This window comes from Streptomyces sp. NPDC104309 (assembly GCF_055584025.1).
This window is the reverse complement of sequence record NZ_JBVJMV010000014.1, coordinates 1-56288: the sequence shown is the minus strand read 5'-3', so window position 1 is coordinate 56288 and position 56288 is coordinate 1. Positions and strand designations below refer to the sequence as shown.

The 56288-nt window shown below is 70.2% G+C and carries 46 protein-coding genes, 1 tRNA gene and 8 pseudogenes (1 of these 55 running past the window's edge); 31 read left to right on the top strand and 24 right to left on the bottom strand.

What is annotated here, in order from left to right:
- Positions 1-781, bottom strand: the 5' portion of a protein-coding gene (locus ACZ68L_RS21530) for a phosphatase PAP2 family protein (protein WP_469579243.1). 101 nt of this gene lie to the left of the window's left edge; the window shows 781 of its 882 coding nt (coding positions 1-781); the start codon lies at positions 779-781; its stop codon lies beyond the left edge, outside the window.
- A gap of 162 nt (positions 782-943) precedes the next feature.
- On the opposite strand from ACZ68L_RS21530, the gene ACZ68L_RS21525 reads away from it, so the two are divergent.
- The 4 genes from ACZ68L_RS21525 (at position 944) to ACZ68L_RS21510 (ending at position 4675) form a co-directional block, all read left to right on the top strand.
- Positions 944-1570, top strand: coding sequence for a TetR/AcrR family transcriptional regulator (locus ACZ68L_RS21525; RefSeq protein WP_469579241.1), 627 nt, complete (start codon positions 944-946; stop codon positions 1568-1570).
- Between the two features lie 362 nt (positions 1571-1932).
- Positions 1933-2946 (top strand): SPFH domain-containing protein, encoded by a 1014-nt coding sequence (locus ACZ68L_RS21520; RefSeq protein WP_469579239.1) that lies wholly within the window; start codon positions 1933-1935, stop codon positions 2944-2946.
- Positions 2943-3842 (top strand): hypothetical protein, encoded by a 900-nt coding sequence (locus ACZ68L_RS21515; protein ID WP_469579238.1) that lies wholly within the window; start codon positions 2943-2945, stop codon positions 3840-3842. Before ACZ68L_RS21520 ends, ACZ68L_RS21515 begins: the two co-directional genes overlap by 4 nt.
- A gap of 332 nt (positions 3843-4174) precedes the next feature.
- Entirely contained in the window at positions 4175-4675 is a 501-nt protein-coding gene (locus ACZ68L_RS21510) for a nucleotide triphosphate diphosphatase NUDT15 (protein ID WP_469579236.1), read from the top strand.
- Between the two features lie 88 nt (positions 4676-4763).
- Here the strand turns inward: ACZ68L_RS21510 and ACZ68L_RS21505 are convergent, their stop codons facing one another.
- A complete protein-coding gene (locus tag ACZ68L_RS21505) occupies positions 4764-5870 on the bottom strand; it encodes a PP2C family protein-serine/threonine phosphatase (RefSeq protein ID WP_469579234.1) in 1107 nt (368 codons plus the stop codon).
- 338 nt (positions 5871-6208) lie between these two features.
- Positions 6209-6358, bottom strand: a complete 150-nt coding sequence (locus tag ACZ68L_RS21500; protein WP_469579232.1) for a hypothetical protein — start codon at positions 6356-6358, stop codon at positions 6209-6211.
- A 599-nt stretch (positions 6359-6957) separates the two neighbouring features.
- On the opposite strand from ACZ68L_RS21500, the gene ACZ68L_RS21495 reads away from it, so the two are divergent.
- Positions 6958-7608 (top strand): formylglycine-generating enzyme family protein, encoded by a 651-nt coding sequence (locus ACZ68L_RS21495; RefSeq protein ID WP_469579230.1) that lies wholly within the window; start codon positions 6958-6960, stop codon positions 7606-7608.
- Between the two features lie 58 nt (positions 7609-7666).
- On the opposite strand, the gene ACZ68L_RS21490 is transcribed toward ACZ68L_RS21495, so the two are convergent.
- The 3 genes from ACZ68L_RS21490 to ACZ68L_RS21480 form a co-directional block, all read right to left on the bottom strand.
- Positions 7667-8893, bottom strand: coding sequence for a cytochrome P450 family protein (locus tag ACZ68L_RS21490; protein WP_469579228.1), 1227 nt, complete (start codon positions 8891-8893; stop codon positions 7667-7669).
- A 392-nt stretch (positions 8894-9285) separates the two neighbouring features.
- On the bottom strand, positions 9286-9765 hold the full coding sequence (locus tag ACZ68L_RS21485; protein WP_469579226.1) for a hypothetical protein: 480 nt from the start codon (positions 9763-9765) through the stop codon (positions 9286-9288).
- A gap of 182 nt (positions 9766-9947) precedes the next feature.
- Positions 9948-11006 carry an IS3 family transposase gene (locus ACZ68L_RS21480; RefSeq protein ID WP_469579224.1) on the bottom strand — a complete coding sequence of 353 codons (1059 nt, stop codon included), beginning with the start codon at positions 11004-11006 and terminating at the stop codon, positions 9948-9950.
- Positions 11007-11340: 334 nt separating this feature from the next.
- Here ACZ68L_RS21480 and ACZ68L_RS21475 point away from each other — a divergent pair, with 334 nt between their 5' ends.
- The 3 genes and pseudogenes from ACZ68L_RS21475 to ACZ68L_RS21465 form a co-directional block, all read left to right on the top strand.
- A complete protein-coding gene (locus ACZ68L_RS21475) occupies positions 11341-11952 on the top strand; it encodes a hypothetical protein (protein ID WP_469579223.1) in 612 nt (203 codons plus the stop codon).
- A 118-nt stretch (positions 11953-12070) separates the two neighbouring features.
- Positions 12071-12826, top strand: coding sequence for a transposase family protein (locus ACZ68L_RS21470; RefSeq protein WP_469579221.1), 756 nt, complete (start codon positions 12071-12073; stop codon positions 12824-12826).
- 15 nt (positions 12827-12841) lie between these two features.
- A pseudogene (locus ACZ68L_RS21465) lies at positions 12842-13177 on the top strand (site-specific integrase); the annotation flags it as partial.
- Positions 13178-13213: 36 nt separating this feature from the next.
- Here ACZ68L_RS21465 and ACZ68L_RS21460 read toward each other — a convergent pair.
- Positions 13214-13510, bottom strand: a pseudogene (locus ACZ68L_RS21460) (transposase); the annotation flags it as partial.
- Between the two features lie 93 nt (positions 13511-13603).
- Positions 13604-13789 (bottom strand): hypothetical protein, encoded by a 186-nt coding sequence (locus ACZ68L_RS21455; protein ID WP_469579220.1) that lies wholly within the window; start codon positions 13787-13789, stop codon positions 13604-13606.
- Between the two features lie 283 nt (positions 13790-14072).
- Between ACZ68L_RS21455 and ACZ68L_RS21450 the strand changes: the two are divergent.
- Positions 14073-14280 (top strand): annotated as a pseudogene (locus tag ACZ68L_RS21450) (IS256 family transposase); the annotation flags it as partial.
- Positions 14281-14645: 365 nt separating this feature from the next.
- Here ACZ68L_RS21450 and ACZ68L_RS21445 read toward each other — a convergent pair.
- Positions 14646-15644 (bottom strand): AraC family transcriptional regulator, encoded by a 999-nt coding sequence (locus ACZ68L_RS21445; protein WP_469579219.1) that lies wholly within the window; start codon positions 15642-15644, stop codon positions 14646-14648.
- A gap of 128 nt (positions 15645-15772) precedes the next feature.
- Between ACZ68L_RS21445 and ACZ68L_RS21440 the strand changes: the two genes are divergently transcribed.
- The 10 genes and pseudogenes from ACZ68L_RS21440 to ACZ68L_RS21395 form a co-directional block, all read left to right on the top strand.
- Positions 15773-17053, top strand: coding sequence for an FAD-dependent monooxygenase (locus ACZ68L_RS21440; protein ID WP_469579216.1), 1281 nt, complete (start codon positions 15773-15775; stop codon positions 17051-17053).
- Positions 17054-17121: 68 nt separating this feature from the next.
- On the top strand, positions 17122-18621 hold the full coding sequence (locus ACZ68L_RS21435; protein WP_469579215.1) for a 4-hydroxyphenylacetate 3-hydroxylase family protein: 1500 nt from the start codon (positions 17122-17124) through the stop codon (positions 18619-18621).
- Positions 18608-20050, top strand: a complete 1443-nt coding sequence (locus ACZ68L_RS21430; RefSeq protein WP_469579214.1) for an MFS transporter — start codon at positions 18608-18610, stop codon at positions 20048-20050. Before ACZ68L_RS21435 ends, ACZ68L_RS21430 begins: the two co-directional genes overlap by 14 nt.
- Before the next feature lie 97 nt (positions 20051-20147).
- Positions 20148-21065 carry an SDR family oxidoreductase gene (locus tag ACZ68L_RS21425; RefSeq protein WP_469579212.1) on the top strand — a complete coding sequence of 306 codons (918 nt, stop codon included), beginning with the start codon at positions 20148-20150 and terminating at the stop codon, positions 21063-21065.
- 81 nt (positions 21066-21146) lie between these two features.
- Complete coding sequence (locus ACZ68L_RS21420; protein ID WP_469579210.1) at positions 21147-22868, top strand: polyketide synthase; 1722 nt, start codon at positions 21147-21149, stop codon at positions 22866-22868.
- Positions 22869-22994: 126 nt separating this feature from the next.
- On the top strand, positions 22995-24122 hold the full coding sequence (locus ACZ68L_RS21415) for a monodechloroaminopyrrolnitrin synthase PrnB family protein (protein WP_469579208.1): 1128 nt from the start codon (positions 22995-22997) through the stop codon (positions 24120-24122).
- Positions 24119-25396 (top strand): flavin-dependent oxidoreductase, encoded by a 1278-nt coding sequence (locus ACZ68L_RS21410; RefSeq protein ID WP_469579207.1) that lies wholly within the window; start codon positions 24119-24121, stop codon positions 25394-25396. Before ACZ68L_RS21415 ends, ACZ68L_RS21410 begins: the two co-directional genes overlap by 4 nt.
- Positions 25393-26052, top strand: coding sequence for a DsbA family oxidoreductase (locus ACZ68L_RS21405; RefSeq protein WP_469579205.1), 660 nt, complete (start codon positions 25393-25395; stop codon positions 26050-26052). Before ACZ68L_RS21410 ends, ACZ68L_RS21405 begins: the two co-directional genes overlap by 4 nt.
- Positions 26049-26756, top strand: a complete 708-nt coding sequence (locus tag ACZ68L_RS21400; RefSeq protein ID WP_469579204.1) for an FAD-binding oxidoreductase — start codon at positions 26049-26051, stop codon at positions 26754-26756. Before ACZ68L_RS21405 ends, ACZ68L_RS21400 begins: the two co-directional genes overlap by 4 nt.
- Before the next feature lie 133 nt (positions 26757-26889).
- Positions 26890-27267, top strand: a pseudogene (locus ACZ68L_RS21395) (indole-3-glycerol phosphate synthase TrpC); the annotation flags it as partial.
- A gap of 704 nt (positions 27268-27971) precedes the next feature.
- On the opposite strand, the gene ACZ68L_RS21390 reads toward ACZ68L_RS21395, so the two are convergent.
- Positions 27972-28334, bottom strand: a complete 363-nt coding sequence (locus ACZ68L_RS21390; RefSeq protein WP_469579202.1) for a hypothetical protein — start codon at positions 28332-28334, stop codon at positions 27972-27974.
- On the opposite strand from ACZ68L_RS21390, the pseudogene ACZ68L_RS21385 reads away from it, so the two are divergent.
- Positions 28252-28455 (top strand): annotated as a pseudogene (locus tag ACZ68L_RS21385) (site-specific integrase); the annotation flags it as partial. The gene ACZ68L_RS21390 and the pseudogene ACZ68L_RS21385 sit on opposite strands and share 83 nt — an antisense overlap.
- A gap of 99 nt (positions 28456-28554) precedes the next feature.
- Here ACZ68L_RS21385 and ACZ68L_RS21380 read toward each other — a convergent pair.
- Both ACZ68L_RS21380 and ACZ68L_RS21375 read right to left on the bottom strand, forming a co-directional pair.
- Positions 28555-28628 (bottom strand) — tRNA-Pro (locus tag ACZ68L_RS21380).
- A 50-nt stretch (positions 28629-28678) separates the two neighbouring features.
- The gene (locus ACZ68L_RS21375; protein WP_469579201.1) at positions 28679-31312 is read right to left on the bottom strand and encodes an ATP-binding protein; all 2634 of its coding nucleotides are present in this window, start codon (positions 31310-31312) and stop codon (positions 28679-28681) included.
- A gap of 108 nt (positions 31313-31420) precedes the next feature.
- On the opposite strand from ACZ68L_RS21375, the gene ACZ68L_RS21370 reads away from it, so the two are divergent.
- Together ACZ68L_RS21370 and cobF are read left to right on the top strand one after the other, a co-directional pair.
- Positions 31421-31942 carry a DUF309 domain-containing protein gene (locus ACZ68L_RS21370; protein WP_469579200.1) on the top strand — a complete coding sequence of 174 codons (522 nt, stop codon included), beginning with the start codon at positions 31421-31423 and terminating at the stop codon, positions 31940-31942.
- Between the two features lie 76 nt (positions 31943-32018).
- The gene (gene cobF / locus ACZ68L_RS21365) at positions 32019-32771 is read left to right on the top strand and encodes a precorrin-6A synthase (deacetylating) (protein ID WP_469579199.1); all 753 of its coding nucleotides are present in this window, start codon (positions 32019-32021) and stop codon (positions 32769-32771) included.
- Position 32772: 1 nt separating this feature from the next.
- On the opposite strand, the gene ACZ68L_RS21360 is transcribed toward cobF, so the two are convergent.
- Positions 32773-33534 (bottom strand): cobalt-precorrin-6A reductase, encoded by a 762-nt coding sequence (locus tag ACZ68L_RS21360; RefSeq protein WP_469579198.1) that lies wholly within the window; start codon positions 33532-33534, stop codon positions 32773-32775.
- A gap of 80 nt (positions 33535-33614) precedes the next feature.
- Between ACZ68L_RS21360 and ACZ68L_RS21355 the strand changes: the two genes are divergently transcribed.
- Positions 33615-34103: a hypothetical protein gene (locus ACZ68L_RS21355; RefSeq protein ID WP_469579196.1), complete on the top strand. Its 489-nt coding sequence runs from the start codon at positions 33615-33617 to the stop codon at positions 34101-34103.
- A gap of 7 nt (positions 34104-34110) precedes the next feature.
- On the opposite strand, the gene ACZ68L_RS21350 is transcribed toward ACZ68L_RS21355, so the two are convergent.
- Genes ACZ68L_RS21350 through ACZ68L_RS21340 form a run of 3 tightly spaced genes read right to left on the bottom strand, consistent with a single transcriptional unit; the run spans position 34111 to position 38238 of the window.
- On the bottom strand, positions 34111-35343 hold the full coding sequence (locus ACZ68L_RS21350) for an NAD(P)/FAD-dependent oxidoreductase (RefSeq protein ID WP_469579195.1): 1233 nt from the start codon (positions 35341-35343) through the stop codon (positions 34111-34113).
- Entirely contained in the window at positions 35340-36785 is a 1446-nt protein-coding gene (locus ACZ68L_RS21345) for an FAD-dependent oxidoreductase (protein WP_469579193.1), read from the bottom strand. Before ACZ68L_RS21345 ends, ACZ68L_RS21350 begins: the two co-directional genes overlap by 4 nt.
- Positions 36786-36804: 19 nt before the next feature.
- Positions 36805-38238, bottom strand: coding sequence for an FGGY family carbohydrate kinase (locus ACZ68L_RS21340; protein ID WP_469579191.1), 1434 nt, complete (start codon positions 38236-38238; stop codon positions 36805-36807).
- A gap of 443 nt (positions 38239-38681) precedes the next feature.
- Here ACZ68L_RS21340 and ACZ68L_RS21335 point away from each other — a divergent pair, with 443 nt between their 5' ends.
- Positions 38682-39689: a hypothetical protein gene (locus ACZ68L_RS21335; RefSeq protein ID WP_469579189.1), complete on the top strand. Its 1008-nt coding sequence runs from the start codon at positions 38682-38684 to the stop codon at positions 39687-39689.
- Positions 39690-39776: 87 nt separating this feature from the next.
- Entirely contained in the window at positions 39777-41306 is a 1530-nt protein-coding gene (locus ACZ68L_RS21330) for an amino acid permease (protein WP_469579187.1), read from the top strand.
- A gap of 108 nt (positions 41307-41414) precedes the next feature.
- Here ACZ68L_RS21330 and ACZ68L_RS21325 read toward each other — a convergent pair whose 3' ends face one another.
- From ACZ68L_RS21325 to ACZ68L_RS21310, 4 genes are read right to left on the bottom strand one after another with little or no spacing between them, the layout of a single operon-like run.
- Positions 41415-42188 carry a sulfite exporter TauE/SafE family protein gene (locus ACZ68L_RS21325; protein ID WP_469579185.1) on the bottom strand — a complete coding sequence of 258 codons (774 nt, stop codon included), beginning with the start codon at positions 42186-42188 and terminating at the stop codon, positions 41415-41417.
- Between the two features lie 24 nt (positions 42189-42212).
- Positions 42213-43493 (bottom strand): MFS transporter, encoded by a 1281-nt coding sequence (locus tag ACZ68L_RS21320; RefSeq protein ID WP_469579183.1) that lies wholly within the window; start codon positions 43491-43493, stop codon positions 42213-42215.
- A 3-nt stretch (positions 43494-43496) separates the two neighbouring features.
- Entirely contained in the window at positions 43497-44102 is a 606-nt protein-coding gene (locus tag ACZ68L_RS21315; protein WP_469579182.1) for a DUF5825 family protein, read from the bottom strand.
- Positions 44099-46039, bottom strand: coding sequence for a RiPP maturation radical SAM C-methyltransferase (locus tag ACZ68L_RS21310; RefSeq protein WP_469579180.1), 1941 nt, complete (start codon positions 46037-46039; stop codon positions 44099-44101). Before ACZ68L_RS21310 ends, ACZ68L_RS21315 begins: the two co-directional genes overlap by 4 nt.
- Positions 46040-46369: 330 nt before the next feature.
- Between ACZ68L_RS21310 and ACZ68L_RS21305 the strand changes: the two are divergent.
- From ACZ68L_RS21305 to ACZ68L_RS21295, 3 genes and pseudogenes are all read left to right on the top strand, one after another.
- A pseudogene (locus ACZ68L_RS21305) lies at positions 46370-47323 on the top strand (substrate-binding domain-containing protein); the annotation flags it as partial.
- A gap of 189 nt (positions 47324-47512) precedes the next feature.
- Positions 47513-47731, top strand: a pseudogene (locus ACZ68L_RS21300) (hydroxyacid dehydrogenase); the annotation flags it as partial.
- On the top strand, positions 47728-49629 hold the full coding sequence (locus tag ACZ68L_RS21295) for a DUF2264 domain-containing protein (protein WP_469579178.1): 1902 nt from the start codon (positions 47728-47730) through the stop codon (positions 49627-49629). The pseudogene ACZ68L_RS21300 and the gene ACZ68L_RS21295, both read left to right, overlap by 4 nt.
- Before the next feature lie 43 nt (positions 49630-49672).
- Here ACZ68L_RS21295 and ACZ68L_RS21290 read toward each other — a convergent pair whose 3' ends face one another.
- The 4 genes from ACZ68L_RS21290 to ACZ68L_RS21275 all read right to left on the bottom strand — a co-directional run bounded on the left by ACZ68L_RS21290 (position 49673) and on the right by ACZ68L_RS21275 (position 53508).
- Complete coding sequence (locus ACZ68L_RS21290; protein WP_469579176.1) at positions 49673-50305, bottom strand: LutC/YkgG family protein; 633 nt, start codon at positions 50303-50305, stop codon at positions 49673-49675.
- Positions 50302-51852, bottom strand: a complete 1551-nt coding sequence (locus ACZ68L_RS21285; RefSeq protein WP_469579174.1) for a LutB/LldF family L-lactate oxidation iron-sulfur protein — start codon at positions 51850-51852, stop codon at positions 50302-50304. Before ACZ68L_RS21285 ends, ACZ68L_RS21290 begins: the two co-directional genes overlap by 4 nt.
- The gene (locus ACZ68L_RS21280) at positions 51849-52616 is read right to left on the bottom strand and encodes a (Fe-S)-binding protein (RefSeq protein WP_469579172.1); all 768 of its coding nucleotides are present in this window, start codon (positions 52614-52616) and stop codon (positions 51849-51851) included. Before ACZ68L_RS21280 ends, ACZ68L_RS21285 begins: the two co-directional genes overlap by 4 nt.
- A 157-nt stretch (positions 52617-52773) precedes the next feature.
- Positions 52774-53508, bottom strand: coding sequence for a FadR/GntR family transcriptional regulator (locus tag ACZ68L_RS21275; RefSeq protein WP_469579170.1), 735 nt, complete (start codon positions 53506-53508; stop codon positions 52774-52776).
- A gap of 103 nt (positions 53509-53611) precedes the next feature.
- Here ACZ68L_RS21275 and ACZ68L_RS21270 point away from each other — a divergent pair.
- From ACZ68L_RS21270 to ACZ68L_RS21260, 3 genes and pseudogenes are all read left to right on the top strand, one after another.
- A pseudogene (locus tag ACZ68L_RS21270) lies at positions 53612-54539 on the top strand (DUF6192 family protein); the annotation flags it as partial.
- A gap of 2 nt (positions 54540-54541) precedes the next feature.
- The gene (locus ACZ68L_RS21265) at positions 54542-54961 is read left to right on the top strand and encodes a RacP protein (protein WP_469579168.1); all 420 of its coding nucleotides are present in this window, start codon (positions 54542-54544) and stop codon (positions 54959-54961) included.
- Between the two features lie 271 nt (positions 54962-55232).
- The gene (locus ACZ68L_RS21260; RefSeq protein WP_469579166.1) at positions 55233-55979 is read left to right on the top strand and encodes a GNAT family N-acetyltransferase; all 747 of its coding nucleotides are present in this window, start codon (positions 55233-55235) and stop codon (positions 55977-55979) included.
- Positions 55980-56288 lie beyond the last annotated feature (309 nt).

Sequence of the window (56288 nt, the reverse complement as noted above, 5' to 3'; positions counted from 1 at the left end):
TCGACGCGGGCGCACTCGCGGTGGCAGGCCATGGGGCGTGTGCCCGTACCGGCTCCGTGCGCCGCAGGGGCAAGGCGGCGAAAGCCACCGCGAGGAGCGCGGAGACCACGATCGAGTCGAGCCAGTAGTGGTTGGCCGTGCCGACTATCACCAGCAGTGTGACGAGCGGATGCAGCACCCACAGCCAGCGCCACCGGCTGCGGGTGGCGACGATCAGCCCCACGGCGACCATCACCGCCCAGCCGAAGTGCAGCGAGGGCATCGCGGCGAACTGATTGGCCATCGAGTCGGTCGCCGGCGTCGCTCCGTACACCGTCGGCCCGTACACCTGGCCGGTGTCGACGAGACCCGCGGCGGCCAGCAGCCGCGGCGGGGCGAGCGGGAACAGCAGGTGGAGGGCGAGCGCGGCGCCGGTGAGCGCGGCGAGGATGCGGCGCGACCAGACGTAGTGGCGTGGGCGACGCCAGTACAGCCACACGAGGAAGAGCAGCGTGGCCGGAAAGTGCACGGTCGCGTAATAGGTGTTCGCGAGGTGGATCAGCGTCTCGTTGTGGAGCAGCAGACTCTGCATCGCGCCTTCGCCGGGCAGGTGCAGGGACCGTTCGAAGTCCCAGACGTTTCCCGCGTTGCGATAGGCCTCCTCGACATGACCGTTCGCGGCCTGCCGGCCGAGCTTGTAGATCACGAAGAGTCCCACGACGAGAAGAAGCTCGCGGAGGAGGGGCGGTCGGGCAGTACTGTCCGGCTCCCGATCTGCGGGCTCGCTACCGGCGTACCTCATCCGGTGCCCCTTTGCTGACGAAGCGGTGTTACGGAGGCAGGGCCCAGCCCACGCCATATCGATACGCCAGTGTACCGATACGCGAACGTATCGGTACACGTGCGTTTCGGTACACTGGCGTATCGATGGACCTCGTCGCAGAATCGCTGAGAGGGAAAACACATGTCGTCGCAGCAAGCCGCGCAGGAACCGGCACACACGCCCCGCCGCTCGAAGATCACGCCGGAGCGGGCGCAGGAGTTCTACGCTGCCGTGCTCGACATGCTGAGAGAGTCCGGCTACGAGGCCCTCACGATGGAGGGGGTCGCCTCGCGGACGCGCTGCGGCAAGTCCACGCTCTACCGGCAGTGGGGCTCCAAGCCCGAACTGGTCGTGGCGGCACTCCACGGCACCCGGCGGGTGCTGCTTTCACACATCGACACCGGCACACTGGCAGGGGATCTGCGCGAGGCGGCACGGGCCGTCGGTGCGGGCTCGGGCCGCGACACCCCGCTGATGCACGCGCTCAGCCACGCCGCACTGCAGAACCCCGAGCTGCTGTGCGCGATGCGCGAGGCACTGATCGTGCCGGAGATCGCGGCGATCGAAGCGATGGTCCGGCGCAGCGCGGAGCGGGGCGAGATCCCGGCGGACACCCCCGCCGCGGAGTTCATCTCCGTGCAGTTGCTGGGTGTGATGCGCGCCCGTCCGCTGCTGGAGGGGAAGTACGCGGATGAGGCCTATCTCACCCGTTTCGTGGAGAGCGCCGTTCTTCCCGCGCTCGGACTGGGCGCGTCCGCGCCCCAGTGACCCCAGAGACGTGGGTCGCCGTCCGAGCGGATGACGACGACCCGCTCGCGCCGCACCGTGGGGACGGGGGCGGCGCACCATCCGGGCGGCCGGTGACTCCTCCGGGAGCCACCGGCCGCCCGTTTTCCATTCCCTCTCGCCCGTCCTGGCCGACCCTCCCACCCGTCCCGACCGACTCTCTCGCCCGTCCTGGCCGATCACGACGGGCGCGACGGGAATCGGCACGGGGATCGTCGAGACCTCCCCGCTTTCCGCTTCCCCCTCCGGCAGGGCCGAGGTGGAACGGCGATCATTCTCGTCCTCTTGACGATATGAACAACACCCCATTATCGTCTCCATGACGAGAATAGAGGGGATCCGACATGGCCGACATCACCCGGCGCTTCGGCTGGCGTCACCTGCGCTCCGCACCCACTGCGCACATCCGCCACCACAACCGCGGCCGGCTCGCCCACGACGGGCCGGGGCTGAGTTTCTGGTACCGCTCCCTGACTGCGGCACTCTCCGAAGTACCGGTCAACGACCGGGAGTTGGCCATGGCCTTCCACGCACGCACGTCCGACTTCCAGGACGTCACCGTGCAGGCCACCGTGACGTACCGGATCAGCGACCCGGCCGAGGCCGCCGCCCGCCTGGACTTCTCCGTCGACCCGGACACCGGGGTGTGGCGCGGCGCACCGCTGGAGCAGATCGCCACCCTGCTCACCGAGACCGCTCAACAACACACGCTGGACGTGCTGGCCAGGACCGCGTTGGCCGAGGCACTGGTCGACGGTGTCGCATCGGTGCGCGACCGGGTCGCGGCCGGGCTCGCCGCGGAACCCCGGCTGCCCGTCACCGGCATCGATGTGGTCGCGGTGCGGGTGGTCGCCATCCGTCCCGAGGCCGAGGTGGAGCGAGCCCTGCGCACCCCTGCCCGCGAGCAGATCCAGCAGGAGGCCGACCGGGCCACCTATGAGCGCCGCGCCGTCGCCGTGGAACGGGAACGGACCATCGCCGAGAACGAACTGGCCAGCCAGATCGAACTCGCCCGCCGCGAGGAGCAGTTGGTCGAGCAGCGCGGCACCAACTCCCGGCGCGAGGCCGAGGAGAACGCGGCGGCCGACAAGGTGCGCGCCGAGGCGGAGGCGGCACGCAAGGTACGCCTGGCACGGGCCGAGGCCGAGGCCGCACGCGAGGTCGGCGCCGCACGCGCGGAGTCCCAGGCGGCCTGGCTGCGGGTGCACGGCGAGGTGGACGCCGCGACCCTGCACGCCATGGCAGCGACGAGACTGGCGGAGAACCTGCCCCGCATCGACAGCCTCACCCTCTCCCCCGATGTCCTCACCGGCCTGCTCAGCAAGCTCGGCAGGACCGGTCCCGAGCCCCGGCCATGAGCCTCGCCCCGCGCGCGGTCCTGGTCCACCGCACCACGGAGTACGAGGAGTTGCTGGCCCGGCACGGCACGCACGGCCAGGCCGCGTTCTTCCTCTCCAGCCGCGGCCGATCCATCGACGAGGTGGCCCGGCGGCACCGACACACCCACCAGGCGCTCGCCGATGTGGCGGCAGCCGTACCGCTCCAGTGGCGGCAGTCGCGGGTGGAGCGCGCCGATCTCGACCGCTTCCTGTTCGCGCCCGAGGACGTGGTGGTCGTCGTCGGGCAGGACGGACTGGTCGCCAACGTCGCCAAGTACCTGTCCGGGCAGCCCGTCGTGGGCATCGACACCGACCCCGGACGCAATCCGGGGGTACTGGTACGCCACCGTCCCTCGGACGCGGCCGGCCTGCTCCGGGCGGCCGCGTCCCCCGACGGCGCGGCGGACGAACTCACCATGGTCGAGGCGGTCGCCGACGACACCCAGCGCCTGCTCGCCCTGAACGAGATCTATCTCGGTCCGCCCGGCCACCAGACCGCCCGTTACCGGATCGGCCCCGACGCGCCCGACGCCGCCACCGAACCGCAGGCCTCGTCCGGTGTCCTGGTCGGCACGGGCACCGGCGCCACGGGCTGGCTCCGCTCACTGTGGCAGGAACGCCACAGCGCCCTGCCGCTCCCGGCGCCCACCGATCCCCGGCTGCTGTGGTTCGTCCGCGAGGCCTGGCCGTCGCCCGCGACCGGTACCTCGCTGGTCGCGGGCGAACTGGGGCGCGGACAGGGGCTGAGGCTCACCGTCGAGTCCGACCGGGTGGTGGCCTTCGGCGACGGAATGGAGACAGACGCGCTGAACCTGACCTGGGGGCAGACGGTCCGACTGGGCATCTCGGAGAATTCGCTGCGGCTGACAGTCTGACGACCCGAACCACACACCTGACGGAGGCGGTTGCCGTGCCGGTGCCCCCCGAAGAGCTGTCGGGCGTCGGTCCGGCCCCGGTGACGATCCCGCGACCTCCGGCAGCCGGTGGCGCTCCGGCCGGGGCGCCGCACTCGGCGCGGGCACCCGCTCCGAGCGGGCCCGGGAGCCGGCCCGGCCGGGCCGGTACGCGAGCGGGCAGGACGGGCTCACCGGGCGGAGCCGTTGCCGGCCGTCGCGAACGAACGGTGGTCCGTAGGCTTCCTTCCACGTACACCGGAGTGCCGGGGCCCCGCGCCCGCAACACCCCACGCCGACCCCCGAGGAGCACCATGGACACCGCCCCCGACGAAGCCCTCCCCCGCAACTCCCGTCCGCCGCTGGCGCAGGCGGCGCTCGGCGTGGGCGTCATCGTGCAGGACGCCCAGGGGCGCGTGCTGCTCGGCAGACACCACAGCGGCACCTGGGAACTCCCCGGCGGCAAGGTCGACCCGACCCATGAGTCCATCGCCGCTGCCGCCGTCCGTGAGCTCCGCGAGGAGACGGGCCTGGAGGTCGATGTGTCCGGCGTGAGAGTGTTCGCCATGCTTCATGACGTGGTGGCGGGGATCAACCGTGTGTCGATGGCGGCCGTGGTGACCCTGGAGTCGGGGCACCCTCGGGTGACCGAGCCCCATCTGATCAGCACCTGGCAGTGGACCGCACTCGACGCGCTGCCGGGGCCGTTGTTCGGTCCCTCGGCGCAGGTGCTCGCGGCCTGGCGCCCGGATCTCTCGATCGAACACCCTCCGGCGCACCGGCTGACCGTCTCCGCCGCCGATGACGCCTCGTGACCACGGCCGACGTCTTGCGTTCGGATCACTCCGGGCTCACGTGCCCCGGCGCCGCTCACCGACCGGGCCTGATCGAAACGAAGAGACCTCAGCCGAGCCGGTGACCGCGGCGCCGGGCGACGACGAGGATGGCCATGTCGTCCTGGTGGCCGTCGGAGGTCCAGCGGGCGACATCCGCGGTCACCGCGTGGACCAGGTCGTCGGGATCCCTGAAGCAGGTGCCGGTGAGGATGGTGGACGCACACGGGTCGTAGAAGGTGCCCGTGCGATTGCGCGCCTCCGTGACACCGTCGGTGATCAGGAGCAGCAGCGCGCCGGACGGCAGCGGGAAGACATCGGTGAGGGTGTCACCGTCCGGCGTGGCCACCACGCCCAGCCCCATGCCGAGAGGCAACTGCGGACGCGTGGCGTCGAGCCGTGCGACCGCACCGTCGTGGATCAGGTACGGGCCCGGATGGCCGCGGTTGACCAGGCGCAGCAGCTCGCCGTCGCCGGGCACTTCGGCCAGCACGGCCGTGGTGAAGTCCTCCCCGGACGTCTCGCTTCCGCTGCGGCTCGACTCCCTGCTCAGCGCGTCGTCCAAGCGCTGGGCCAGTTCGGCCAGCGTGGGGGCGTTCTCGGCCTCCTGACGGAACGCCCCGATCGTCACCGAGACGGCTGCGACCGCCTGGACTCCCTTGCCCTTCACATCCCCGATGATCATGCGCACCCCGTAGGGGGTCTCCTGCACGGCGAAGAGGTCGCCACCGATCCTCGCCTCTGCCTGTGCGGCGGTGTACCCGGCGGCGACGGCCAGCGGCCCCGCCCGCGACGGCGGGTCCGGCAGCACCGCCAGTTGCACGGCCTCGGCGATGACCCGAGCCCGCGCGAGATCCCGCCCCTGACGCTGCAACAGCAGGTTGACCGCGAGGGCCAGAATCCCGATGAGGCCGACCACGGCCAGATCGACGAAACTCGCCGCGGCGGAACGCCCCCGGACGAGGTCCAGCGCCAGCGACACCCCGCAGGCGAGGCTCGCGACGAGAACCCCCGCCCGGAACGACAGCATCGCTCCGGCGATCAGCGGCGCCGCGGCCAGCAGCGGAAGCCCCATGTACGGCTGGGGCGCGAGGACGTTCAGCAGCACACCCGCCACCAGCGCCGGTGCGACGAGCAGCCAGCCCGCCCACGCCGCTGTGCGCCGACTCTCCTGCACCTGCACTCCCTGTCGCACCCCTCCAGGATCCCAGAATTGAACGTATTAACCATAATGTCCGCATATGCCGCACCGACGGATCGGGTCCCGCTCGGCCCCGGGGCCCGTGGCGCCACGGGGCTGACAGCGCCGAATCGGCAGGGCCGAACGGACCGGGGCGACGTCGTCGGTGAGCGTGGGCCCGTTGGGGTGGGCGACGGGTCTCTGCTCCCGTAGCGCGGGACATCCACGGACGGGGCGCGGGGCGCACTCGACCGCCTGCGGGCGGTGGCCGCCCCTGTCCGGTCCCCGCGGGCCACCGGCGCGCGGCAGACACCCCGGTCCGCGGCGGCCACCCGTCAGGCGAACGCGCGGGAGCCCATGGGACCGTTCTCGGGCCGGGCGTCGAACTGCGCACCACGGAGTTCGACGCCGGGACCGCGTCGGCGCAGACCGGGCAGGACTCCGGCTACCCCGAAACCTCCGAGTGCGCCGACTACTTCCTGCACGCCCGCGCTACGAACGAGGACGCTCTACCGGCCTTCGCCCCACGGGACGGCCGCGACCACGCGCTCTGACATTCCCGCCTCGGCGCCCCGGTGAGCAGGGCGGGCGGACCGGTCTCGGCGGTGGCTCCCACGGCCTCGACCGCGCGCCGCTCACCAGCCGCACTCGGTGCGGCACCCCGGCCGAGAGCGGTTCGGTCGGCCTGGGAGCCGGGCACGGCGGCCGTCCCCCGGTCCACCCCGGCAGCACTGCGTTGTGATCGGTATCGTCACTTGTTCGACAGTCCGGAAGCCCGGACCGGTATCCCGTACCGCTGCCGGGTCAGCAGTACGTCGGTCGGAGGCGCGGGAGCGTATGAGGAGCAGCGATGAGCCCTGAAGCCTTGGGCCGACCGGCACATGGAGGGTGGGAGAAGGAGCGGGGACTGGGTGCGTGCAGCTGCGAGGCGGAGGAGGGAGGCAACGCGGAGAGGCCCCTCCCGTGCCTTTCGGGCTATGGGGAAGTTGTCGAAACGACAACACCGCAGATGTGCGTGCCCAGCCCCGCGACGCCACTCCCCATGTGCCGGTCGGTCGTACTTCGACAGGTGGTCGCCGAGGACATGAGGGCCATCCCTGCCGGGGAGATCGTCCTGCGGGACGAGGGCACCAGGGCGAACTGGGAGGTCGCGGTCGGAGCCTTCCGGCTGGCGCCGTATCCCGTGACCACCGAGTTGTACCTGGCTGTCCGGGGCGAGGTGCCCGCGAGCTCCGCGGGCCTGCGGGCGCCGGTGACGGAGGTTTCCTGGAAGGAGGCCGTGGGATTCTGCAATCTGCTCTCGCGAGCGACGGGTCTCGAACCCTGCTACGCGATCGGTGACGATCCCGACGGGCAGGACGTGGTCTGTGACTGGGAGGCCGACGGCTACCGCCTCCCGTCCGAGGCGGAGTGGGAGTACGCGTGCAGGGCCGGGACGTCCGACGTCCGCTACGGAGAGCTGGACGAGATCGCCTGGCACCGCGGCAACTCCGGCGGCACGGTGCACGATGTCGCGACGAGGACACCGAACGCGTGGGGGCTCCACGACATGATCGGCAACGTGTGGGAGTGGTGCTGGGACGTCTACGATCCCAGTGTCTACGGCCCGTACCGTGTCTTCCGTGGTGGCGGCGCGTACGACCGCCCCCGAGGGTGCCGGGCGTCCTGCCGCCGCAAGAGTCACCCGACCTTTCGCATCGACGACCTGGGGTTCCGGCTCGCACGATCGAGCTGAGCCGGGGATGCGCAGCGCGCCCGGTGGGCTGTCCCCTGCTCAGGGGCAGCCGCCCGCCTCAGGCCGGGGCACCTGCAGTGAACGTGACCGGCAGGTGTTCCGGGCCGCGCAGGCCGCCCGGCCGCCACCGCAGTTCGCCGGGCGGCACCGCCAGGGCGAGGCGCGGAAGGCGGCGCAGGACGGTGCCGACGGCGATCTGGCCTTCGAGCCGGGCCAGCGGGGCACCCAGGCAGTAGTGGATGCCGTGCCCGAACGCGAGGTGCGCGTTGTCCCCGCGGGCGATGTCGAGGCGGTCGGGGTCCGGGAATTGCTGGGGGTCGCGGTCGGCGATGGCGGAGGCGATCAGCACGGTCGCACCGCGCGGGATGTCCACCCCGGCGAGGGTGACGTCCTCGCGCGCGAACCGGGCGATGCCGGGGTTGACCGGTCCGTCGTAGCGCAGGAACTCCTCGATCGCGCCGGGCAGCAGCGCCGGGTCGTCCCGCAGCATCCTCAACTGTTCGGGGTGGGCGAGCAGCGCTGCGATGCCACTGCCGATGAGATTGACCGTGGTGATGTAACCGGCCACCAACAGCAGGAAGGCCATGGCGATCAGTTCGTCCTCGTCCAGCCGCTGCTCCTCGTCCCGGGCGACGACCAGTGCGCTGAGCAGATCATCCCCGGGCCGGGCGCGTTTGGCCTCCAGAAGCCCGGTCAGGTACGAGCGCATCCGGCGCCACGCCCCGTCCACCCGGGCCGGGTCCGGTGGTTCGGTCCCTCTCAGAACCATGTCGTCGGTCCACTGCTGGAAGTCGTGCCGGTCGGTCACGGGCACCCCGAGCAGTTCGCTGATCACGGTGACCGGGAGCGGCAGGGCGTAGCTCTCGATGAGGTCGGCGCGACCGGCCGGCGCGATCTCGTCGAGCAGTCGGTCGGCGATCTCCTGGACGCGGGGCCGCAGCTCCGCCACCCTGTGCGCGGTGAACGCCCGGGAGACCAGTCGGCGCAGACGTGTGTGGTCGGGCGGATCGGAGCGGAGCATGTTGCGCAGTACGGACTCGCGGTCGGTGGTGGGCAGCCGTTCGGCGAACCGGGGATCCGACGCATCACGCACGTCGCTGCTCAGTTGTGGGTGGGACAGGGCCGCGAGGCCGTCTTCGTACCGAGTGACCAGCCAGGCTTCCAGGCCCCCGGCGATGACGGCGCGCCGCACCGGGCCCTCCTGGCGCAGTTGCCGGTAGAACGGAAAGGGGTCCGCCACGAAGGCCGGATCGGCATAGGGCAGGAGGACCGGCTGCTGACTCATCATGCCTCCCGTGGGCATCGCGCCTGTTCGCGCATATTTATATGGCTTTGATCCGATTCATTGCAGCCTAATGGGCCCGGGGCGCCATCGAGGGAACATACGGCCCGAGCCCGACACGGCAGACCGGCCGGGCCACCGCTCCCCGGACGCTCTCGGGCCGGGGCCCGGCGCGTTTGGCCCCACCCCGTGCCGGCCCTTCGCAGGGCGGTCGTGATGGTCAAAGGTCCGGACGGGCTTCGCCTCGTCCCACTCGACCCCGGTCTGCGGCGGGATCGTCGCGCCGAAGCCGATGGCCGGGTCGGGTCCCCAAACCGGCGTGGTGGCAGGCCTGTTGTTTCCATTCCTGGGACATGCGCTTCTGAGTGACGCCGGCCAGCCTGCCTGAGGCAGTCCTAGGTCGGCCAGTCGACCAGCCCGTTCTCTACTTCAAGCACGTGTGGCGTCAGGGATTCGTGGAACCTTATGCAGCCGATTCGGATCGCGGCATTGTCCGCGCTCAAGTGAGTGCTGCGCACCCGGACGGCCAGCCAGCTGAGCAGTTCGCCGACGATGTCGAAGTCGTCGGGGTGAATCTCCTGCCGCGAGGTCACCGACCAGCCCGTCCGGGGCAGGTCCGCACGACTGGCCGGCGCCGAGCAGAGCACGCCGCCCACCAGCGAGGCAGCGCCACTCGCCGCCAGCAGTGGACGAGGCTCGTCCACGACCACCGGATCCCCCGAGTCGCCGATGACCACGAAGGGGAACTCGGTCACGGTGGACAGTCGCTCGGGCTGTTGACCGATTCCCAGATGCCAGCGCAACTCGGCGAGTTCCTGGTCGGAGATCTCGTCCCGCAGATCGACCGTCACCACCAACTCATACACGTCGCTCACGCGACGCACTGTACCGAGGCAGGGGGCACGATCTGGAGCCGGGGACGGCTGGGTCGCCACCGCAGACGGCCCTCAACTGCCCCGCCGCTCGGAGCGTGCTTCGGCCGCGTCGAGACATGCCGCCACCCAGTCAAGAACTGATCTACGGCTAGAAATGAACCGCCCCGGGTTCGGTAGAGATCTCAGATTGAGGTTGTGACCTGGGGTTTCGTGGATTCCATGTAGTGGCTGGTCTCGTACTCGACGGGCGGGACGTGGCCTATCTCACCGTGGAGTCGGCGGTGGCAGTACCAGTCGATCCACTCGGCGGTGGCGAGCTCGCCCTGGGAGAGCGTCTTCCAGGGCCGGCCGGGTTTGATCAGTTCCGTTTTGAACAGGCCGATCGTCGATTCCATCAGGGCGTTGTCGTAGGCGTCGCCGACCGAACCGATCGATGCCGCGATCCCTGCTCGGTCCAGATGCTCGGCCGGCGCGAACGATGTGTATGGCGATCCCGCATCCGAGTGATGTATCAACTCGCCCTGCATGTACGGGAATCCGTCCCGGTCGCGCTGCCACAGCGCCATCTCCAGGGCGTCCAGGACGAGCCTGGTCTCCTTGGTGGCAGCGGCGGACCAGCCGACGATGCGACGGGAGAAGGTGTCCACGACGAAGGCGACGTGGACGACCCCGCTCCAGGTGGCGACGTGCGTGAAGTCGGCGACCCAGCAGCGGTTGGGTGCGCCGGCGACGAAGTCGCGGTCGAGGAGGTCCGGGGCCCGCTCGGCGGCCGGATCCAGGAGCGTGGTGATCACCTTTTTGCCGCGGACGGCGCCGGTGATGCCGATCTCGCGCATGAGGCGCTCGACGGTGCAGCGGGCCACCGCATGCCCCTGCCGGTTCAGCTCGCGCCAGATCTTCCGGGCTCCGCAGACACGGTAGTTGGACGTGTAGACCTCCTGGGTCCGCTCCTTGAGTTCCTCATCGCGCATGGAACGGGCGGAGGGGGTAGCGAGGCGCTTCTTGTGGGCGTAGTAGGTGGAAGGGGCGATCTTGCAGTCGTGCTCGGTGAGCGTCCTGCAGATCGGCTCGACGCCGCCGAAGCGGTCCCGGTGCTCGTCGATGAACGCTACGAGCGTGTGTGGCCGGTCGAGCTCGGCCGCGAAGAAACTTGCCGCGGCCTTCAGGATCTCGTTGGCCCGCTTGAGTTCGGCGTTCTCCTTCCTCAACGCCTTGCGCTGGGCGGACTCCTCCGTCGTCATCCCCACGCCGCGCGGCCGGAGAAGGCGATGCTTGACCGACGCCGAAAATCGTCGCGGCCTACGATGTCACTGTCCTTGGCGGCACGATCCCACGACAGGGGCCCAGCAGGGAGCAGCCCACGCAGCGGAAGCCGCTTCCAGCAAGTCCGCCTCGTTGACGACCCGTTGCTCGTCGTCCGGATCCTGACTGTTCCACCTGCTTGAGGAGCACGGACACACCTCCGCCGACGGACGGGAGAGCTGCCGGTGGCCAAGTGGCCCGGTACGAAGCGATCACGCCGACGAGGGACGGGGTAGACCCGTATCGACTGATTCCAATCACGTCAGGGAGCCGATGAGCACGAAGCCCGCACATCCACGCGATCTGCTCAGATACCTCACGATCACGTCCATCTCCGTGATCACTGTGGGCCTTTGCGCTTTCGTCACGATCATGGTGTTCGCCCTACCGAACCACTCCAAGGTGACATCCGCCTTGAAGAGTCGTGGGATTCAGACCCACGCGACCGTCACGAGATGCCAACAGGCCCTCCACGACGAAAACGGTGGTGAGTTGTCTGTCACCTGCTGGGTACGCTTCACCTCATCCGGCGGGCATTCCATTGAATCGCCGCTGGCATTCAAGACACATCAGGTCAGGGACGGCTACACCATGACAGTCGTGTATGACCCGAAGGATACCGGCACAGTCGCCCTTCCCTCGGACCTCGGCTACTGGAACACCCTCGTCAGAAACACCTCCGATGTGCTTTTGCTGGTCATTTCAGCGACAATGGTTCTTCTTGGAATCGCAGGTCTCGCTCTGCGGAGGCTTTTCGGGTCCTTCACGAAGCGGTACACGGAAAATTTCGATGAAATTGACCAGGTCACCACTCGGCGCCTCGGTCCGGTCGTCGCCCAGGCCATGGCTCAGGCCTGGACTCGGGGCAAGTCTTCCGGAAAGTGATCACTGAGCCTTTTCAACCTGCTGGTGTGGGGCGGCGGTTAGCGGGCTGTACGGATTGAAGAAGCTCCTGGTAGACGGGTTCACGACCAAGATCACCCGTGCCGACCAGAAGCTTCGTGTGCTTGTCTACCCATCGGCGATCGATCTGTCCAGCGCGCACCTGCGTGACCTCGCCCAGCATCTGGCTGCTCGCCGTCGCGAGATCGGTACCCGATGGCGGCGCATCACGCCGGGCCGTCAGGCCCTGCTGGTCCTGGCCCACCTGCGCTGCGGCAACACCTACGCACAACTCGCCGCCGGGTTCGGCATCGGGGTCGCGACGGTCTACCGCTACATTCGCGAGGCGATAGAGGTCCTGGCCGCGCTCGCGCCGAGCTTGGCCGAGGTCATGCGGACCGCGAGTCGACTGGCCTTCGTGATCCTCGACGGAACGCTCCTGCCGATCGACCGGATTGCCGCCGACGCCCCGTACGACGCCGGCAAGCACAAACGTCACGGCCTGATCGTCCAGGTCCTGACCGATCCGTTCGGACGGCTGCTGTGGGTCTCGCCCGCACTTCCGGGTTCCACGCACGACCTGACCGCCGCCCGTACTCACGGCATCGTCGACGCACTCACCCATGCGCGGCTCAAGTGCTGGGCTGACAAGGCATACCAAGGAGCCGGCGGACCCGTCCGGGTCCCGTTCCGGGGCCGCCGCCTGAAGCAATGGAAGCGCCGGCACAACAGCAGCCACGCCAAGATCCGCTGCCTCGGCGAGCAGGCCATGGCGACTCTCAAGGGCTGGCGCCTCCTGCGGAAGCTCCGCTGCAGCACCAACCGGATCACCGACATCGTGAAGGCCGTCCTCGTCCTTCATCACGCATCAACGTGAGGTTGGAAAAGGCTCAATGGCGTCGTCGACCGCACCGTGCAGAACTGGATCGCCGACGAGCACAGCCGCTCAACCGTGAGGAACACCATCGCCGTCCTGGTCCGTGTCATGGAGCAGGCAGTCCGAGACGGCATCATCAAGGTCAACCCGGCACGCGTCACCGGCTGGCAGAAGCTCTACAACCAGGCCGAGGACGAACTCCTCGACCCACGCGCGCTGGCCCTGCCCGACTGGGAGGCCCTGGTCGCACTGGCCGACGCGCTCGTGGCCGCCTCCCACGACCAGTACCGCGGCTGGGAAGACGTGGTCCTCTTCGCCGCGTGCGCCGCCGCACGGATCGGCGAGGTCTCAGAGGGCGTTTGATTTGAGATGATCGCCCCTTATGGCCTAGTAGGTTCCTCGCCAGGTTGGTGTGGTCTCGTCCGTTATGCGCTTGGCGAGGTTGTCGATCGAGGCGATGTGGATCATGGCTTCGGAGCTGGCGGCGAGGGTCTCGTAGTCGCGGGCGAGTCGGCGGTGCATCATGATCCAACCGATACTCCGCTCTACCACCCAGCGTCTTTTGACGACATGGAAGCCGCGAACTTCGGGTTTTCTGTTGACGACTTCGACGTCGATTCCGAGGTTCGCTCCATGCTCGACGACGGCGTTCTTGAAGCCGGTGTCAACCAAGGCCCTAACGACACGCTGAGTTACTTGTCACTTCGCGGCAGCTTCGGGAGAACAGGGCCGTCCCAGATGACGGTACGTCACCGTGGCAGAACCCGTTGATCGTCGTCACGGAATGTGTGCCAGAACCCTCTTCTGGAGTCTACTGATTATGAGGACTGTCAGCAGGCCGCAGGCCAGGCCGGCGAGGGCCCATGGGATGCTCGGGCTGCCGTCGTTGAGGTTGTAGCCCACGATACAGAAGGCAAGAGTTTCGATCAGGACGATGAGCGGCCAGTAGCGTCTTCCTGGCATCTGGTCTCTCCTTTCCGGCTTTGTTGGATCTCGGAGTTTTCCGGAGTTTCTAGCTGAAGCGCAGTTTGCAGTGTTTGTTGGTGCAATAGGCGCGCCACTTGGTGGAGTAGCGCCGGTGGCCGGACAGCCCCGAGCCTTGGACATTCCGGAAGTATGCGACAGTTACAGCGAAGCGTTCCTGGTAGCCGCAAACCGGGATAACCTTCATCGCGCAGACCTGGGCCATGCCACTGGCGGGTCTGTACGGTGAGTGGCGTAACTCCCGGGCTGGAAGCGACAGTTGATGACTGACGTGACGAGTGATATCGAGGCCGGGAAGGCCACCTTGGACGCGACGAACGCTGTGGATGACGGGCTGGTTGCCGAGCTGGTGGCCCGGGATCAGGCCGGCGGGGTGAAGCTGACCGGAGAGGGCGGTCTGCTGCAGCAGCTGACCAAGCGGGTGCTGGAGTCCGCGCTGGAGGGCGAGCTCACCGATCATCTGGGGCACGAGCCCGGGGAGCGGGCGAAGGGCGGCCGGGAGCAAGCGTCATCCGAGCGTCAAGAATCTCCGAACGAGACCCTGACATCGCCGCCGCCGTAGTCGTTTCCACCATGAAGTCGCAGGTCAAGCCACCTCCAGGAGGCGATCTGTCCGCTCGACCCGTTCCACGGAGGGCAACAGATCAAGCAACCCACCCGAGCTATAAACCCGCAGGTCAGGCGCCCTTGTCAGCGGGCTCAAGGATCGCGACGCACTCCACATGGTGCGTCATCGAAAAGGTGTCGGCCTGAGCAGGTCTCGGAAAAGGCCAGGTCAGGGTCTGTTTCTCGGCTCGTTGTCTCGCCTGCGGGCGTCCGGAGCGTCGAGCGAGCGTCACGGCCGGGGGTGGGCGGGGCTCGGGCGTGGGCGTGTGACGCCCGGTTCGCTTTCATCCGAGGCCGAGGTCTTGAGCGCCAGACGGTAGGCACCCGGCGTGGTGTCGAACTCACGGCGGAAGGCCAGGTGGAAGCCGACATTGCTCTGATATCCGATCCGGGCCGCGATGTCGCCCAGGGCCACCGAGCCGTCCGAGAGCAGCACCCGGGCCTCTTGGAGCCGGCGTGCCGTCAGGTGGCGGGCGGGTGAATCGCCGACGAGCGCCTTGAAGGTCTCGGAGAACACGGAGCGTGACATGCCTGCCTCGCGGGCCAGCGCCTCGACCGTCCAGGGACGGTCGTAGTCCCGGTAGATGGCCACCAGGGACGCGCTGATGCCGGGGTGGCGCAGGGCCTGGAGGGCGGGGGAGAGTTCCGTGAGCCGTTCCAGGGCGGTACGCAGGGCCAGGACGAAGACCATTTCGAAGGCGCGCAGGACGACCAGTCCGGAGCCGGGGGACGTGCGCGCGATCTCCGACGCGAGGGAGCGCAGGGTGCCGTGGAGCACCGGTTCCTCGGTGAGCATGTCCCGGCACAGGACGATCATCCGGGGCAGGGCTCGGTACAGCGCAGGCTCGGCGGTTCTGTCGTAGCGCAGGCTCGCGCACAGCATTTCGGTGTCGGACGGTTCGCTGCCGATCGTCACCACGTCCGAGGACCCGGGTGTACGTTTCGGCAGTACGGATTTCAACGACTGAGCCTCGGCCGCGTCCGGCCGGCTGGTGAAGCTGTGCGCGGTGCCGTAGGGGAAGACCGCGAGATCGCCCGCGCGCAGGCGGGTGGGCGGCGAGCCGTCCCGGAAGTCGATGAAGCATTCGTTGCTCAGCATGTAGTGCAGCACCGCGCAGGAGTCGTCCTCCCCCTGGACGCCCCATTCGCCGCCTGCCTGCCACCGACTGTAGAAGATGTCGCTGAGCCGCAGAGGCCGCAGCAACTCACCCAGCACATCATCAGTCACGGACGATCCTTAAACCAGGACGGTTGGTGGCTAATTGATCGTAGCCCCCAACCTGTCGGACAGTTGTACTGAGCCGTCCGGGGGGACAGCCGGGGAAAGCACAGAGGACCAAACGGGGGGACTCTTCCATGAACATCGTGATCGCCGGAGGTGGTATCGGCGGGCTGACGACAGCGCTGTGTCTCCATGCCGCCGGCTTCACGGCTGTACGCGTGGTGGAGGCGGCACCCGCCATCCGCCCCATGGGAGCCGGTGTGAACCTGCTGCCGAACGCCGTCCGCGAGCTCCATGCCCTCGGGCTGTACGACAGTCTGGCGGCGGCCTCCGTACCGATCGAGCGGCTCGGATATCTCACCCATCTCGGCGAAGAGATCTGGGCCGAGTCCCGTGGGGTGCCGGCCGGCTGCGACTGGCCCCAGCTCGCCGTGCACCGCGGCACCCTCCAGATGATCCTGGCACAAGCCGTACGTGACCGGCTGGGTGCGGACGCCATCACCGTGGACGCCCGGCTCTGCTCGTTCGACGGGCTCGAAGGCCCTGAGCTGCGGATCGGGCTCTCGCACCGGGAGGAAACTCTCCCGACGGAGCTCCGCGCCGATGTGCTGATCGGCTGCGACGGCATCCATTCCGCCGTGCGCGGCCTGCTCTACCCGAAGGAAGGACCGCCGCCGACCAGCGGTTCGGTGGTGTGGCGGGGAGTGTCCCGCTGCCGTCCGTTCCTGGGCGGGCGCTCCATGGTCGTGATGGGTGACGGCGACTGGAAGGCCGTCGTCTACCCGCTCGCCGACCGGCCCGATGACGACGGCAGGGTGCCGGTGAACTGGGCCGTGTCCCGGGAGCCGGTCGCATCGGGCGACGCCCGAATCACCGAAACCATGGCCGGCCCCGTGCCCGACTGGCGTTGCGGAGATCTCTCGCTGGCCGAGGTGCTGACCGGTCAGGAGCGGGTGCGGGAGTTCCCCATGATCGACCGCGATCCCCTCCCCCGGTGGTCCTTCGGGCGGGTCACGCTGCTGGGCGACGCCGCCCACGCGATGGCCCCGATGGGTTCGAACGCCACCACGCAGTGCGTCGTCGACGCCCGCACCCTGGCCCACGCGCTCGCCGCTGATCCGGACCCCGTCCGCGCCCTGGAGGCGTACGACCGGCGGCGGCGGCCCGCGATGAACAGGCTCCAGGTGCTGAACCGGGCAAAGGGACCCGAGGTCGTCATCGACATGGCGCACAGGCATGCCCTCGCCGGGGCCGGCCGGCCCCGGCGGCCCCTGCCGTCGGCGGACCTGGCCCAGGTGGCCGCCTCGTACGCCCGCGCCGCCGGATCGGACCGGCCGAGCGTCAACCGGCCCTCCCCGTACGCCGTCCGCGGCGACCGCGGCATACGCACATCGCGCGGAGCTGTCGCCGGCTGATCCGGGCGTTCCCCGGATCCACCTTCTGCGCACCCTCACGCATCGCACCCTTCTGATTCAGGAGAGATATGAACCGCAGCGGCCAGGACTACCTCGACGCACTGCGCGACGGGCGGGCCGTCTGGATAGACGGTCAGCAGGTGGACGACATCACCGAGCACCCCGCCTTCCGTAACACCGCACGCTCCATCGCGCACCTGTACGACATGGCGCACAGGGGTGAGCACCGGGACGCGCTCACCGTGCGGCCGGAGGGCGCCGAGCAGCCGGTGCTCCGCGCGTTCCACGCCCCGCGCTCGCATGCCGAACTGGTCGCGCGCCGAGGCGGATTCAAGACCTGGTCGGAAGCCAGCTTCGGATTCCTCGGCCGCTCCCCCGACTACATGGCCGCCGGGATCGCCGGATTCGTCAGCGCCCCGGATGTCTTCGCCGGCCCGGAGTTCGACGGCCGTTCCAATCTCGACGCGTACTACCGCCGGATGGCGCAGGGCAACCTGTACCAGTCGTTCACCATCACCAACCCGCAGATCGACCGTACGAAGTCTGCGGTGGAGCAGGAGGAGAACGACCTCTTCGTCCGGGTGGTGAAGGAACTCGACGGCGGCATCGTCGTCCGCGGGGCGAAGATGATCGGCACGGCCGCGGTCTTCGGCGACGAGATCATCGTCGGCACCATCGAGCCGCTGGCCCCGCAGGACATCGACTACGCCCTGTGTTTCTCCATTCCCGTGAACACCCCCGGGCTCAAGTTCATCTCCCGCGCCTCCTACGAAGCTTCGGCACGGAGCGTGTTCGACAACCCGCTCTCCTCTCGCTTCGACGAGAACGACGCGCTGCTCGTGTGCGACGACGTCTTCGTACCGTGGGAGAACGTCCTCACCTACCGCAATGTCGAGTCGACGTTCGGGATGTGGTGGCTCACCCCGGCGTACAACAACTTCGTCCACCAGGCCGCCACCCGGTTCTGGACCAAGCTGGAGTTCCTCACCGGGCTCGCCATCCTGATCGCCCGGGCGAACAACACCTACGACCTGCCGCCCGTGCGCATGCAGTTGGGCCGGCTCATCGGCTGGCTCAACATCGCCAAGTCGATGGTGCTGGCGGCCGAAGCCGCGCACGAGGAGGTCCCGGGCTCGGGCGGCGTCGTCCAGATCAACCGCGAGATCGCCTCCGCCCATCGCGCCATGGCGGGAGACCTCTACCCGAAGGTGCTCGCCGAGATCAAGATGCTGTCGGGCGGCGGGCTGATTCAGCTGCCCGCCTCCGGATATGACCTGGCTCACCCCGAACTCGGGCCGCTCGTCGCCAAATACGTCCGTTCACCGGGGCACCCGGCCGAACAGCGGATCAAGCTGATGAAGCTGGCCTGGGACGCCCTCGGCTCGGAGTTCGCATCACGGCACGAGCAGTACGAGCGCTTCTACCACGGCGCTCCGCACGTCTACCTGCCGGGCATCGTGCGGGACGGCAACCCGGATCTGCTCGCGGCCTTCACCCAGTCCTGCCTGGACGGCTACCAACTCGACGAACAGCCCCTCGGACGGGGGACGACCGATGGCAGCGCCTGACCGCTGGAGGGCACTCGCGCTGCTCGCCTGCACGCAGTTCGTGCTGATCCTCGATACCTCGATCATCAACGTCGCGGCGCCGTCGATCGGCAGTGACCTCGGCATCTCGCCCGCCGAACTCTCCTGGGTGGCCAACGCCTATCTGGTCTCCTTCGGAGGACTGCTGCTGCTCAGCGGCCGGGCGGCGGACCTGCTCGGCCGGCGTCGGCTCTTCGTCACGGGTCTGGGTACGCTGGCCGCCGCCTCACTGCTGGGCGCGCTGGCGGGCAGCGCCCCGGTCCTGATCACCGCACGCGTCGTACAGGGCATGGGCGCCGCTATGGCGGCCGCCGCCGCGCTCGCCCTGCTGCTGTCACTGTTCGACGACGGTCCGGAACGCCACAAGGCGCTCGGCATCTTCGCCGCGATGGCCGGGGCCGGGGGCGCCGCGGGCACGGTGCTCGGCGGTGTCCTCACCAGCTGGCTCGGCTGGGAGTCCACCTTCGCGCTGAACGTCGTCGTGGGGCTCGGGCTGATCCTGCCGGCCCGTCGGCTGCTGCCGGCCGGGAACCGCGCCGGGGACGGCGGCGGCTTCGACCTGCCGGGCGCCGTGTCCGTCACGGGCGGGCTGGCGCTTCTGGCGTACGCCCTCGTCAACGCGGGTGAGTCCGGGTGGCGGGATCCGGTCACGCTGGTGACCGGGGCCCTGGCCCTCGTCCTGCTGACCGCGTTCCTCCTGGTCGAACGCCGGGTGCGGCATCCGCTCGTCCCGCCGGCCATCTTCCGGCGGCGCACCCTGCGGCTGGCCAATGTGCTGGCGGGGATGTGGCAGATGTCCCTGTTCCCAATGTTCTTCCTGGTCAGTCTCTACCTCCAGGCGGTACTGGGATACGAGCCCGTGATGGGCGGACTCGGGCTGCTCCCGCTGTCGGTCGTGGTCGTCCTGGTCGCCTCCGGCACCGACCGGCTGATCGGCCGGTTCGGTCTGCGGGCGGTGATGTGCGCCGGATTCGTGCTGGTAGCAGCCGGACTGGTCTGGCAGTCGATGCTCTCGGCGTCGGGTTCGTTCGTCGTCGACGTGCTGCCGCCGAGTGTGCTGCTCGGTGTCGCCCTGCCGCTGGTCTCCGTCACCACGGCGGTCGCGGCGACGCTCAGCACCGAACACGACGAGACGGGACTCGCCTCAGGGCTGGTCAACACCAGCCAGCAGTTCGGCTCCGTGGTCGGCCTGTCCTTGCTGTCCGGCGTGGCGGCCGCCCGTACCGAAGCGGTCTCCGGGCCGCGTGACGTCGTACTGACCGAGGGGTTCAGCGCCGCGTTCCTCGTCGGCGCCGCCCTCGCTCTGGTGGCTGCCCTGCTCACACTGCGGCTGGCCGTGCCCGTCTCCGCGGAGGGTCCTGGCGACGTAGACGCCGACCGCAGCGCCGACCGGGACCCGGCCGTCCCCTGAACCGGCCCGGCGGACGACCCGCCGCGGCCGCCGCACCCCACCGTGTCGAGCCCCATGCCGCACGGACGAGTAATGAACGCAGAAAGGCAGACGACATATGAGTGAGGACCAGCCGAAGCGGTACCTGGTCACCGGGGCCAACGGCTTCCAGGGCGGGGCCGTTGCCCGGCTGCTCGCGTCGCGCGGGCACGAGGTGCGTGGTCTGGTACGCGATACCGACAAGCCGGCCGGCGACGAAGGACGCGCCTGGCTCCCGGCCAAGGGTGACCTCGGCAGCTCCGAGGACATGCGCCGCGCCTTCGTGGGTGTCACGCACGCGGTCGTGACCCTGCCGCTCGTCTACGAGACGGACACCGTGCTCGCCTATGCACGCAACATCGCCGAAGCCGCCCGCGAGGCCGGGGTGAACCGCCTGGTCTACAACGTCAACACCCCCCTGCCGGAGTCGCGGACCAGCCGTGCGGGCTTCGAGACCCGGCGCCTCGCCGAGCAGGTGTTCTTCGACAGCGGGCTGCCCACGGTGTCGGTCCGGCCGCCCGTCTACCTCGACAACCTCTTCAGCCCGTGGAACGGCCCGGCGCTCGTCAACGACGGCGTACTGGCCTACCCACTGCCCGCCGAACAGCGGGTGGCCTGGATGTCGCACGCGGATCTGGCTCAGGTGCTCGCCGCGGCGGCGGAGGCCGAAGGGCTCGCGGGCCGGGCTGTGGACGTCGGCGGCGCCGATGTCCTGACCGGCACCGAGCTGGCGGCGGCGTTCGCCGACGCACTGGGACGCGAGGTCCGCTACCTCCCGCTCGGCGTCGAGGACTTCGAGGCCGGCCTCGGCCAGGTGCTCGGCGCGGAGTCGGCAGCCGGGGTGGCCGGCATCTACCACCATGTCGCGGCCGGGGACCAAGAACTGCTGGCGGCCGAACCCGCGACGACGGAGCGTGTGCTCGGCGTACAGCTGACGTCCACGGTCGAGTGGGTCAAGGCGCAGAACTGGGACATCTGGTCGGGCCGCGCCGCCTGACACGCGTCCGGCGGGCGGACACCATGTCGTGCCCGCCCGCCGGACAGCGTCAACGATCATGTGAATCACGGGGGATGAATCATGACGGACTTCGGTGGCCCCGCGCTGCCCTGGACAGACGGCTCACGGCAGTCGGGCGCACCGGTCGCCGTGGTCGGCATCGGGTGCAGACTGCCTGGCGCCGGCTCGGCGGAGGCTCTGTGGAAGCAACTGTGCCGGGGCGCCGACGCGATCCGCCGCATCCCGAAGAATCGATTTCCTGGTGCGGACGGGCCGGCGTACGACACGATGCGCGGGGGCTTCATCGACGACGTCGAGTCGTTCGACGCCGGCTTCTTCGGCATCGCTCCGCAGGATGCCGAAGTAATGGACCCTCAGCAGCGGGTGCTGCTGCCGGTGGCCTGGGAGGCGCTGGAGGACGCGGGTATCCTGCCCACCGAGTGGAATGCGGCCCGAACGGCCGTCTACGTCGGCCAGGCGCACGGCGACAACTGGGACCGGACACGGGACGGCCGGGGCGATTCCCTGGACCTGGGCTGCCTGGCCGGCACCCATCAGCGGTCCATGCTCGCGGGACGGCTCTCGTACCACCTCGGACTGCACGGCCCGAGCGTGACAGTCGACGCGGCCCAGGCGTCCTCGCTGGCCGCCCTGCACCTGGCCTGCCTGAGCCTACGGGCAGGCGAGTCGGCGCTCGCCGTCGCGGGCGGCGCAAATCTGGTCCTGGGTCCTGACGCGACCGGTATGTTCGCCGGCGCCGGCGTGCTGTCCGAAGCCGGCCACTGCGCCTTCGGGGACGCCGGTGCGGACGGTTTCGTACGCTCGGACGGCGTCGCCGTGGTCGTGCTGAAGCGGCTGGACCGGGCGCTGGCGGACGGCGACCGGGTGCGCGCGGTGATCCTCGGCAGCGCACTGAGCCACGACGGTGCGGACAAGGACCAGTTGCTCGACCCGTCCCGCGCCGGCCAGGCGAGGGCGATGCGCTGGGCGTACGAGGACGCCGGTGTCAGCGCCGGGGAGGTCGACTACGTCGAGGCCCACGGCACGGGAACCCGCATCGACGCCGTCGAACTCGGCGCGCTCAACGACGTGCTTCCCCAGGGCCGTCGCCCCGGACGCCGCTGCCTCGTCGGTTCGGCGAAGAGCAACATCGGTCACACCGAGGCCGCGGCCGGAGTCGTCGGGATCATCAAGGCCGTCCTGTGTCTGGAGCACGGGCAGGTCCCGCCCAGCCTGCACTTCCACGAACCGTCACCCGCGGTGGACTGGGCCCGGGTCCCGCTGGCCGTCCCCACCGCGATGGAGCCGCTGGGCGCACCGGACCGCCGGCCGACGGTCGCGGTGAACGGCCAGAGCATCTCAGGGGTCAACGCCCACGTCGTGCTCACCCGCCTCGACGCGCCGGGAACACCGGTCGACGCGGCGCGGGATGCCGGCCCCTGGCCGCTGACTCTGACCGCGCCCAGCCATGCCGCACTGCACGACCTCGTCCGGGCGTACGCCACCCATCTGGCGCCCGACGGCGCGGGCCGGCACGACCGGGCGCAGGACATCTGCTGGACCGCCACCACCCGCCGCACGCGTCACGCCCACGGTCTGACCGTGCACGGCGCCTGCCACGCGGAGCTGCGCCGCGCCCTGCTGAGCCGGCTCGACGCACCGGACGGCAGCCACCTGGCGCAGACGGACGCGTGCACCGAGGGCTTCACGGCCGCGTTCCCCGCGGCCGGAGCGGTGGTCACCCTCCCCGCCCATCCCTGGCGACCCACCCACCACCCGTTGATCAACTCCACGGACCACTGACAGACCACTCCGACGCGGGCAGCGGCGGCACGCCCCTGGGGCGTGCCCGGCCCGCGCCGTACCCATGTGCCACAGCCCTGGCCCGTACAGCCGAAGAGAGCGATGACAATGATCACCGACATAGACATGGGAAGTTCCATACGCGTGGCGGCCATCCAGGACCTCGACCCGCTGGCCGCCGACCAGGCCTGTTTCCTGCTGCGTGAGCAGAACGCGCGAGCGGACGTGCCGGCCATGGTCGCCGGTCTGCGCCGGCTCGTGCCGCACCTGGACACCGCCGAGGGATTCGACCCGCAGCAGTCCGTCGCGGCCATGCGCGACCTCGGGATGTTCCTCGGCTCCATCAAGCGCCACGGACCGGAGCCGCTGACCCTGGTCCCCGAAGTCCTGCCGGTTCTGCGCGTCCTGGGGCGCGACACCGACATGGTGCCGCGCGACGTCGTGCACCACTACTGCACCTGGAACCCCTCGGGCGGCCGTCAGCGCATGTACCTCGGCGATGTGCAGGAGGCGTACCTGCAGGAGTCGGTCCGGATGGTCTTCCCGCATCTGCGCGAGGGCCTCGAGCTGTGCGCCGTCCTCAGCCAGACCGAGGTCCACGACCCGAAGTTCGCCCTGCTGATGCAGGAGCTGACCGACCATGTGGAGACCATGGTGACCTCGATCGGCATGGTGGTCGCCAACGTCACGCCCGAGTTCTTCGCACGGGAACTGCGTGCCTACTTCGACGAGATCACCGTCGGGGAAAAGGTGCTGCTGGGGCCGGCCGCGGCCCAGGTCCCGCTGTGGCTGATCGACCAGGCCATCTGGGCGTCGGACCGCAGTGAGCCCGCGTACGAGGAGTTCCTGCGTGACTCGGTGCCGTACAGCCTGCCACGCTGGCGTGAGCTGTACGAGGACTGGACCCGGGTGCCGTCAGTGGTGTCCCGCCTGGTCGAGGCGTACGGGGACGACGCGACCGAGGCCGAGCGCCGGATGCCCGACCTGCGGGCCGGGGCCGGGGCGCTCGCCCGGCTGCTGCGGGTGATCGTCGTGTTCCGCGGCCGCCATCTGGGCATCGCGCGCAAGGCGTACGACGCCGATCTGCGCCTCTTCCCGGTCGGCAGCGGCGGGGCCAGTGTCGACCTGCTGAAGCAGATCATCGACCTGACCCGTACCACCGCCCGGCTCACCGGCGCGCGCCAGGGCCACCAGCCCCCCGCCGCCGGGGCGTCGAGGGGCGAGTCCGAACGTGCCCAGGGGAGGACCGCGTGACACTCCTCATCGCCGGCGGCGGCATCGGCGGTCTGACCGCCGCGCTCAGCCTGCACGCCGAGGGCATCGACGACGTGCGCGTCCTGGAGGCCGTACCCGAGATCCGTCCGCTCGGCGTCGGGCTGAACATCCTGCCCAACGCGGTGAAGGAGCTGGATGAGTTGGGCCTGCTGGCGAGACTCACCGATATCTCGGTCGCCACCGGCGACCTGGGCTACTACAACCGGCACGGCCAGCTCATCTGGCGCGAACCGCGGGGCCTGGCCGCAGGCCACCGGTGGCCGCAGCTCTCCATCCACCGCGGTCGGCTCCAGGCGGTGCTGGCCGAGGCCGTCCGCGAGCGGCTGGGGCCGGACGCCGTCGTCACCGACACCCGGGTCGAGGACGTCGTCCACAGCCACGGTGGTGTGCGGGTGACTGCAAGTCACCCCGTGGCGGGCACGACGTCCACGGTGGACGCGGACGGGCTGATCGGTGCCGACGGCATCCGCTCCGCGGTCCGCTCCGTGCTCGGTCCCGGTGAGGGGCCGCCGCCGTGGAACGGTCTGGTGGTCTGGCGGGGCACGACGTGGGCGCCGCCCTTCCTGGATGGCCGGTCGATGGTGATCGCCGGTGACGACCGGCGCCGTGCCGTCGTCTACCCGATGTCGGCTGTCGACGACCACGGCCGGGTGCTGATGAACTGGGCGGTCGCCAAGGCGGCCGAGCCGGGTGCGGCGTTCGAGGACGCGGACTGGAATCGTTCCGTGGCGCCGGAGTCCTTCGCCGGGCACTTCGCCGATCTGGCCTTCGACTGGCTCGATGTGCCCGCGTTGATCCGTACGGCGACCGAGGCGTACATCTATCCCATGGTCGACCGCGACCCGCTCCCCCGGTGGAGTCACGGCGCGGTCACCTTGATCGGCGATGCCGCCCACGCCATGTACCCGATGGGGTCCAACGGAGCGACGCAGGCCATCGTGGACGCCCGTGTGCTGGCCGCACACCTGGCCCGGCACACCGAGGTGGCCCAGGCGTTCGCCGCGTACGAGGCCGAACGACTTCCGGCGCTCACCCGCCTCCAGCGCAGCACACGCAGGCGGGGCCCGGAGGTCGTGATCGACCTGGCGCACGAGCGGGCGCCAGAGGGGTTCTCCGACATCGGGGAGGTCTTCCCGGGCAGCGAACTGGAGGACATCTCGGCCGACTTCGCCCGGCTCGGCGGCTTCGACGCCAACACCGTGAACACGATGACGCCGCCGGGTGCGGCGGCAGGAACGGGGACACACCGATGAGGGTCGACATCTGGTCGGACATCTCCTGTCCGTGGTGCTACATCACCAAGCGCACCTTCGAACTGGGCCTGGCCGCGGCGGGCCGCCACGACGTCGACATCGTGCTGCACCCGTACCAGATCGACGGGGAGCAGCCGGCCGAGCCGATGCCGATGCTCGACTGGCTGGCGGGCAAGTACGGGCAGGAGGCGGCCGAGACGATGAGCAAGGAGGTGACCGAGGCGGGCAGCCGGCACGGCATCGCCTTACACAACCGCACGGGCTTCGCGGCGAACACGCTTCAGGCCCACCGGCTGCTGTGGTTCGCGGGGCGCGAGTACGGCCGAAGCGTTCAGAGCCGGCTCGAGGAGCTGCTCTTCGCGGCCTACTTCACGCAGAACGGTGATGTCTCGGACCCGGCTCTGCTGAAGGACCGCGCGGTGCGGGCCGGTTTCGGCCGGGCGCGGGCCACGGATCTGCTTGCCTCGGACGAGGGGCTGGCCGAGGTCCGCCACGAGATCGGCGCGGCCCTCTCCGCCGGCGTCACCCGGGTCCCCCTCATCGTCTTCGGCGGTGCGCAGCGCGTCGAGGGGGCGCAAGAGGACCCCGAGGTCTACCGCAGCGCACTCGCGCACGCATCCGATACGTCCGGCACCGCCGGGGAGGACCAGGGATGAACACCAGCACGAGGCGACAGCTCCTCGGCAGGACCGTGCTTCTGGGAGCGGCTTCGGCCACCGGTGTCGCCGGTGCCACCACCGCCACGGCACAGGGCCGAGGCGGCCCGGACATCGATGCCGGGCAGCTGATAGGCCCCGACGGCGTGCAGTACGGGGACCTCTCCAGAGGCGTGAATCAGCGCTGGGCCGGCACACCGGACTGGATCAGGGTGCCGCGCACCACCGGGCAGGTCGTGGCGGCCGTGCAGCAGGCGGTCGACTCGGGCCGCCGGATCGCGGTGCGCAGCGGGGGGCACTGCTTCGAGGACTTCGTGTCGGGCCGCGACGTGCGTGCCGTGATCGACCTGTCCGCCCTCGATTCCATCACCCACGACACGCGGCTGGGCGCCCTGGCCGTGGGTGCGGGTGCCAGGCTGGGCCAGGTCAACGAGCAGCTCTTCAAGCGCTGGGGCGTCGCCCTGCCGGCGGGTTCCTGCCCGACGGTGGGCGTCTGCGGCCATATAAGCGGGGGCGGCTACGGCCCCCTCAACCGGCTCCACGGCCTGACGGTCGATCATCTCCATGCCGTGGAGGTCGTCGTGGTCGACCGGTCGGGTACGGCCCGTGCGGTGGTCGCCACCCGTGAGAAGGACGACCCACGGCGCGATCTGTGGTGGGCACACACGGGCGGCGGCGGGGGCAACTTCGGGGTGGCGACCTGATACTGGTTCCGCTCCCCCGACGCGAAAGGCGCCGACCCGGGCCGGCTCCTGCCCGCCCCGCCGAAGGAGTTGCTCGTCAGCAGCGTGGTGTGCCGGACTCGCCGTACGGCGTGCGGCCCGCCCCGAGCGGGAGATGCGGGAGATGCGGGAGCTGGCCGGGGCCGCGGCGCCGCCGCTCCCGGCGGCTGAGCTGCTCGGGGAGAAGGGGCGGCTGCATGTCATCGCGGAGGTGAAGCGGGCCGGCCCTTCCAAAGGCGTCCTCGCCCCGATCGCCGACCCGGGCGCTCTGGCGGCTGAGTACGAGGCGGGCGGGGCCACCGCGGTGAGCGTGCTGACCGAGCGGCGCCGCTTCGGTGGCTCGGTCGAGGATCTGGCCGCCGTACGGGCGCGGGTGACGCTGCCGGTGCTGTGCAAGGACTTCGTCGTGGAGCCGTACCAGCTGTGGGAGGCGCGGGCGCACGGAGCAGACCTCGTGCTGCTGATCGTGGCGGCGCTGGACGGGCCGCTGATATCAGGCACACCGTGCGGAAGAGCCACCCCGGCCCGCCGGGCGGGCCGCTCGAACCGGCCGGCGCATGTCCGGGCATACCGCTCGGCGGTTCGGCGGTATCGCTTCCGTTTCGAGCGTCATCCGAGCGTCAAGAATCTCCGAACGAGACCCTGAAGGCGTCGCCGACGCAAGCGCCTACCAGGTGAATTCGCAGGTCAGGAGGCTACGAGGGGCAAGCCGTCCGCTCGACCCGCTGCACAGAGGGAAACAGGTCGAGCAACCCACCCGGACCACAGAACCGCAGGTCAGGCGCCCTTGTCGGCAGGCTCCAGAATGGCTACGCACTCCACGTGCGACGTCATCGAAAAGATGTCGCAGGCCGCGAAGCACGGAGAAGCCGCAGGCCGGAACCGGGTTCTCGGCTCGGCATGCGACACCTCGGGCGTCCGGAGCGTCACGGTCGAGACGGGCCCGATTTGCCGGAGCGTGCCAGCAGCCGCTGTCACCGGAAGGCTGAACCTACGACAGCGCGACAGAAGGCCGCCGACTGGCGCGAATCGACACCGAAAGCATCCTTGACCGGCCGGACCAGCCCCGCACTCAGCAGCGGGCGGCCCGTCACCGGTCTCAGCCAAGATGTGGAACTACGCGACCGCTCGCAACCGGCGGAATCCACGAAACACTGCCTACAGTGCCAGGTTCGCCTCGGCTTCTTCAGCTGACCGTCACCAGTTCCTGTAGTCCTCCACCAAGTTGGCGATGAGCGCGAGCATCGCGTCGGCTCGGTGCCGGTCCTGGCGCTGGGTCTGCAGGGCCTGGTGGACCGTCCGGAGCCGGGCCGGCGCGTCCGGCTCGCGGTCCCGCACCTCTTCGAGCAGCGGATCAGTGATCAGGTCCAGGCATGCGCTGAGCAGCCGACGGGTGGCCGAGGACGGCGGGGCGGGGTTGGGTGCGGCGTAACCGGTAGTCAGATAGCTCGCGGGATCGGTCAGGCTCCAGCCGACGACCGGACCGGCCTGGTTTGCCGACGCCGGAGTCCAAGTGCACGTCCTACGCAGGATCGTCGGCCACGGGTCACCGACCACCACCCAGCACTACCTTCACCCGGACGTACACAAGATCACGGCTGGCGGCGCAGCGCTCTCCGCGCACCTCAGCGTGGTGCGCGCACCACGCTCCCTGCCGGGCCCGATCGTCATGACCCGCTGACGCCGGTCAAGGAGGCTGGTCCCCAACTGGTCCCCAAGAATGACCAAGGGCCGGTTTCGGATGTCTCCGAAACCGGCCCTGACCTGCGACTGTCTCCAGTCGGGACGACAGGATTTGAACCTGCGACCCCTTGACCCCCAGTCAAGTGCGCTACCAAGCTGCGCCACGTCCCGATGCGATTCCCCCCGGTTTTCCCGGGCGGCTGCGCAGGGCAAACATTACCTCACTCCGAGGGCCGGATCGACGCCCGTGCCTGGTGGGCGCGGTTGGCCAGAGATTCGGCGCCGCAGGCCGTGGCCAGTTTTTGGGCCCTGGCGAGTTCGCGCGGGGAGCGGATCGCGATGCCGTAGTCGACGAGAGCCAGGGCATGTTCGTACGCGGACGGGGACGCCTCCAGATGGCGGACCGACTCGGCCAGCAGATGGACGGCGTCCTCAGGACGTGCGAAGAGCGCGACACAGCGCAGGGCCTCACCGATCGCGGTGTCCGTACCGAAGCGCTCGGCGTACACCCGGGCAGAGGTGGCGATTTGGGCGGCGCGGCCCGGATCCTCCTCGGCCAGGGCGCGGGCGAGATCACCGGCCCAGGGAGCCCATACGCCGTTGAACCTGCCTCGTGCTTCGAGGGCGCGGCGGGCCGTTTCGAGTTCGGTGACCGCCTCCTCCGTACGGCCTTCGGCCAGCAGCAGTCGGCCGCGCAGGCACGGCGCGTCGGGCAGCACCATCGCGCTGGGATAGGGCGGGCCGAAGTCGTAGCGGTCGGCGATCTCGCGGGCCTCCGTGACACGGCCGCGGGCGGTCAGCGTGTCGATCAGGAGACAGGCCGCGTCCCAGTGGACGGGGAGACCGCTGCCGACACGGTCGGCGAGGCGCAGCCCTTCACGCAGGAAGCCCTCCGCCTCGGCGAGTCGGCCTCGGCGTCGGTGGACCAGACCGAGCAGGGTGTGCGCGAACGCGAGGTGGGCACCGCTCCAGCCGGAGATCTCGAAGGCGCGGACGGCCTCGCCGAACAGTTCCTCGGCACGGTCGAGCTGGTCGGTGAAGGCGTAGGTGATGCCGACGAGGGTCGGGAGCTCGAAGCCCCATTCCGTGTCGGTCCAGCCGAGCCCGCGGGCGGGGTGGCCGTCGACCAGGGCACGTTCACAGAGGTCGACGATGAGCTGGGAGTTCTCGCCGCGCATCATGGCGTCGAAGGCGCGGAGCGTGAGCAGGGCGCGCTCTGCGTTGTCACGGCCGGAGAGATGGTCGGCGTTCCGGGCGAGCCTGCTGGAGCGGGCGGGTCCGTCGTCCTCGGTGGCCTGCATGCCCTCCCAGAGGAAGTGGGCGGCCTGAAGTCGCATCAGGCCGGGGCCGGGCGCGGTGCGCGCCGCCTCGGCGGCGAGGGCGGTGGCCGCCTCCTTCAGCTGGTTGTTGTGCGAATGCGCGGCCGCCAGCCGGTAGGTGGCGTCGACCCGCTGGTCGTCGTCGAGTCCCGGCATGTCGAGGGCGGCCCGCAGGTGCCGGACGGTGGTGGCCGGGGAGCTGAGCAGCGTGGCGCAGCCCAGTTCGTACAGCAGGGTTGCCTGCACGCGTGGGCGCGGCGGTTCCTCCAGGGCGCGTTCGAGGCAGCGCCGGGCGGCCTCCGGGGCACCGACCGCGAGATGCTGTTTGGCTGCGTCGCGGAGCTGTTCGACCAGTTCCTGGTCGTCGTCCGGATGGACTTCGAGGAGGTGCCGGGAGGCCGCCGCGGCGCCGAGGCCGGCCCGGGTGATCGCCCAGGCCGCCCGGCCGTGCATGGCGGTGCGGGTCGCCGGCGGGATCGAGCGGTAGACCGCGGTGGCGATCAGCGGGTGGACGAACTCCAACGGGTCGAAGCCGGTGACGATACGGGCCTCGCGCAGCCGCGCCGTGCAGTCGGCCGCCTCGGCGGGACTCATTCCGGCGAGAGTGGCGGCGAGATCCTGCGAGATGTCCGTGCCGAGGACCGCGGCGGCCCAGGCGAACCGGTTGGCGTTGGTACCGAGCCTTTCGAGCCGGGCGACGAGGCCGCTGCCGCGGGCCGACGCGCCGAGTTCGCGCAGCAGCCCGGCCGACTCCTCCAGCGGTGCCAGTTGGCGGTCCTGGACCTTGGCGACGAGTTCGACCGCCTCGTAGGGATTGCCGCCAGTGACGGCCCACACCTCGCGGCAGAACGGAGCGTCGGAGTGTTCCCCGAGGGACGCACGGACCAATTCGGCGGTGGCGTCCGGGGTGAGGGCGCGCAGCGCCACCCTGACCTGGGAAGGATGGGAGCTGCCCACTCCGCTCTCCTTCTGGCGCGCCGCCAGCTCCTCCGGCCGGTGGGCCTGGACGACCAGGACGGGCAGTTCACCGAGGCGGGCGGTGAACGAGGCCAGCCAGGCGAGGGATTCGCCGTCCGCCCAGTGCGCGTCGTCGATGACGAGCAACAGCGGACGGCTGCTGAGCCGGGACGCGAGGCGGGAGACGACGAAATCGAGGCCGTCCCGCACACCTTGCGGATCCGCCTGCGGGCCGGTCGGTTGCGCGAGCCCGAGTGCGGGCGCGGCGATCTCGTACCAGGCCCCGAACAGGGTCCGCACCTCGTCGGGCGGGAACTGGTCGAGGGCGGGCTGCAGCAGTTGGCGTACGACGTGGAACGGCACCGATGTGACCGTTTCACCGCCGCGTGCGGACCAGACCGTGCAGCGGTCGACAGCCATCGTCTGGATCTCGGTGAGCAGTGCTGTCTTGCCGATGCCTGCCTCACCGCTGAAGATCAGCAGCCCGCCGGCTGCCTGGGCGCCGCACAGGGCATCCACGGCTTGTGCGGCAGCGGCGAGTTCCGGTTCGCGCTCGTACAGTGGCCGGGACTGCTTCATCCCTACCCTCCCCAAAATGGTGCGGATGACTGTCGACACTAGTCGTGCGCGGGGGTCCACGGACAGTGGTTCGGACGGTTCGCCGCAGGTGCGGGGCACAATCGAGGGGTGGATGAGACTCACCGCGACCGCGACGCCGAGGGCCGGGCGCGCAATGCGCGCCCCCGTGACGGGCTGGGACGTCCGCTGCCGTACGGGACTCCGGGAGTGGAGCGGCAGCCGGAGGGGGTGGTCCGTACACCCGACGAGACGCTGTGTGAGGCACAGCGGCTGCTGGACTCGGGGATGCCGTTCCATGCGCACGAGGTGTTCGAGGACGCGTGGAAGTCACGGCCGGTGACGGAGCGGGCGTTGTGGCGCGGGCTCGCACAGCTGGCCGTGGGGCTGACGCACGCGGCGCGGGGCAACACGACCGGCGGGGCCCGGCTGTTGCGGCGCGGCGCGGCGGCGCTCGCGGAGTACGGGGCCACCCGGCCCTACGGAATCGGGGTCGACGAGCTGATCGGCTGGGCCGGGGAGCTGGCGGGGCGGGTGGAGCCGGGCGGCGGCGCGGCTGACGGACGGGGGCCGAGTGCCGAACCCGTGGACGCGGCCGTCGAGGCGCCCCGTCTGCGGCCCCTGGAGCCGTAGCCCGGACGGCGGAGGCGATGGCGCACGGGGCGGCCCGGACGGCGGGGGCGATGGGGCATGGGGCAGACTCGGTGCGGTGAGAAAGATCTATGTCATCGGTATCGGCGCGGGCGACCCCGACCATCTGACCCTGCAGGCCGTCAAGGCGTTGAACAGGGCGGATGCGTTCTTCATCCTCGACAAGGGCGAGGAGAAGTCCGATCTGACCGGGCTGCGGCGGGACATCCTCGACGTACACGTGAAGGGCGCGTACCGGCTGATCGAGGCGCGGGATCCGGAGCGCGACCGCAGGACGTCGGACTACTCACCCGCCGTGGACGACTGGCGCAGGCGCCGCGCGGATCTGTACGAGCGGTTCATCGCGGAGGAACTCGGTGAGGACGAGTGCGGGGCGTTCCTGGTGTGGGGCGATCCCGCGCTGTACGACTCCACGCTCGGCATCCTCGAAGAGATCATCGACCGGGGTGCGGTCGCCTTCGACCATGAGGTGGTCCCCGGGATCAGCAGTGTCTCCGCGCTGCTCGCCAAGCACCGGACGGGGCTGAACCGGGTGGCGCGTCCGGTACAGATCACGACGGGCCGGCGGCTGGCCGAGGGCTGGCCCGAGGGGGTGGACGACGTGGTGGTGATGCTCGACGCGCGGCAGGCGTTCACTCGCCATCTGGACCAGGATCTTCACATCTACTGGGGTGCGTATGTGGGGACCGCCGACGAGATCCTGGTCTCCGGACTCCTCGCCGAGGTGTCGGACCGGATCGAGGAACTGCGGGCCGAGGCGCGGGCCCGAAAGGGCTGGATCATGGATACCTATTTGCTGCGTCGCGGCTGAATCAGCCTTCCTGACACAGCAGTCGGAGCGCGGCGGCGACATCGCGCACGACACGCACGCCGTCGGGCGGCGGCGGTCGGCGGACCACGACCACGGGCAGCCCGAGGTTCCTCGCGGCGGTGAGCTTCGCCGCGGTGGCGGGGCCGCCGCTGTCCTTGGTGACGAGGACGTCGATGCCGTGGTCGCGCAGCAGCGCCGTCTCGCCCTCGACGGTGTACGGACCGCGGTCGAGGAGCACCGCGGTGTGGCGGGGCAGCGGTGGCTCCGGCGGGTCCACGGACCGTACGAGGAAGTGGAGCCGGTCCGCGCCGGAGGCGGTGGCGAAGGCGGCCAGGCCGAGGCGGCCGGTGGTGAGGAAGATCCGGCGGCCCAGGGCGGGCAGTCGGGCGGCGGCGTGCGCGAGGTCGTCGGCGTGGTGCCAGTGGTCGTCGGGGCCCGCCGTCCAGCCGGGGCGGCGCAGTGCGAACAGTGCGGTGCCGGTGGCCTTCGCGGCTTCGGCGGCGTTGGCACTGATGGCGTCGGCGAACGGATGGGTGGCGTCGACGACGGTGTCCACGCCGTGGGTTCGCAACCAGTCGGCGAGGCCCCGGGGGCCGCCGAAGCCGCCGATGCGTACGTCGCCCGCGGGCATCCGTGGCCGGGCGACCCGGCCGGCCAGCGAGGTGGTGACGCGCGCGGTCGCCTCGCCGCCGAGCCCGGTCAGCTCGGCGGCGAGCTGCCGGGCTTCGGTCGTACCGCCGAGGATGAGGATGTGGCCGGGCATGCACCGAACCTACGTCACTTTCTCCGTCCACCGCCCGGAGCGGTGAACTGGGCGGCCCGCAGCCATTACCATCCGGCGTCATGAGCACTTCTGACCAGGACCAGGCCGTGGACACCCCGATAGCCGATCCGGCGGCCGCATCGAAGACGGCTCCCGAGACTGTTCCGGAGGCCGTTCCCGCGACAGCTCCCGAGACGGAGCCGGAATCTGCTTCGCACACGCGTGCGCGCCCGGTTCCCGAGGCCACTGCGGAGAGCGCTCCGCAGGAGGCTCCCGCGGCTGATCCGGAGACCGCTCCCGAGGCGGCGGAACGTCGGCTGACACCGCGTCAGGCGAGACGGTTGCGCATCGTTCTCTCGTCGATCGGCATGGCGGCGATGGCGGTCGTTCTCGCGCTGCGGATCGCCAGCCGGTCGTCGGTGCTGGTGGTCGGGGTCTATGGGCTCGCGCTGATCCTGTGCGGGATCGTGCTCGAACTCAGCAGGAACGGCCGTACCCGGCTGGGCAGTTGGCTACTGGTCGTCGGGCTGCTGGCGGCGATCGGTTCGGACTGGCTGCTCATTCCCTGACGCATGGTCAGAGGACCGCGATCCGCACGTTCGCGCCGTGCGGATCGACCCGGTCGAGCCAGTCGGCACGCAGATGGAACGGGCGGCCCGGTACGGCAGGCAGCAGCAGCCGTTGGCGGTGGAGCTCGCGACCGCATTGTCGGACGACGAGCAGTGGCGACAGCAGTCTTCGGGCGGTACGCAGGGTGAACCGGCCACGGAGCGGGGTGTCGCCACCGGGACCGACGAGATTGGGCGCGATCCATTGCAACGGGGCGTCGACCGCCAGCGAAGGCCGGTTCGAGGGCCAGGCCTCCGCGCCCAGATGACGCAGCACGGCGACGGCGACGGCCCGGCCCTCGGCTGCCGCGACGCCGGCGCGCTCCACACCGTGCAGCAGATTGCCGACGGCGAAGACGCCTGTCGCGGTCGTGCGGTACGAGGCGTCGTGGGCGGGGCCGCGGGTGCCGGGGTCCAGCGTGACCGCGCCGCGCCTGGCCAGTTCGTGGTCGGGGATCCAGTCTCCCGTGAAGACGACCGTGTCGCAACGCAGCGTCGTGGTCCGGCCGTCGTGGTGCCGCAGTGCGACTCCGGTGAGCCGTTCCCGGCCGGTCAGGCCGGTGACGGTGGCGTGGGTGAGGAGCGGGGTGCGGTCCCGGAGTCGGTGCGGTGCGGTGAGACCGGACGGCGGCCGGTCGGTGACCATGGCGACGACGTCCAGGCCGGCGACACGCAGGGTGTCCGCCGCGGCACGGCTGACGGGCTCGTCACCGATGACGACCGCGCGGGTGCCGATGCGCTGTCGGTGGAGATGGACAGCCTGCTGGAGTTCGCCGGTGGTGTAGACGCCGGGCGGACGGGTGCCGGGCACGAGGCGGGCGCTGCGGGGACGTTCACGGGCGCCGGTGGCGAGGACGACGGCGCGGGCGGTGATGCGTTCCAGCCCGGTCGGTGCGGTGGTGTCGACGGTCAGCGGCCCGGCCCAGCCGGTGACGGCCACGCCGGTGCGCAGGACGGCTCCGGCCCGTTCGGCCGCGGCCACACACTCCCGGGCGTACGCGGGTCCGGTGAGCCCTCCCCTGGCGGTCCGACCGCCGAATCCGCCGTGGAGGCAGTGGCGCGGGATGCCGCCCGCGGTCTGTTCCCGCTCCAGGATCTCGACCCGGCCCGCGACGGACGCGGCGAGTTCGGCCCCGGCGCCGAGACCGGCCGGACCGCCCCCGATGACCAGAACGTCGACCGTACGCTCGCGCCGGGTCATGGCCGGGCCTCCTCGAACAGTGCGCGAACCGCGGCCCCGCAGTAGAACCCCTGACAACCCCCGTTGCCCGCTCTGGTCCTGCGGCTCAGGCCGTCCTGGGAGTGCGGCGGGATCGTCGCACCGAGGGCGTCCCTGATCTCGCCCGCGGTGACCCGTTCGCAGTGGCAGACGATTGTGCCGTAGGCCACGTCCCCGGCGATCAGTCCGGCGTCCTGGTACGGGCGTGGGAACGCCTCGCCGAGGTTGGGCATGGTGACGGGCGGCAGTTCGGACGGCGTACCGAGATCGAGGCCCGATGCGCCGAGCAGTTCGACGACGTGTGCGGCGATGGCCATGGAGGCGGTGAGTCCGGTGGAGCGGATGCCGCCGACGGCGATGTAGCGCCGGTCCGGGTGGTCCTGGATGCGGTAGTCCTCCTGGCCGGTGGCGGCGCGCAGTCCGGCGTAGACGGCCGTGACCTCCTCGTCGAGCAGCGCGGGCAGGATGCGGCGGCCCTTCTCGCGCAGCAGCGCGATGCCGTCCGCGGTCGATCCGGTGGCGGTCTTGTCGTCGAGTTCCTCGGCGGTGGGGCCGAGTAGCACGTTGCCGAAGACGGTCGGTGCGACCAGGACACCCTTGCCGGCTGCGGTGGGCACGGGCAGGAGGATGTGGCTGACGAGGTCGCGGGCGAGCTTGTCGAAGACGATGAGCTGGCCACGGCGCGGGGTGACGGTGAAGGCGTCGTGACCGAGTTCCCGGTCGAGTTCGTCGGCGTACAGTCCGGCGGCGTTGATCAGATGGCGGGTGCGCAGCGGCCCTCGCGAGGTGGTGAGGGTGTGGACGTCCTCGTCGCTGTCGATGTGCCGCACCCGGCAGTTGAGGTGCAGATGGACTCCGGCCCGCACGGCCTGCGTGGCGTAGGCGAGTGGCGTCGTCCAGGGGCAGATGATGCTTTCGTCGGGGATTTCGAGCGCGCCGAGGGCGCCCGGCCCGAGATGGGGTTCGCGGGCCCGCAGTTCTTCGGCGTCCAGGAGGCGGGCCGCGTGGTGGTCGTTGCGTTCGGCCTTCGCCAACAGGGCGGGGAGAGCGTCCAGTTGTTCCTGATCCCAGGCGACGAGGAGCGCGCCGACCCGTTCGACCGGGATGCCGGTCTCGGCGGCGTACGAGCGGAGCCAGCGCTGTCCCTCGCGTACGAGCCGGGCTTCCAGCGAGCCCGGTACGGCGTCGAACCCGGTGTGCAGGATGGCCGTGTTGGCCTTCGATGTGCCGTTGCCGATGTCGTCCGAGGCTTCGACGAGGGCGATGCGCAGCCGGTAGCGCGCCAGTTCGCGGGCGATGGCGGTGCCGACGACGCCCGCGCCGACGACGGCCACGTCGTAGGCGGCGGGATCGGCCAGGCCCGCCGACGGGCTCCCGGGCAGGTCGGCGGGCAGGGCTCCGACTGTGGTGATCGTGCGGTTCATCGCGTGACTCTCGTGCGTATCAGGCACGGTCCAGCAGGGTCTGCACGGCCGCGCGGAATCCGGCGAGGCGTTCGGCCGCCTCGTCGGCGCCGATCCGGGGTTCGTACACGGCGGAGGGCTTCCATTCGGGTATGGCCTGCCGGAGCGGGAGCCGGGGGTCGAGGCCGAGACGGGCGACGGCCCCGACGCCGAGTGCGGTGACATCGGGCAGCGCGGACACCTCGACGGGGCGTTGCAACAGATCGGCCTGGGTCTGCATGAGCAGTGCGGAGCGGGTCAGGCCTCCGTCGACGCGGAGCGAGGTCAGCGGGGAGCCCAGGTCGGTCGCGACCGCCTCGGCGAGTTCGACGACCTGTGCGGCGATGCCTTCGCACAGGGCGCGCACCAGATGGCCCGCGGTGGTGTCGAGGCCGAGGCCGGTCACCGATCCGCGCAGGTCGCCGCGCCACCAGGGGGCGGCGAGACCGGCGAGCGCCGGTACGAACGTGACGCCGCCGGAGCCGGGGACGGTGGCGCCGACCGGGTCGAGGTCCGCCGCACCCGAGATCACCCCCAGGCCGGTGAGCCAGTCGACGGCGGACGCGGCGGTGTAGACCTGTCCGTCGAGGCAGTAGCTGGTGCGGCCGCCGAGCCGCCAGGCGACGCAGCTGACCAGTCCGGTGGACCCGCGACGGGGGGCCGGACCGGTCTGGGCGAGCAGGAAGGCGCCGGTTCCGTAGGTGCACTTGGCGTTGCCGGGGTCGAGGGCGTTCTGGGCGAGCAGGGCGGCCTGCTGGTCGACGAGGAGTCCGGTGAGCGGGAGTTCGCCGCCGAAGGCGGTCGTGGTACCGACGACGCCGTCGGAGTCGACGACGGCCGGGAGGTGTTCGTCGCCGAGGCCGAAGACGTCCAGGGCCTCGGGTGACCAGCGGACCCGGTCGAGGTCGAGCAGCTGGGTGCGTCCCGCGGTCGCCGCGTCCGTGACGAACGCGCCGGTCAGCTGATGGACGAGCCAGGAGTCGCTGGTGGTGACCACGCCCTCACGGGTCAGCTCGCGCCGGATCCAGGCCATCTTGGGCGCAGCGAAGTACGGATCGAGCGGCAGCCCGGTGATGCGGGCCAACTCTTCCTCGTGCGCGGCAAGTTCGGCGCACAGAGGCGCTGAGCGCCGGTCCTGCCAGACGATCGCTTCGGTGAGCGGGCGCCCGGTGTCCGGATCCCAGGCGAGCACCGTCTCGCCCTGGTTGGCGAGGCCGACGGCGGCCACCGGCTCACCCGCTTCGCACAGCGCCCGACGCCCGGCCTCGACGACCGAGCCGAGCAGTTCGGCGGGGTCGACCTCAACCGCTCCCCCGGCGCCATGACGCGGCCGAACGGGCGCCGAACCGGAACCGATCACGCCACGCTCCGGGCAGACCACCAGAGCCTTCGTTCCCGACGTGCCCTGGTCCACCGCGAGTACCGGGCCTGTCATCGACACTCCAGTCGTGCGAAAGCTCTACGGCTTGAACGGAATCGTGATCATTGGTCTCCGCCGCCCAGAGTGGTGCAGACCACCGCGTACGTCAAGGGCCGTCCGGGGGCGCGTCCGGAACAGCCGGATGCCGATCAACGTCCGTACTGATGAGTCGACTTGAGTAAGATCCGCGAATCGGTCCGGAGTTCGGGGCAAGTGGCCTTACACTCACCGCCGAGCAACAACCGGACGCTTTCGAGCAGTTCGTTCTTCAACAACTGCCTCACCCCCCACGTCCTTGAGGATTGATGACACCGACACCCCTTCCCGAGCTCCGAGACCTCAAGTCCCGGACCTTCCACTTCTGCACGGGTTCCATGCCACCGCCGGGCTGCGTGACGTGCTGAGGAGATCCCGCATCCGTCGCACCCCGTCCGGCCGCACGTGGGCAGGGCGTGTCCATGGCCAACAGTGAATTCCGGCCGGTCTATCACCCGGCCGGTCATGACAACGAATTGCGTGTCGCGTTACAGGATCTGCGCACCGGACGCTGGCTGTCCATGCGCGACCTGTTGGAGCGTACGCCGGACTGGACCCTGTGGACGCAGCGCACCCAGGTGCTCGGGGCCATCGCCGCCGGTTCGGACGCGGTGCAGGCCTGGCTGGCCGAGGAGCCCCGGAGCGTCGCCGCCGCCGTGATGCAGGCACGGGTCGTCGTGGAGCGGGCCGTGCGGGCCCACCGCGAGGGCCATCACCGTGCGCAGGAGCTGTGGCAGGAAGCCTGGGGAGCCTGCCGGACGGCCGCACACACCTCGCCCGCCGACCCGGTGCCCTGGGTGTGCCTGCTGGCCCTGTCCCAGCTGGACGAGCACCAGCGACTGGAGGAGCACCGGCTGCATCCGCCGGGGCCTATGCTCTTCCCCGGCCCGTGGGGGCTGCTGGCGGAGGCCGACAAACGCGATCCGTACAACCGCGAGGCCTACCACCGGATGCTCCAGTTCGTGTACGCGCGGAAGGCCGGCGGATCACTCTCCGAGGCGGTCAACTTCGTTCAGTGGGCGGCCTCTTCCGCTCCCGAGGGATCCGCGCTGCACGCGCTGCCCCTGTATGTGCGGGTCGAGCGCTACCGGCGCGAGCGCGGGCACGAGAAGGCCCTGGATCTCCACTGGGTCACCGAGGACGCGGAGCGGGACGCGGCTCGGTCACTGGAGCTCTGGTTCCGCCGTACGCCCCCGATCTCCCATTCCCTGCTCGACCTGAACCATCTGGCCCACGCCCTGTGGGGTGCCCTCCAATTCGCTGACGCCGCACCGGTGTTCCAGGAACTCGGGCCCTATTTCACCTCCGTTCCCTGGGTGTACCGCACGCGGGATCCCAAGGCCCCGGGTGCCGCCGAGGAAGTCTTCCTGCGCGCCCGCAGCCGTTGCCTCGCGGTGTCCCGCGCCCCCGGACGGGGGCCCCACGGCTGAGCCATGGCGCCGCGCGCCGAGCCGCCTCCCCGCTTCGGACCGACCGCATTCCTTCCCGTCCCCATCACTCCTCATGGAGGTTTTCCCATGTCCATATCCAGCCCGACCCAGTCGGGTGCGGAGGCCATCCCGCCGAAGGACGAGGAGGAGCGGCTGCGTGAACTCGGCTATCAGCCCGTGCTCGCCCGGCGCATGGGCGGCTTCGGCAACTTCGCCATCAGTTTCTCCGTCATCTCCATCCTGTCCGGCTGCATGACCCTGTACGGCTTCGGCATGTCCACCGGTGGCCCGGCGGTGATGCTCTGGGGCTGGGCCGGTGTCGGGCTCTTCGTGCTCTGTGTCGGCATGGCGCTCGCCGAGGTCACCAGCGCCTACCCGACCTCGGGGGCGCTGTACTACATGGCCGACCGGCTCGGCGGTCGCAAGTGGGGCTGGTACACCGGCTGGCTGAATCTGCTCGGTCTGCTCGGTGCGATCGCCGGTATCGACTACGGTGCCGCGCTGTTCACCGGCGCGCTGATGAATCTGCAGTGGGGATTCACCCCCACACCGGGCAAGACGATGATCATCTTCCTCTGCATCCTGCTGCTGCACGCCGTGCTGAACCTTTTCGGTGTCCGCCTCGTCAGTGTGCTCAACTCCATCAGCGTGTGGTGGCATCTCGCCGGTGTCGCGGTGATCGTCGTCGTGCTCACGGTCGTGCCGTCGCACCACCAGTCGCCTTCGTTCGTCTTCACCGAGTTCGTCAACGACACGGGCTGGCACAATCCGTTGTACGTGGCGGCGATCGGTCTGCTCCTCGCCCAGTACACCTTCTGCGGCTATGACGCGTCCGCCCATCTGTCGGAGGAGACCTCGAACGCCTCGGTGACGGCCGCCAAGGGCATCGTCCGCGCGATCTGGGTCTCCTGGGTCGCCGGTTTCGCGCTGCTCGCCGGGCTGACCTTCGCGATCCAGGACTACGCGGGCACCCAGAACAGCGCGACCGGGGTGCCGCCGGCCCAGATCCTGATCGACGCGCTGGGCACCTCCGGAGCCACGGCCCTGCTGCTGATCGTGATCGCGGCCCAGCTGTTCTGCGGCAACGCCGAGGTCGCCGCCGCCAGCCGGATGGTGTTCGCCTTCAGCCGGGACAACGCTCTGCCAGGCTCGGCACTGTGGCGCAAGGTGAGCGCGCGCACCCAGACGCCCGTCAACGCCGTGTGGCTGTCGGTCGTCGTCGCCGGTGTGCTGGCGCTGCCGTCGCTGTACTCCGCCACGGCGTACGGTGCGGTGACCGCGATCAACGTCATCGGCATCACGCCCGCCTACGCGATCCCGATCTTCCTGAAGCTGCGCTCCGGTGGCCGGTTCGAGCGCGGGCCGTGGCATCTGGGCCGCTGGAGCAAGCCGATCGGCTGGATCGCCGTGGTGTGGGTCGCCATCGTGACCGTGCTCTTCCTGCTCCCCCAGTCGTCCCCGGTGACGGTCGACTCGATGAACTACGCGTCGATCGCTCTGGTCGCCGTGCTGGTTCTGGCCACCGTCTGGTGGTTCGTCGCGCGTGGTTCGTACAGCACGCCGTCCGCGTACGGGAACGCGCGCGAGCAGGCGGAGATCGAGGAAGGCATCGTCTGACCCGGCCCCGCCCACGCCTTGTTCTCAGCCCTCCCCGGTCGCAGCGAGCAGCTGTCGGGGAGGGCTGAGGCGTGTGTACGACGGAGCGGTACGGAACGTCGTGCGCGTTCAGCGCAGGAGCAGCTGGAGTCCGCCGAGGACGGTCGCGCCGATGACCAACTGCTCGAAGAGCTGCTGGTTGATACGGTCCACGCATCTGCGGCCGATGTACGCGCCGGGGAGGACGAACAGCAGCATGCAGGCGTCCAGCAGCAGCGACTGTGCGTCGATGAGGCCCAGGCCCACGCTGAACGGCACCTTGGACGTGTTGACGATGAGGAAGAACCACGCCGACGTCCCCAGGAAGCCGAGCTTCCGGAAGCCGGCGGAGAGCAGATAGAGCGACATGACGGGGCCGCCCGCATTGGCGACCATGGTGGTGAATCCGCCCAGCACCCCGTACGAGCGGGCCTTGAACCTGCCACTGCCTCGCATCGGTGGTTCGCCGGACTCCGCCGTGGTCTCCCGGTCGGTGGCCGCGGGCCTGCGCCGCCGGATGGTGACACCTGCCATGAAGATCAGGATCGCGCCGATCGACGTCCGTACGGCCGCGTCGTCGGCCCACATCATGAAGGCCGTTCCCGCCACCACGCCGACGGCCACGGCGGGGAAGAGCCGCAGCAGGGTCGGCCAGTGGGCGTGCCGCCGGTAGATGAGAACGGCGAGCACATCGCCCGCGATGAGGATCGGGAGCAGTACTCCGGTGGACTCGCGGGCCGGGAGTACGGCCGCGAAGACCGCCAGGCTGATCGTATTGGCGCCGCTGACGGCCGACTTCGAGAAGCCGACGAGAACGGATGCCGCGGCGAGCGCGGCCAGTTGCCAGAGTGTGAGAGTGTCCATGCCAGGAATAGATGGTAGGCCCGTCTACGGGAGCCAGAGCCAGGCGGCGGCCAGCAGCGCCACCGCCGCGCCGCCGGTGAGCACCGGAACGTTGCCCAGCCAGGAAGCCAGCGCGCCACCGCCGAGGGCGCCGATCGGCACCGTGCCGATGAGGGCGGCCTGCAGGACCCCGGCGACCCGGCCCTGGAGCTCGGGCGGGGTGATCAGTTGCTGGGTGGTCGTCATGGAGATGGCCCAGACCGTGGCCGAAAGACCGAAGAGGAACTGGTACGCGAGCAGCGCGGGGAAGCCGAATCCCAGGGAGGCGGCGGGAACCAGGAAGATGGCGAGGGCCGCCAGCACCGCGCAGACGCGGGTGGCCGGGGCCAGCCCGATGGTGGCGGCGCATCGGCCGGCCAGCAGCACCCCCAGGACGGTCGCGACACTGAACGCGGCGTATACCGTTCCCAACTGCCAGGCCGGAAGTCCGAGTTCACGAGTGGCATAGAGCACGAAGAGCGCATCCACCGCCCCGCTGCCGAGGTTGAACCCGGCACCCGCGAGCACCTGCCGGCGAAGCAGCCGCTCCCCGCGCACCACGGCGAGTCCGGCACGCAGCGCGGCCGTGCGGGACCCCGGCTCGGGACGGGCGCGCTCGGCCGGGGTGTTGAGCGTGGCGGGCAGCGCGAACAGCAGCAGCGCCTCGATGCCGTACGCCGCACAGCCGGCCAGCAGCGCGGTGGAGGCGCCGGCCAGTCCCACCAGCACTCCACCCAGTGCCGGTCCGCCGATCTGCCCGGCGGTGCGGGCCCCGGTCAGCGCCGAGTTCGCGGTCAGCAACTGTCCGGGGTGGACCACTCGGGGCAGGGCGGCCTGCAGAGCGACCGCGAGCATGGAGGTGAGCGCGCCGGACGCGGTGGCCACCGCATAGAGCTGGAACAGACCGAGCCGGTCCACGGAGGCAGCCAGCGGTACGGAACCGACGACCAGTGTCTGCAGGACGGTGAGGAGCACGGTCAGGCCGCGCAGTCGTGCCCGGTCGACCAGCACACCGGCGAAGGGGCCGAGCAGCGCGCCGGGGAGGTAGCTCAGCGCCATCAGGGCGGATGCGCCGAACGGGCCCGCGTCCAGCCGGGTCACGGCGAGCAGCGCGAGCGCCAGGGTGGTGACCTGCCGCCCCACCGAACTGGCGATCTGTTCTCCGCAGAGCAGCGCGAACGGACGGTGGCGCAGCAGCGGGCGTCCGGAGGGCGCGGGATGGTCGCTCCCGGCCCCGGCGGATTCCGTACGGGCGGCGGGGGAAGGAGGGTCGGGCGGCGTCTCCATCGCTCAGATGTCGCTGCAGGGGACGGGCCACCGCCTGATGCGCGGCGGCAGGGCCACCACCCAGCCGTGCGTCACCCACGCGAGGCGCTCCGCAGCCAGCAGGTCCACCGCCTCCCGGCCGATCGCGCTCAAACCGGCCACGGGGACGGGGTCCAGGACGGTGCGGAAGGTGGCCAGCAGGTCGGGGTCGTCGATCGTGAAGCGGGCCGCGGCCGATGGTTCCCTGCGGTCCATGACCGTCACGAAGTCTGGTCCGCGCCGGTGATAGAGCTGTCCGTAGGCATGGCGCTCCCGCCAGTCGGCCAGGGGCGGCGGTTCGCCGGGCAGCGGGGCGGGGGCGGGCAGGTGGCACAGCAGGGCGGCGGTCGCCGACACCTCGTCCGTGGGGCCGGTGAACAAGGGGTCATCGGCTGCCGGTGTCCAGCGCACGACGAGATCGTGGCTCTGGCACTCGCGCAGGAACTGGATCTCGGCCGCCGCTCGTCGGCCACCCGCGCCCAGCCGAAACAATTCGTCGACGGTCACCAGCCGTCCGGCGGTCCGGTGCCGCACCTGCCCGGTCGGCAGGACGGGAGCGGTACGCGTCGGGGGCGCGGGCAGGGGGCTCATCCGGCGACCTTCTCTCCCGGGCGTCGGGCGGACTCGACCGAGTGGCGCTCCGGAGCGGGGGCGGGCTCGGCCGGATCGGCGCCCCGCTCGACGGAGCGGACCGGTACGTGCCAGGTGGGCAGTGCCACGTACGACCGTCCGTCGTCGAAGACGAGTCCCAGGGAGACCACGTGAGCGAGCCATTCACCGAGCGCCTCGACCGACGGAGGGCTGCCGTCGGCGATGAGTATCCGGTGCAGTGCGGACCGGGTGCGGCCCGCCTCCAGATGGCGGAGCGCGGCGGCCCGCCAGCCGGTCAGCCGGTGGGTGCGGCGCGGCCAGCCGTGCCGTCGGTCGTGGACGAGGAGCAGGTCTTCGCTGTCCGGGCCGCCGGGCTGTTCCAGGACCAGGGTCGAGGTGGGATGTCCGGTGGACCAGGCGCGGACCGCGGCCTTCAGACGCGCCTCGGTGCCGCCGCCGATGCCGGCGGGCGGAGTGTCGAAGAGATAGACCAGATCGGCCAGCTCCTCCTCGGGCAGATCGTAGACATGTCGGTACATCTCGGCGGGCCGTCGTCGGTCGAAGCCGAGGGCCGGGTTGGCGAAGTTGGGGCTGAACCGCTCCAGTTGGATGCGGTGGGCGCCGCCGGGCGGCTGGAGATGGACGAGCGCGGGCATCTGGTCGATGACAAAGGCGTAGGCCTCGGCGCTCTCCCCCGGGAACCCGTACAGGTAGTTCCAGGAGCAGGTGAGCGAGTGGTTCTCGCACTCGCGGAGCGTACGGATGTTGCGGGCCCCGCTGACGCCCTTGTCCATGAGCTCCAGGGCCTTGTTGTCGAGGCTCTCGATACCGGGCTGGATATGGACCGAACCTGCTCGGCCGAGCAGTTCCAACTGCTCGGGCGTGAGGTTGGACTTGACCTCGTAGTGGATGCGCAGGTCCCAGCCGCTGTCGGCGGCGAGCGGGAGGAAGTCCTTGAAGTACGCCATGTCGATGATGTTGTCGACGGTGACGACGTCCAGGATGCGGTGGCGTCGTACGAGCCGGTCGACCTCGTTCCACAGGTGTCCGCCGGGCTTGGCCCGGAAGGCCATCGCCGATCCGTTGAGGCCGCAGAAGGTGCAGTGGTGCTTCTCGCCCCACCAGCAGCCGCGGGCCCCCTCCACCACCAGTTTCGGATGGACGTACTCCGCGAGCGGGGACGCGTCGAGGGTCTCCTGCCAGAGGTCGTAGTCGGGTGAGGGGATGTCGCCGGGTGCGACGGTGCGCCGGGACTCCTCGTTGGCCCTCGACTCCTCCCCGTCCCACCAGCAGAGTCCGGGCACATCGGCCGGTGGGGTGCCCCGGTCGAGATGGGCGAGAAGGGCGGGGAAGGCATGCTCTCCCTCTCCACGCACCACATGGTCGACAAAGCGATGGTTGCGGTGCAGGGCGTGCCCCATGGGGCCGTCGCAATTGCTGCCACCGAACACGACGGTCAGTCCCGGACGGCGTCGTTTGAGTTCCGCGGCGAGGGCCAGCGAGGAGACGTTCTGCATGAACGTGGAGGTGAACCCCACGACGTCGGGAAGGTCCGCGAGCACGGCGCTCGCGCTCGCCTCGATGAATTCCGCCGCATGGACGCGCATCGCGGTCGCCGTACCGATGTCGATGCCGCGCCGCGAGGCGTAGTCGTTGAGCCGGGCCACGCCCCACGAGGGGTCCTTGTACAGGGCACCGGAGAAGACCCAGTCACCGAGACCGTCGAAGATCGATTCGCTCCCGACCGCGACATGGTCGCCGGGCCGAAGCATTCCTCGTGAGCGTTCCAGCAGGAATTCGGCCCAGCGCAGGGAACCGTGGAACTCTCGCACCTCGTCGTCCGGCCGGGTGCGGCGCAGCAGTGAATGCAACAGTCCCACTTGGAGCGAAGGGAGTTCGAGCGGCTGCCACGGCATGGTCACCAGATGAATTCGCACTGCGCCTCCCATGCCACGGGGCGGACGCCGGACCGCGCCCCACGCCCGCCCTTGTGTGTGTTGTCCGGCCCCTGAGCGGCGATCGCGTCGCACGCCGTCCGTGCCGGTGCGCCGACCGTGCCGGTGTGCCGGACGCGGTTCGCTCCGGAATATGCCGGATCAGCGCGTCGGACGCTTCTCGATCGTGTGCCGTTCGCGGTTCTTCGCCTCTTCCTCGCGGACCACTACCTTCTTGATCTCCATGTGCCCCTCCCCTCCACCGTCGATCTCAAGTTCATTGACGTTAGGTGCCGTTGAGCGAGGGTCGCAAGAGTGCCCTCCGAGACAGGCGGGGTCCACGGGACGATCCACGCGCGTGGACCGGGCGGGGGCGGCGGGGCGGTCGCCCTGGTCGTGCCGGAACGGCATGCGTACCTGTACGAGACCCTGCACGGCGCCCGGAGTGTTCTGGGGAGTCCGGCATGCGGATCGCCCTGCACATCGCCCCCCAGTCGGCCGGCGCCGAACGACCGCTGGTGGAGCGGGCACTGGCGGACGGGGCGCGCGGGCTGCTGATCGCGCCGCGCTGGCGCAGCGCGCGCTCGGAGGAGCTGGACTACGGCCGGCTCGCGAACGTGGGGGTGCCGACCGTGCTGATGGAGCGCCGGCCCCGGCCCGGCAGCGCGCTGCACGCCCTCGACTCCGTCTGTTCCGACCACTGATACGGCACGTACCTCGCCGTCGAGCACCTGGTGTCGCTGGGGCATCGCCGCATCGTGCTCGCCGCCCGTGACGACAGCCCGACGGCACGCAGCGTTCGCCGAGATCGCCGCGGCCCGTGCGGAGGTGGAGGACTGGCCGGTGGCGCTGAGTTCCCCGGGGGCGGTGCCCAGCCCCGGTCCCGACTCCGCCGCCTCGGGAGCCCTCGCGCCGCCGGACCCGGGGGCCGCGGCCCGTACCGGCCTCGACCTCTCGGCGCTGCTGCGGGAGCGGGGTGTCACGGCGGCCGTGCTGCACGGCGACGTCGATGCGTTGATGCTGATGCAGCGGCTGGCGGAGAGCGGGATCGAGGTGTCGCGCGACTGCTCCGTGGTGGCGTACGACGATGGGGTCGCGGCCCTCGGCAGCACGCCCCTGACCGCGGTGGCGCCACCGAAGGCGGCGATCGGACGCGCCGCCGCGGAGCTGCTGCTCCACCGGCTGTCCAAGGCTGTCGACGCGAGTGGTCCCGTGCGCCGGACGGAGTTGCTGCCCACGCTCAAGGTGCGTGGATCCGCGCAGGAGAGGATCCCTTCAATGGAATGATCGTTTGACCGTTTTGATCTTCTTTTGAGCGATCTATTGACCATTACCGATCAGTCGATCAGGATTCCCCGTGACCCGAATCAGGAGCCGCGGGAGGCGCACATGCCCGGTCGACAACGAGGTCCTGGAGGCGGCGCGGGTGGACGGTGCCGGCGAGCTGACCACGTACGTCCGCTCCAGCAGGACCTGATCCGGGCCATCCTCGATGTCACGGTGCCCGACACCCTGCCCGCCGCACACCCTCTCTGGGTGTGCGACAACGTCACCATCACCCCGCACCTCACAGGCTCACAGGGCAACGAGTGGCGGCGACTGCTCGATCCGGCGGTCGGTGAGACCGGCCGCCGGGCCGCGGGCGACGGATTCGCCCATCCCGTACGACGCGAAAGGCCGGCGTTCCTCGCATGACCGCACCCCATCCGGTTTCCCCCCTCGAACTACCCGCCGAAGACCGGGTGTCGAGCCCGCACACCGGTTACACCCGCGCGCACTGGGAGGCCGCGGCGGACGGACTGCTCAAGGCGGCCTGGCAGTGGGCCACACCGGGCGGCGCGCTGCTGGACCTGCCGGGCCGGCCGTCCGCCTCCGGGGTGCGCTCCGACGGTCTGGAGGGGTACGCGCGCACGTTCCTCGCCGCCGCCTTCCGGGTGGCGGGCGCGGACGGCAAGGACCCGCACGGCTGGCTCGAACGGTACGCCGACGGACTCGCGGCCGGAACCCTCACCCCCGGCCGCGACGATGCCGAGTCCTGGCCGCTGATCCGTGACCACACCGTCTTCGGTCAGCCCATGGTCGAGTCGGCCTCGGTCGCGATCGGTCTGCGGCTGACCCGGCCATGGCTCTGGGACCGGCTGGAGTCCGGGGTGCGTGACCGTGCCGAGGAGTGGCTGCGCGGCGCGCTGCGCCACACCCCCGCGCCCAACAACTGGTACCTGTTCCCCTACTCCGTGGCCGCGTTCCTGGAGTCCGTGGGCCGCGGTGACGCGGAGACGGCCCGTGCGAAGGAGCGCGCCCTCGACCTGCTGGAGGGCTGGTACCGGGGCGACGGCTGGTACGCGGACGGCGACGGCCGCGCCTTCGACCACTACAACGGCTGGGCGCTGCACCTCTACCCCGTACTCGACGCACATCTGTCGGGCGACTCCGAGCTGTCCGCGCACTACGGTTCCCGGCTGCGCGAACACCTTGAGGGCTTCTCCCTGTTGTTCGGCGGCGACGGTGCGCCGATCCACTTCGGCCGGTCGCTGACCTACCGGTTCGCGGCGGCCTCGTCGGTCGCGCTCGGCTCGGTCACCGGGCACACACCACTCGCGCCCGGCGTCTCGCGGCGGGTGATCAACGGATCGCTGCGCTACTTCCTGGACCGCGGCGCCACCGGTACGGACGGGCTGCTGAGCCTGGGCTGGCACGGCCCGCACGAAGCGACGCTGCAGAACTACTCGGCGCCCGCCTCGCCGTACTGGGCGTCCAAGGCCTTCGTCTGCCTGCTCGCCCCGGACGGCCATCCGCTGTGGACCGCGACCGAGGAACCCGCGCCCAGCGAGGGCCCCGACCGAGTGCTCGCGCTGCCCACGCCCGGCCTGCTCGTCCAGTCCACCCGGGCGGACGGGATCGTACGGCTGCACAACCACGGCAGCGACCATGTCCGCCCGCACGAGGGCGAGTCGGGGGTGGCGGACGACCCGCTGTACAACCGTCAGTCGTACTCCACGGCGACGGGCCCCACGGCGCAGGCCAACCCGGCGGACAACCACCTGGCCGTGGTCGTCGCCGGAACGCGCAGCAGCCGTCGCGCCATTCGCCCGCTGGGCGCCGGCGGCGGCGACGGCTGGGGCTGGGCCGCCTCCTGGCACCGCCCGGTGTTCTCCTCCGGTGCGCCGATGGTGCCGGGGTTGCGGGTGGAGAGCGTCACCGTGGCCCGCGGCCGCTACGAGCTGCGGGTGCACCGGGTGCTCGGCGCGCCCGCCGGGGCCCGGGTGGAGCAGACGGGCTGGGCGACCGGCCCCGACGACACACTGACCTCCGCGCTGCACGGACTGCACGGCTGGGAATCCCAGGACGGGGTACGGGCCCCGCAGGGCACGGCGTACACGCGCTGGGCGGTGGTGCCCCGGCTGTCCGCGGACGCGGAGGGCACGGTGGTGCTGGTCGCGCTCGCCTCGCTGACCGCGGAGCCCGGCCCCGGGCCGCTGGACACGGTGGTCAGTGGGGTGCGGGTGAACGGGGACACGGTGGAGGTCCGCTGGGCCGGGGACGAGACGACGACCCGGATCGGTTTCGAGCCACTGAACGTCACGCACGGCTGAGCGAAGGGGTCGCGCGACCACGGGCCGCGCGACCCCTTGGCCCCTACACGTCGATCCGGATCACCACCACGAGCGTGCGCGGTCCGTGCACGCCCTCCACCCGCTCCAGCTCGATGTCGGACGTGGCCGAGGGGCCGCTGATCAGTGTCGTCGGCCGCTCCGGCACCAGCCGGGCCACCGCCTCCGGCACGCCGACCTCCACGGTCGACAGATCGACGACGCACACATGCAGATCGGGGACGAGGGACAACGCCCGCCGCCCCTGGTCGGGCGAGCCGTCCAGGAAGATCGTGCCCGTCTCTGCGCAGCTCACGGCCGAGGCGGTGACGACCCCGTCCAGCGCGTCGAGCCGGGGCGCCGGGATGTCGGCGGAGTCCTGCTGGACCTCGCCGTCGTAGACAGCGAGCCATGCCGGGTCGAGTCCGGCCGGCACACCGGTCCGTCGGACCCCGCGCTCCCGCAGCGCCTCGGCGACGGCGTCCGCCGTACCGTCGGCGGTACAGGTACGTACGTGCGCCTTGTAGTCGACGAGCCGGTCGGTGAAGAGTGCCAGGCGCTCGTCGTCGGGGAGGGTGCGGCCGGTGCGGTAGGCGCGGGGAACGGTGGTGTCCGGGGTCGGGGCGATGGCCAGGGCGTCCTTGATCCTGCCCAGCACCGTTTCGCGGGCGGTCGTCACTTCTCCCCCTCCTTCCGGTTCTTCTTCTGGTTCTTCTCGTACTCGTCGGCGGCGGCCCGCATCGTCGCGGCGCCCTCGGCCGAGGCCAGCCAGGAGCGGAAGGTCCGCTTCGGCGGGGCGGCGGTGTCGCGGCTTTCGCTCCAGCCGTTGAACGGCGGCGGCAGATGGGAGATCTTCCCGTCCCGCCCGGCGATGACCCGGCCGAGGCCCGCGCCCTTCTGCGCGGTGGTGAACAGCTTCGGCTTCTTCATGACCGCCGCCGCGGCCTTCATCGCCAGTTTCTCCGCCGTCGTGCCGGCCTGCTCGGTGTGCTGGTGGCGCAGCTCGACCAGCAGCGACGGGATGTCGATCTTGACCGGGCAGGCGTCGAAGCAGGCGCCGCAGAGGCTTGAGGCGTACGGCAGCGAGCTGTTCGGGTCGTCCTTGGCCGCGTCCATGCCGGCGAGCTGCGGGGTGAGGACGGCGCCGATCGGTCCGGGGTAGGTGGATCCGTACGCATGGCCGCCGGCCCGTTCGTACACCGGGCAGACGTTGAGACAGGCCGAGCAGCGGATGCAGTTGAGCGCCTCGCGCCCGATCCGGTCGGCGAGCGCCGCGGTGCGTCCGTTGTCGAGCAGGACCAGATGGAAGTCCTGCGGTCCGTCGCCGGGTGTCACCCCGGTCCACATGGAGGTGTACGGGTTCATGCGCTCCCCGGTGGAGGAGCGCGGCAGCAACTGCAGGAACACTTCGAGGTCCTGGTAGCGCGGCAGCACCTTCTCGATGCCCATGACGGTGATCAGCGTGTCGGGCAGGGTCAGACACATGCGGCCGTTGCCCTCGGACTCCACGACGGAGAGGGTGCCGGTCTCGGCGATTCCGAAGTTGGCACCGGAGACGGCCACCTTGGTCGTCATGAACTTCTCGCGCAGATAGGCGCGGGCCGCGGCGGCGAGATGCGCGGGTACGTTGTCGAGACCCGGGTCGACGCCCGGGATCCCCTTGAGGAAGATCTGCCGGATCTCGTCGCGGTTGCGGTGGATGGCGGGGACCAGGATGTGCGACGGCTTGTCGTGCGCGAGTTGGACGATCAGTTCGGCGAGGTCCGTCTCGTACGGGGTGATGCCGACCGATTCGAGGTGCTCGTTGAGGCCGATCTCCTGGGTGGCCATCGACTTGACCTTGATGACGTCGCGGCTGCCCGTCGCCTTGACCAGCCGGGTGACGATCTCGTTGGCCTCGACTCCGTCCCGCGCCCAGTGGACAGTGCCGCCACGCTCGGTGACCTTGCGCTCCAGTTGTTCCAGGAGTTCGGGGAGCCGGTTCATGGTGTCGGTCTTGATGGCCGAGCCGGCGTCGCGCAGCTCTTCCCAGTCGGGCAGTTCGCCGGTGACGTTCAGGCGTTTGGCGCGGATCGTGCGGGTGGCCCGGCCGAGGTTGCGGCGCAGTTGTTCATTGCGCAGTTCGTCGTGGGCGGCGGCGGGGAACGTCCGGTCGCCGCGCAGATTGCCCGTTCCGTACGGGGAACGAGGCGGGGTCGCGGGCATGCCGAGGAAGGTGCTGCTCATCGGACGGCCTCCGTCGGGACGTACGGCGAGGTGCGGGTGGCGGAGAGGATCTGCGCGAGGTGCAGGGTGCGGGTGCCCGAGGCGATGCGGGAGAGCCCGCCGCCGATGTGCATCAGGCAGGACGAGTCCCCCGCGGTGCAGACATCGGCCCCGGTGGTGGCGATGTTACGCATCTTGTCCTGGAGCATGGCCGTCGACGTCTCGGCGTTCTTGACGGCGAAGGTGCCGCCGAATCCGCAGCAGGAGTCGGCTTCGGGGAGCTCGACGAGGTCGATGGAGTCGACGGCGCGGAGCAGCCTCAGCGGCTTGTCGCCGACCCGGAGCATGCGCAGGGAGTGGCAGGTGGGGTGGTACGTCACCCGGTGCGGGAAGTAGGCGCCGACGTCGGTGACGTCCAGGACGTCGACGAGCAGCTCCGACAACTCGTACGTCTTGGCCTTGACCGTGGCGACGCCCGAGCGCAACGCGGCGTCCCCGTAACGCTCGGCGACGATCTCGTGCTGATGCCGGACCGAGCCCGCGCACGATCCGGACGGCATGACGACGGCGTCAATCGACGCGTCACCGAACTGCTCGGCGAAATTCCGTACCAGGGGAACGGGTTCGCGCTGGTATCCGGTGTTGACGTGCATCTGGCCGCAGCAGGTCTGCCCCGGCGGGAACACCACGTCATGGCCGAGTCGGGCGAGCAGAACCGCGGTCGATTTCACCGCCTCGGGGAAGAGCGTGTCTCCCAGACAGGTGGCGAAGAGTCCGATGCGCATGGGTCTCTCCGATTTCTTTTCTCATTTGTATGGTCCGACCATACTACCCTCGGTCCGAAACATGAAGGATGCGATGCACGAGGTGGCGCACATCCATCAGGCATATACATGACAACCACGATGACGAGCGGCCATTCGACGGCACGCGCCCTCGCCCTCAAAGACGCTCAGCGGTCTCGTCGACCAACGTGCCGTGGAGGCTGCGGATGTGCCGTTCGACCAGGTCGGCGGCGCTCGCGCCCTTGCCCGCGCGCACCAGCCGCAGAAGTTCGGCGTGTTCCGCGTTGAGCTCGGCGGCCGTGGCCGGCCAGTCCTCGGCCTGTTCCAGGGCGCGCAGGATCAGCGGGCGCACCGACTCGCGCACGGCGGAGGTGAGCGTGGAGGTCAGCGCGTTGCCGGAACTGCGGGCGACATGCACATGGAAGCGGGTGTCCAGGTCGTTGAACTCGGGCACCTCGACATCCGGCTCGCCCATCCGCACGACCAGGGTCTCCGCCTCGTCGAGGTCTTCCGGCGAGGCGTGCCGTGCGGCCGCCTCGAAGCTGGACCTCTCCAGCACCACACGCGCCTCCAGGACGTCCTGGAGGCTGTAGCTTCCCAGAGCGAAGTGCAGACGCAACAGCCGCCCGAGGGCATCGTCCGGGTTCCGCACGATCCGTGCCCCGGCATCCGGCCCCCGGCCGGGCTGGGCGACCAGCACGCCGATGGTCTCCAGCACGCGCAGCGCCTCACGCAGCGCGGACCTGCTCACCCCGAGCACCGGCGCGAGCTCCCGCTCGGGCGGCAGCCGGTCGCCGGCCCTGAGCTCCCCGGCGAACACCCGCTCCTCGATGCTCCGGAGCACGAGTTCATGCGTACGGGACTGCCGTACGGGTTGCCACTCGACGGGCATCCCGTCACCCCCTGCCTCGGCCGGAATCGTCCGGTTGTCGTCTTGTCTGCCGCCGATCTTCAACTATGTCACACATCACGTATGGTCGGACCAAAGAACGGATGTGGTCGAACAGCAGACCCGCGGGCAGTTCACGATCGGGGACCGCGCCCTGGAGATCGAACCGATGAGGAGCCAGGGCCAGGGCCTGGCGGATCCTGAGTGGTCGGTGACCGCGTCACTGACGCGGCTGGCTGAAGACATCGGCCTGAGCTTCAGCACGGTGAAGTCGGCGAGGTGGACCGCCTCGCGCTGGCCGGCCGCTCACCGTCAGAGGAACGTCTCGCACACCGTTCACCGGATCCTGGCCCACATCGAGGACGACCAGGAGCGTTTCGCCGCCATCCTGGTCCTGCCCGAGGGCAAGAGCCACCGGACCGCCGACGACGCCCGGCGCCGGGTCGGCAACAGGGTCGAGACGCCGGTGACGCCCCAGGAGAAGGTCACCGCGATCCATTCGCTCGCGCAGGACAACCGAGTCGCGGCGGCGGTGACCAGCGATTCCCTCAAGCGGCCGGAGGTGACGGCGAAGGTCACTCCGGTGGACAAGGCCCGGGTAGTGGAGGAGTTCACCCGCGATGAGCAGGTGGCCACCACCGCGGCGACGAGCCTGCTTCGGCGGCCGGAGGTCGCGTTCAAGGCGATGGGCGACGACACCGCCCGTTTCCAGGTCAACCATGCCCAGAACGAGCGGTCGAGGCAGGCACGCGAGCACTTCGAGGACACCAGCCCCGTCACGCCGGCGGTGAAGAAGATCGACCGGACGGTCGAGTTCCTCGACCTGGTCACCGCCTGCCACTCCTTCGTCGCCGCGGCCGGCCGGCCGGACCGTCCCGGGCCTGCGCGACCGCACCCTGAGTGAGGACGAAGCCGCGATCGTGCACCAGAACGTCGCCAAGGTGAGAGCGACGCTCGACTGGATCGAGAACGCCGTCGACACCGGCAAGGTCGACATGGACGACGAACTCGCCCGCATGCTGCGGGGCCAGTAACCATGCCCCGCGCATCCCGGCGCCGGGGCGACGCCGCCAGACGGCACGCCGACATCCTCCGCTTCGTGCTGTTCGAAGCCCGTCCGGCCGGGCTGGTCTCCCACCAGCTCGTCCGCGCCAGCGGACTCTCCCCGCACCAGGTCCGTTCCGGCCTCGCCGCGTTGAAGGACGAAGCCGCCTCCAAGGGCTGGCCCCCGCTGATCTGGACCCGCGCCGAGGGCTACCAGCTCGGCGCCGAACGGGCTGTGCTGGAGGCATACGAACGGCAGGTCGTCAGCGAGAAGCTCACCCAGTTCCGTCGGTTCATCACCGGCACCGTCGCCCCGCACGCGGCCGCCCACCCAGGCGACAAGTGGGTCCGCCACATCGTCGCCCAGCTCAACTCCATCGAATCCACCCTCGACCTGATTGCCACAGCCTGACCTGCCCCATTCATCATTCATCCCGTGGGGTCCGGACGGCTTCGCCGTCCGGACCCCGTACCCATGTCTGGAGGAACCCGGTTGCCATGCGTCCCCGTCCTACGATCACGCTCATGACCAGGCGTCTCACCCGGTCCAGCCCAACCCCTCCATGGGCGAAGAAGTCGCCGTCAGCTGCTGAGTAGAGCAGTCTTATTCCCTTGCACAACCTCGTTGGACACCGGAGCATGAGCCGACTGAAAACGATTTCACTATCGATAGGCACTCATAAGTGACGCTTCACGATGAACAACGCCAGACCCTCACCAGCACCGATGGGCTGCCAGTGCTGACCTACATCCAAGGCACTCGCGACGGCTATCCCTGGGCCGACCTGGCAGAGGTAGTGGGTCCCGATCCCGTGCCATCCATCCTCACCGAAATGTCCGGATGGGCGGTCTCAGGATCCGTAGAACTTGGCGACCAGCTGATCCGGCACGGTGCAAGCATCATGCGACACGCCCACAGCATGCACCGCGACCTGATCTCAAACACTCCCCCACCTGAGTGGTCGAACGTCAGCCTTCCTGACGGGCTCCACTTCGCTCCTTGCGCCCGTCAGGCGCACCACCTGTTTCCAGCGTGGCGCGCTGCTTTCTCTCCCGAACACCCGGATCACTACCACGGAAGCGATGAGCAAGCCCTTGACGCACAGCTGACCCCGCTGCTGGCCGGCCAAGTGCTGGGCGCAGTCATGCCCTGCAGCACACTGGCGGTTGATGAGACAGACCGCGTGATCGCCGGAGTCATCGTCACGAACCGTGATGGCCTCCCATGGATCGCAACGGTCTTCCGCCAACCGGACCCCTGCTTTGTCGGCCTTGGCGCTGTGCTCCTTCGCCGGATGCTGGCAGACGCCGCAGCCAGCGGCCTCACAGAGATCGGGCTGGTGGTGAGTGACGCCAACCCCGCCCGTCACCTTTACGAGAAGCTCGGATTCCAGCTCTCCAGTACTTCTCTCACTGTCCTCGTCCCTTGACCTGAAGCCTGCCCCCGACCCGCGTCCAGGGCGGTCACGTCACCAACGGTTGTTGTGGGATCCGCCCTGCACAAACATCAGGTTCAGAAACAGGCACTGAGCTTGTCCTACCTTTCAAGCGGGTCGGATCTGATCATTCGTAGGATCGGGGAAGCCCAGGGGTTCCGGGTATGGCTGTGAGCTTGTCGCCGCTTGATGGCTCAAAGAACTTGGCCGCCCGGAGCCCCGCGACGACTCGACCGCTAATTGGGATACGCGACTTGATCGCTTCGTAGGACAACGCCGGCGAGGTCGTCTGCTGGGACCAAT

Excerpts from the sequence above, each read along its gene's own strand:
- ACZ68L_RS21525 (WP_469579241.1), top strand. The coding sequence starts at position 944 with ATGTCGTCGCAGCAAGCCGCGCAGGAACCGGCACACACGCCCCGCCGC.
- ACZ68L_RS21520 (WP_469579239.1), top strand. The coding sequence starts at position 1,933 with ATGGCCGACATCACCCGGCGCTTCGGCTGGCGTCACCTGCGCTCCGCA.
- ACZ68L_RS21515 (WP_469579238.1), top strand. The coding sequence starts at position 2,943 with ATGAGCCTCGCCCCGCGCGCGGTCCTGGTCCACCGCACCACGGAGTAC.
- ACZ68L_RS21510 (WP_469579236.1), top strand. The coding sequence starts at position 4,175 with ATGGACACCGCCCCCGACGAAGCCCTCCCCCGCAACTCCCGTCCGCCG.
- ACZ68L_RS21495 (WP_469579230.1), top strand. The coding sequence starts at position 6,958 with ATGAGGGCCATCCCTGCCGGGGAGATCGTCCTGCGGGACGAGGGCACC.
- ACZ68L_RS21490 (WP_469579228.1), bottom strand. The coding sequence starts at position 8,893 with ATGAGTCAGCAGCCGGTCCTCCTGCCCTATGCCGATCCGGCCTTCGTG.
- ACZ68L_RS21480 (WP_469579224.1), bottom strand. The coding sequence starts at position 11,006 with ATGACGACGGAGGAGTCCGCCCAGCGCAAGGCGTTGAGGAAGGAGAAC.
- ACZ68L_RS21475 (WP_469579223.1), top strand. The coding sequence starts at position 11,341 with ATGAGCACGAAGCCCGCACATCCACGCGATCTGCTCAGATACCTCACG.
- ACZ68L_RS21455 (WP_469579220.1), bottom strand. The coding sequence starts at position 13,789 with ATGCCAGGAAGACGCTACTGGCCGCTCATCGTCCTGATCGAAACTCTT.
- ACZ68L_RS21440 (WP_469579216.1), top strand. The coding sequence starts at position 15,773 with ATGAACATCGTGATCGCCGGAGGTGGTATCGGCGGGCTGACGACAGCG.
- ACZ68L_RS21435 (WP_469579215.1), top strand. The coding sequence starts at position 17,122 with ATGAACCGCAGCGGCCAGGACTACCTCGACGCACTGCGCGACGGGCGG.
- ACZ68L_RS21430 (WP_469579214.1), top strand. The coding sequence starts at position 18,608 with ATGGCAGCGCCTGACCGCTGGAGGGCACTCGCGCTGCTCGCCTGCACG.
- ACZ68L_RS21425 (WP_469579212.1), top strand. The coding sequence starts at position 20,148 with ATGAGTGAGGACCAGCCGAAGCGGTACCTGGTCACCGGGGCCAACGGC.
- ACZ68L_RS21420 (WP_469579210.1), top strand. The coding sequence starts at position 21,147 with ATGACGGACTTCGGTGGCCCCGCGCTGCCCTGGACAGACGGCTCACGG.
- ACZ68L_RS21415 (WP_469579208.1), top strand. The coding sequence starts at position 22,995 with ATGGGAAGTTCCATACGCGTGGCGGCCATCCAGGACCTCGACCCGCTG.
- ACZ68L_RS21405 (WP_469579205.1), top strand. The coding sequence starts at position 25,393 with ATGAGGGTCGACATCTGGTCGGACATCTCCTGTCCGTGGTGCTACATC.
- ACZ68L_RS21400 (WP_469579204.1), top strand. The coding sequence starts at position 26,049 with ATGAACACCAGCACGAGGCGACAGCTCCTCGGCAGGACCGTGCTTCTG.
- ACZ68L_RS21375 (WP_469579201.1), bottom strand. The coding sequence starts at position 31,312 with ATGAAGCAGTCCCGGCCACTGTACGAGCGCGAACCGGAACTCGCCGCT.
- ACZ68L_RS21360 (WP_469579198.1), bottom strand. The coding sequence starts at position 33,534 with ATGCCCGGCCACATCCTCATCCTCGGCGGTACGACCGAAGCCCGGCAG.
- ACZ68L_RS21355 (WP_469579196.1), top strand. The coding sequence starts at position 33,615 with ATGAGCACTTCTGACCAGGACCAGGCCGTGGACACCCCGATAGCCGAT.
- ACZ68L_RS21350 (WP_469579195.1), bottom strand. The coding sequence starts at position 35,343 with ATGACCCGGCGCGAGCGTACGGTCGACGTTCTGGTCATCGGGGGCGGT.
- ACZ68L_RS21345 (WP_469579193.1), bottom strand. The coding sequence starts at position 36,785 with ATGAACCGCACGATCACCACAGTCGGAGCCCTGCCCGCCGACCTGCCC.
- ACZ68L_RS21340 (WP_469579191.1), bottom strand. The coding sequence starts at position 38,238 with ATGACAGGCCCGGTACTCGCGGTGGACCAGGGCACGTCGGGAACGAAG.
- ACZ68L_RS21335 (WP_469579189.1), top strand. The coding sequence starts at position 38,682 with ATGGCCAACAGTGAATTCCGGCCGGTCTATCACCCGGCCGGTCATGAC.
- ACZ68L_RS21330 (WP_469579187.1), top strand. The coding sequence starts at position 39,777 with ATGTCCATATCCAGCCCGACCCAGTCGGGTGCGGAGGCCATCCCGCCG.
- ACZ68L_RS21325 (WP_469579185.1), bottom strand. The coding sequence starts at position 42,188 with ATGGACACTCTCACACTCTGGCAACTGGCCGCGCTCGCCGCGGCATCC.
- ACZ68L_RS21320 (WP_469579183.1), bottom strand. The coding sequence starts at position 43,493 with ATGGAGACGCCGCCCGACCCTCCTTCCCCCGCCGCCCGTACGGAATCC.
- ACZ68L_RS21315 (WP_469579182.1), bottom strand. The coding sequence starts at position 44,102 with ATGAGCCCCCTGCCCGCGCCCCCGACGCGTACCGCTCCCGTCCTGCCG.
- ACZ68L_RS21295 (WP_469579178.1), top strand. The coding sequence starts at position 47,728 with ATGACCGCACCCCATCCGGTTTCCCCCCTCGAACTACCCGCCGAAGAC.
- ACZ68L_RS21285 (WP_469579174.1), bottom strand. The coding sequence starts at position 51,852 with ATGAGCAGCACCTTCCTCGGCATGCCCGCGACCCCGCCTCGTTCCCCG.
- ACZ68L_RS21280 (WP_469579172.1), bottom strand. The coding sequence starts at position 52,616 with ATGCGCATCGGACTCTTCGCCACCTGTCTGGGAGACACGCTCTTCCCC.
- ACZ68L_RS21275 (WP_469579170.1), bottom strand. The coding sequence starts at position 53,508 with ATGCCCGTCGAGTGGCAACCCGTACGGCAGTCCCGTACGCATGAACTC.
- ACZ68L_RS21265 (WP_469579168.1), top strand. The coding sequence starts at position 54,542 with ATGCCCCGCGCATCCCGGCGCCGGGGCGACGCCGCCAGACGGCACGCC.